Source organism: Micromonospora sp. BL4 (assembly GCF_003667505.1).
Lineage (GTDB): Bacteria > Actinomycetota > Actinomycetes > Mycobacteriales > Micromonosporaceae > Micromonospora.
In genome coordinates, this window is record NZ_RCVJ01000145.1 from 1 (window position 1) to 53,042 (window position 53,042).

At 70.3% G+C, this 53,042-nt stretch carries 49 protein-coding genes, 1 tRNA gene and 1 pseudogene; 33 read left to right on the forward strand and 18 right to left on the reverse strand.

Going from position 1 to position 53,042, the window contains the following annotated elements:
* Window positions 1–4: 4 nt before the first annotated feature.
* The 5 genes from EAD89_RS18360 (at window position 5) to EAD89_RS31070 (ending at window position 4,924) form a co-directional block, all read left to right on the forward strand.
* A complete protein-coding gene (locus EAD89_RS18360) occupies window positions 5–2,131 on the forward strand; it encodes an MMPL family transporter (RefSeq protein ID WP_121676595.1) in 2,127 nt (708 codons plus the stop codon).
* Complete coding sequence (locus tag EAD89_RS18365; RefSeq protein ID WP_121676596.1) at window positions 2,121–3,359, forward strand: FAD-dependent oxidoreductase; 1,239 nt, start codon at window positions 2,121–2,123, stop codon at window positions 3,357–3,359. The genes EAD89_RS18360 and EAD89_RS18365 overlap by 11 nt, the downstream gene beginning before the upstream one ends.
* 140 nt (window positions 3,360–3,499) lie before the next feature.
* Window positions 3,500–3,576 (forward strand) — tRNA-Ile (locus tag EAD89_RS18370).
* A 138-nt stretch (window positions 3,577–3,714) separates the two neighbouring features.
* Complete coding sequence (locus EAD89_RS31065; protein ID WP_233578793.1) at window positions 3,715–4,419, forward strand: N-terminal phage integrase SAM-like domain-containing protein; 705 nt, start codon at window positions 3,715–3,717, stop codon at window positions 4,417–4,419.
* Window positions 4,358–4,924, forward strand: a complete 567-nt coding sequence (locus EAD89_RS31070) for a tyrosine-type recombinase/integrase (RefSeq protein WP_233578799.1) — start codon at window positions 4,358–4,360, stop codon at window positions 4,922–4,924. The genes EAD89_RS31065 and EAD89_RS31070 overlap by 62 nt, the downstream gene beginning before the upstream one ends.
* A 61-nt stretch (window positions 4,925–4,985) precedes the next feature.
* Here the strand turns inward: EAD89_RS31070 and EAD89_RS30260 are convergent, their stop codons facing one another.
* Together EAD89_RS30260 and EAD89_RS18380 are read right to left on the reverse strand one after the other, a co-directional pair.
* Window positions 4,986–5,825, reverse strand: coding sequence for a hypothetical protein (locus EAD89_RS30260; protein ID WP_147458828.1), 840 nt, complete (start codon window positions 5,823–5,825; stop codon window positions 4,986–4,988).
* 1 nt (window position 5,826) lies between these two features.
* Entirely contained in the window at window positions 5,827–7,206 is a 1,380-nt protein-coding gene (locus EAD89_RS18380; protein WP_121676597.1) for an AAA family ATPase, read from the reverse strand.
* Window positions 7,207–7,434: 228 nt separating this feature from the next.
* Here EAD89_RS18380 and EAD89_RS31360 point away from each other — a divergent pair, with 228 nt between their 5' ends.
* Together EAD89_RS31360 and EAD89_RS30265 are read left to right on the forward strand one after the other, a co-directional pair.
* Window positions 7,435–7,653, forward strand: coding sequence for an HD domain-containing protein (locus EAD89_RS31360; protein WP_199733552.1), 219 nt, complete (start codon window positions 7,435–7,437; stop codon window positions 7,651–7,653).
* A 162-nt stretch (window positions 7,654–7,815) separates the two neighbouring features.
* Window positions 7,816–10,776: a hypothetical protein gene (locus EAD89_RS30265; protein ID WP_147458829.1), complete on the forward strand. Its 2,961-nt coding sequence runs from the start codon at window positions 7,816–7,818 to the stop codon at window positions 10,774–10,776.
* Window positions 10,777–11,006: 230 nt separating this feature from the next.
* On the opposite strand, the gene EAD89_RS31075 is transcribed toward EAD89_RS30265, so the two are convergent.
* The 3 genes from EAD89_RS31075 to EAD89_RS18405 form a co-directional block, all read right to left on the reverse strand.
* Window positions 11,007–11,333 (reverse strand): tyrosine-type recombinase/integrase, encoded by a 327-nt coding sequence (locus EAD89_RS31075; RefSeq protein WP_121676599.1) that lies wholly within the window; start codon window positions 11,331–11,333, stop codon window positions 11,007–11,009.
* A 30-nt stretch (window positions 11,334–11,363) separates the two neighbouring features.
* On the reverse strand, window positions 11,364–11,675 hold the full coding sequence (locus tag EAD89_RS18400; RefSeq protein WP_147458830.1) for a hypothetical protein: 312 nt from the start codon (window positions 11,673–11,675) through the stop codon (window positions 11,364–11,366).
* Window positions 11,676–11,805: 130 nt separating this feature from the next.
* Entirely contained in the window at window positions 11,806–12,477 is a 672-nt protein-coding gene (locus EAD89_RS18405) for a 2'-5' RNA ligase family protein (protein WP_121676601.1), read from the reverse strand.
* Window positions 12,478–12,653: 176 nt separating this feature from the next.
* Here EAD89_RS18405 and EAD89_RS18410 point away from each other — a divergent pair.
* The 4 genes and pseudogenes from EAD89_RS18410 to EAD89_RS18425 all read left to right on the forward strand — a co-directional run.
* Window positions 12,654–13,394 (forward strand): annotated as a pseudogene (locus EAD89_RS18410) (class I SAM-dependent methyltransferase); the annotation flags it as partial.
* A 72-nt stretch (window positions 13,395–13,466) separates the two neighbouring features.
* Window positions 13,467–13,937: a hypothetical protein gene (locus EAD89_RS18415; protein ID WP_121655503.1), complete on the forward strand. Its 471-nt coding sequence runs from the start codon at window positions 13,467–13,469 to the stop codon at window positions 13,935–13,937.
* 85 nt (window positions 13,938–14,022) lie between these two features.
* Window positions 14,023–14,679: a hypothetical protein gene (locus EAD89_RS18420; RefSeq protein WP_121655502.1), complete on the forward strand. Its 657-nt coding sequence runs from the start codon at window positions 14,023–14,025 to the stop codon at window positions 14,677–14,679.
* 109 nt (window positions 14,680–14,788) lie between these two features.
* The gene (locus EAD89_RS18425) at window positions 14,789–15,343 is read left to right on the forward strand and encodes a hypothetical protein (RefSeq protein ID WP_121676603.1); all 555 of its coding nucleotides are present in this window, start codon (window positions 14,789–14,791) and stop codon (window positions 15,341–15,343) included.
* 18 nt (window positions 15,344–15,361) lie between these two features.
* Here the strand turns inward: EAD89_RS18425 and EAD89_RS18430 are convergent, their stop codons facing one another.
* The 3 genes from EAD89_RS18430 to EAD89_RS18440 all read right to left on the reverse strand — a co-directional run bounded on the left by EAD89_RS18430 (window position 15,362) and on the right by EAD89_RS18440 (window position 17,139).
* Entirely contained in the window at window positions 15,362–16,357 is a 996-nt protein-coding gene (locus tag EAD89_RS18430) for a hypothetical protein (protein ID WP_121676604.1), read from the reverse strand.
* On the reverse strand, window positions 16,354–16,719 hold the full coding sequence (locus EAD89_RS18435; RefSeq protein WP_121655499.1) for a PadR family transcriptional regulator: 366 nt from the start codon (window positions 16,717–16,719) through the stop codon (window positions 16,354–16,356). Before EAD89_RS18435 ends, EAD89_RS18430 begins: the two co-directional genes overlap by 4 nt.
* Window positions 16,720–16,956: 237 nt before the next feature.
* Entirely contained in the window at window positions 16,957–17,139 is a 183-nt protein-coding gene (locus tag EAD89_RS18440) for a hypothetical protein (RefSeq protein ID WP_121655498.1), read from the reverse strand.
* Window positions 17,140–17,529: 390 nt separating this feature from the next.
* On the opposite strand from EAD89_RS18440, the gene EAD89_RS18445 reads away from it, so the two are divergent.
* From EAD89_RS18445 to EAD89_RS18505, 13 genes are all read left to right on the forward strand, one after another.
* A complete protein-coding gene (locus tag EAD89_RS18445; RefSeq protein WP_233578802.1) occupies window positions 17,530–18,099 on the forward strand; it encodes an RNA polymerase sigma factor in 570 nt (189 codons plus the stop codon).
* Window positions 18,096–18,980, forward strand: a complete 885-nt coding sequence (locus EAD89_RS18450) for a zf-HC2 domain-containing protein (protein WP_121676605.1) — start codon at window positions 18,096–18,098, stop codon at window positions 18,978–18,980. The genes EAD89_RS18445 and EAD89_RS18450 overlap by 4 nt, the downstream gene beginning before the upstream one ends.
* An 18-nt stretch (window positions 18,981–18,998) precedes the next feature.
* Window positions 18,999–19,886, forward strand: coding sequence for an ATP-binding cassette domain-containing protein (locus tag EAD89_RS18455; RefSeq protein WP_121655496.1), 888 nt, complete (start codon window positions 18,999–19,001; stop codon window positions 19,884–19,886).
* On the forward strand, window positions 19,883–21,469 hold the full coding sequence (locus tag EAD89_RS18460; protein ID WP_121676606.1) for a hypothetical protein: 1,587 nt from the start codon (window positions 19,883–19,885) through the stop codon (window positions 21,467–21,469). The genes EAD89_RS18455 and EAD89_RS18460 overlap by 4 nt, the downstream gene beginning before the upstream one ends.
* Window positions 21,463–22,194 (forward strand): hypothetical protein, encoded by a 732-nt coding sequence (locus tag EAD89_RS18465; RefSeq protein WP_233578803.1) that lies wholly within the window; start codon window positions 21,463–21,465, stop codon window positions 22,192–22,194. Before EAD89_RS18460 ends, EAD89_RS18465 begins: the two co-directional genes overlap by 7 nt.
* Before the next feature lie 335 nt (window positions 22,195–22,529).
* Window positions 22,530–23,534 (forward strand): multicopper oxidase domain-containing protein, encoded by a 1,005-nt coding sequence (locus EAD89_RS18470; protein ID WP_121676607.1) that lies wholly within the window; start codon window positions 22,530–22,532, stop codon window positions 23,532–23,534.
* Between the two features lie 23 nt (window positions 23,535–23,557).
* Window positions 23,558–27,493 (forward strand): ThuA domain-containing protein, encoded by a 3,936-nt coding sequence (locus tag EAD89_RS18475; RefSeq protein WP_121676608.1) that lies wholly within the window; start codon window positions 23,558–23,560, stop codon window positions 27,491–27,493.
* 8 nt (window positions 27,494–27,501) lie between these two features.
* Window positions 27,502–29,028 carry a plastocyanin/azurin family copper-binding protein gene (locus EAD89_RS18480; protein ID WP_121676609.1) on the forward strand — a complete coding sequence of 509 codons (1,527 nt, stop codon included), beginning with the start codon at window positions 27,502–27,504 and terminating at the stop codon, window positions 29,026–29,028.
* Between the two features lie 32 nt (window positions 29,029–29,060).
* Window positions 29,061–30,038 (forward strand): hypothetical protein, encoded by a 978-nt coding sequence (locus tag EAD89_RS18485; protein WP_121676610.1) that lies wholly within the window; start codon window positions 29,061–29,063, stop codon window positions 30,036–30,038.
* 133 nt (window positions 30,039–30,171) lie between these two features.
* Window positions 30,172–30,882, forward strand: coding sequence for a PH domain-containing protein (locus EAD89_RS18490; protein ID WP_121676625.1), 711 nt, complete (start codon window positions 30,172–30,174; stop codon window positions 30,880–30,882).
* Window positions 30,883–31,007: 125 nt separating this feature from the next.
* Window positions 31,008–31,562 (forward strand): Uma2 family endonuclease, encoded by a 555-nt coding sequence (locus tag EAD89_RS18495; protein ID WP_121676611.1) that lies wholly within the window; start codon window positions 31,008–31,010, stop codon window positions 31,560–31,562.
* A 71-nt stretch (window positions 31,563–31,633) separates the two neighbouring features.
* A complete protein-coding gene (locus EAD89_RS18500) occupies window positions 31,634–32,428 on the forward strand; it encodes a class I SAM-dependent methyltransferase (RefSeq protein ID WP_121676612.1) in 795 nt (264 codons plus the stop codon).
* Window positions 32,429–32,579: 151 nt separating this feature from the next.
* Entirely contained in the window at window positions 32,580–35,237 is a 2,658-nt protein-coding gene (locus tag EAD89_RS18505) for a LuxR C-terminal-related transcriptional regulator (protein WP_199733553.1), read from the forward strand.
* Here EAD89_RS18505 and EAD89_RS18510 read toward each other — a convergent pair.
* From EAD89_RS18510 to EAD89_RS18520, 3 genes are all read right to left on the reverse strand, one after another.
* Entirely contained in the window at window positions 35,232–36,173 is a 942-nt protein-coding gene (locus EAD89_RS18510; protein ID WP_121676614.1) for a GNAT family N-acetyltransferase, read from the reverse strand. The genes EAD89_RS18505 and EAD89_RS18510 overlap by 6 nt on opposite strands.
* Before the next feature lie 10 nt (window positions 36,174–36,183).
* Window positions 36,184–36,753, reverse strand: coding sequence for a dihydrofolate reductase family protein (locus tag EAD89_RS18515; RefSeq protein WP_121676615.1), 570 nt, complete (start codon window positions 36,751–36,753; stop codon window positions 36,184–36,186).
* 226 nt (window positions 36,754–36,979) lie between these two features.
* Window positions 36,980–38,098 (reverse strand): hypothetical protein, encoded by a 1,119-nt coding sequence (locus tag EAD89_RS18520; RefSeq protein WP_147458831.1) that lies wholly within the window; start codon window positions 38,096–38,098, stop codon window positions 36,980–36,982.
* A gap of 633 nt (window positions 38,099–38,731) precedes the next feature.
* On the opposite strand from EAD89_RS18520, the gene EAD89_RS18525 reads away from it, so the two are divergent.
* Both EAD89_RS18525 and EAD89_RS18530 read left to right on the forward strand, forming a co-directional pair.
* On the forward strand, window positions 38,732–39,001 hold the full coding sequence (locus tag EAD89_RS18525) for a hypothetical protein (protein ID WP_121653499.1): 270 nt from the start codon (window positions 38,732–38,734) through the stop codon (window positions 38,999–39,001).
* A complete protein-coding gene (locus EAD89_RS18530) occupies window positions 39,001–40,038 on the forward strand; it encodes a hypothetical protein (protein ID WP_121676617.1) in 1,038 nt (345 codons plus the stop codon). The genes EAD89_RS18525 and EAD89_RS18530 overlap by 1 nt, the downstream gene beginning before the upstream one ends.
* A 52-nt stretch (window positions 40,039–40,090) precedes the next feature.
* Here EAD89_RS18530 and EAD89_RS18535 read toward each other — a convergent pair whose 3' ends face one another.
* Complete coding sequence (locus EAD89_RS18535) at window positions 40,091–40,621, reverse strand: SRPBCC family protein (protein WP_121676618.1); 531 nt, start codon at window positions 40,619–40,621, stop codon at window positions 40,091–40,093.
* Entirely contained in the window at window positions 40,622–40,933 is a 312-nt protein-coding gene (locus EAD89_RS18540; RefSeq protein ID WP_121653496.1) for a helix-turn-helix transcriptional regulator, read from the reverse strand.
* Window positions 40,934–41,031: 98 nt separating this feature from the next.
* Here EAD89_RS18540 and EAD89_RS18545 point away from each other — a divergent pair, with 98 nt between their 5' ends.
* Complete coding sequence (locus EAD89_RS18545) at window positions 41,032–41,961, forward strand: LLM class F420-dependent oxidoreductase (protein ID WP_121676619.1); 930 nt, start codon at window positions 41,032–41,034, stop codon at window positions 41,959–41,961.
* Between the two features lie 6 nt (window positions 41,962–41,967).
* On the opposite strand, the gene EAD89_RS18550 is transcribed toward EAD89_RS18545, so the two are convergent.
* Window positions 41,968–42,405, reverse strand: coding sequence for a hypothetical protein (locus EAD89_RS18550; RefSeq protein WP_121653494.1), 438 nt, complete (start codon window positions 42,403–42,405; stop codon window positions 41,968–41,970).
* A 119-nt stretch (window positions 42,406–42,524) separates the two neighbouring features.
* Here EAD89_RS18550 and EAD89_RS30510 point away from each other — a divergent pair, with 119 nt between their 5' ends.
* The gene (locus EAD89_RS30510) at window positions 42,525–43,280 is read left to right on the forward strand and encodes a hypothetical protein (RefSeq protein WP_158610755.1); all 756 of its coding nucleotides are present in this window, start codon (window positions 42,525–42,527) and stop codon (window positions 43,278–43,280) included.
* A complete protein-coding gene (locus EAD89_RS18560) occupies window positions 43,277–44,560 on the forward strand; it encodes an FAD-binding protein (RefSeq protein WP_233578805.1) in 1,284 nt (427 codons plus the stop codon). Before EAD89_RS30510 ends, EAD89_RS18560 begins: the two co-directional genes overlap by 4 nt.
* A 24-nt stretch (window positions 44,561–44,584) precedes the next feature.
* On the opposite strand, the gene EAD89_RS18565 is transcribed toward EAD89_RS18560, so the two are convergent.
* Both EAD89_RS18565 and EAD89_RS18570 read right to left on the reverse strand, forming a co-directional pair.
* Window positions 44,585–45,733 (reverse strand): site-2 protease family protein, encoded by a 1,149-nt coding sequence (locus tag EAD89_RS18565; RefSeq protein ID WP_121676620.1) that lies wholly within the window; start codon window positions 45,731–45,733, stop codon window positions 44,585–44,587.
* A 63-nt stretch (window positions 45,734–45,796) separates the two neighbouring features.
* Window positions 45,797–46,651, reverse strand: a complete 855-nt coding sequence (locus EAD89_RS18570) for an alpha/beta hydrolase (protein WP_121653491.1) — start codon at window positions 46,649–46,651, stop codon at window positions 45,797–45,799.
* Window positions 46,652–47,070: 419 nt separating this feature from the next.
* Between EAD89_RS18570 and EAD89_RS18575 the strand changes: the two genes are divergently transcribed.
* The 4 genes from EAD89_RS18575 to EAD89_RS18590 are packed head-to-tail and all read left to right on the forward strand — an operon-like array spanning window position 47,071 to window position 50,585.
* Window positions 47,071–47,970: an ABC transporter ATP-binding protein gene (locus tag EAD89_RS18575; protein WP_121653506.1), complete on the forward strand. Its 900-nt coding sequence runs from the start codon at window positions 47,071–47,073 to the stop codon at window positions 47,968–47,970.
* 1 nt (window position 47,971) lies between these two features.
* The gene (locus tag EAD89_RS18580) at window positions 47,972–48,787 is read left to right on the forward strand and encodes an ABC transporter permease (RefSeq protein ID WP_121676621.1); all 816 of its coding nucleotides are present in this window, start codon (window positions 47,972–47,974) and stop codon (window positions 48,785–48,787) included.
* A gap of 26 nt (window positions 48,788–48,813) precedes the next feature.
* Complete coding sequence (locus tag EAD89_RS18585; protein ID WP_121676622.1) at window positions 48,814–49,944, forward strand: sensor histidine kinase; 1,131 nt, start codon at window positions 48,814–48,816, stop codon at window positions 49,942–49,944.
* Entirely contained in the window at window positions 49,941–50,585 is a 645-nt protein-coding gene (locus EAD89_RS18590; protein WP_233578807.1) for a response regulator transcription factor, read from the forward strand. The genes EAD89_RS18585 and EAD89_RS18590 overlap by 4 nt, the downstream gene beginning before the upstream one ends.
* A gap of 10 nt (window positions 50,586–50,595) precedes the next feature.
* Here the strand turns inward: EAD89_RS18590 and EAD89_RS18595 are convergent, their stop codons facing one another.
* Both EAD89_RS18595 and EAD89_RS18600 read right to left on the reverse strand, forming a co-directional pair.
* Window positions 50,596–51,507 (reverse strand): L,D-transpeptidase, encoded by a 912-nt coding sequence (locus tag EAD89_RS18595; protein WP_121653488.1) that lies wholly within the window; start codon window positions 51,505–51,507, stop codon window positions 50,596–50,598.
* A 71-nt stretch (window positions 51,508–51,578) separates the two neighbouring features.
* A partial coding sequence (locus EAD89_RS18600) for an alpha-amylase family protein (RefSeq protein WP_233578809.1) occupies window positions 51,579–53,042 on the reverse strand: 1,464 nt, incomplete at its 5' end.

Consider the following 53,042-nt stretch of genomic DNA (forward strand, 5'->3'; position numbering starts at 1 on the left):
GGGGATGGTCGGGCGAGGAGGGGGCGGGAGGCGAGCCACCCTGATCGCGGTGGCGGTCGTGCTGGCCTGGCTGGTGATCGGGGGCGTCGCCGGGCCGTACGCCGGGCGCCTCGGCGAGGTCGCCACCAACGACAACGCCGCCTTCCTGCCCACCGACGCCGAGGCGACCCGAGCGCAGGACCTCGCCGGCGAGTTCGTCGACCGGCAGACCATCCCGGCGCTGGTCGTCTACGAACGGACCTCGGGTATCACCGACGCGGACCGGCAGCGTGTGAGCGCCGACGTCGCCCGTTTCGCCCAGGTGCCCGGCGTGGTCAACCCGCTTCCCCCGCCGATCCCCAGCCAGGACGGCCAGGCACTCCAGGTCGTCGTACCGGTGGACGACGCCGAGGGGGAGGAGATCGGCTCGGTCGTCGAGAACGTGCGCGACATCGTCGGCGGTGACCGGGACGGGCTCACCGTGGACGTCGCCGGACCAGCCGGTCTGCTCGCCGACCTGATCGAGGTCTTCTCCGCCATCGACGGGCCACTGCTGCTGGTCACCCTGGTCGTGGTCCTGGTGATCCTGCTGATCGTCTACCGCAGCCCGGTGCTCTGGGTCTTCCCGCTGCTCGCCGCCGGGATGTCGTACGCGCTGGCCTCGGTCTTCGTCTACCTGCTCGCCGACGCCGACGTGCTCAAACTCAACGGGCAGGCCCAGGGCATCCTCACCGTGCTGGTCTTCGGCGCCGGCACCGACTACGCGCTGCTGCTCATCGCCCGGTACCGGGAGGAGCTGCACCGGCACGACCGCCCCTGGGACGCCATGCGGACCGCGTGGAAGGGCGCCGCCCCGGCCATCATCGCCTCCGGTGGGACGGTCATCGTCAGCCTGCTCTGCCTGCTGCTGTCCAGCCTCAACTCCAACCGGGCGCTCGGCCCGGTCGCCGCCATCGGCATCGCCGCCACCCTGCTGGTGATGCTCACCTTCCTACCGGCGTTGCTGCTGCTCGGCGGCCGGTGGGCGTTCTGGCCGCGGCGGCCCCGCGCGGACCAGGCCGACCCGCAGACCGAGCACGGCATCTGGAGCCGGATCGCCGGCTTCGTGGCCCGCAACGCCCGGCCGGTCTGGCTGAGCACCGCGGTCGTGCTGGCCGTCCTCACGCTCGGCCTCACCCAGCTCGGCGCCACCACCCTCGGCCAGTCCGACCTGTTCACCCAGCGCACCGACTCGGTCGAGGGCCAGGAGGTCATCGCCCGCCACTATCCGGCCGGCACCGGCAGCCCGGCCACCATCTTCGCCACCGAGCAGACCGCCCGACAGGTCGCCCAGGTCGCGCAGGACGTGCCCGGCGTCGCCGCGGTCCGGCCGGTCAGCGCCGGCCGGCAGGGTGGCCCACCGGAGGAGAACGCCGCGCCGAAGGTGGTCGACGGGCGGGTTCAGCTGGACGCGACCCTCGCCGACCCACCGGACAGCGACGGCGCCGAGCGGACCATCCGGGACCTGCGGGTCGCCGTACACCAGGTGCCCGGCGCGGACGCGGTGGTCGGCGGCTTCACCGCGATCAACGTGGACACCTCCGACGCCGCCCGGCGCGACCAGAACGTCATCATCCCGGTGGTGCTCGTGGTCATCGCGGTCATCCTGGTCCTGCTGCTGCGCGCGCTCCTCGCACCGGTGCTGCTGATCGCCACCGTGCTGCTCAGCTTCGCGGCCACCCTCGGCCTGTGCGCGCTGCTGTTCCGCCACGCCTTCGGCTTTCCCGGGGTGGACGCATCGTTCCCGCTGTTCGCGTTCGTCTTCCTGGTCGCGCTCGGCATCGACTACAACATCTTCCTGATGAGCCGGGTCCGGGAGGAGTCCGTCAAACGCGGCACCCGGGCCGGCGTGCTGGGCGGCCTCGCCGTCACCGGTGGGGTGATCACCTCCGCCGGCATCGTGCTCGCCGCGACCTTCTCCGCGCTGGCCGTCCTGCCGCTGGTGGTGCTGGTCGAGCTGGGCACCGCCGTCGCCGTGGGGGTGCTCATCGACACCATCATCGTCCGGTCGTTGCTGGTGCCCGCGCTCGCGTACGACATCGGGCCGAAGGTCTGGTGGCCGGGCCGGTTGTCCCGGGCGAACGGTGAGCGGGAGGCCCGCCATGCTCGCTGAGACCGACGTCGTCATCGTCGGCGGCGGCCTGGCCGGCCTCGCCGCCGCCCGCCGGCTGCATCGGGCCGGCGTGCCCTGGCGGCTCCTGGAGGCCGGCGGCCGGCTCGGCGGCCGGATCGCCACCGACGTCGTCGACGGCCACCTGATCGACCGTGGTTTCCAGGTGCTCAACACCGCCTATCCCCGCCTCGGCACGCTGTTGGACATCGACCGGCTCGACCTCGGGTACTTCACGTCCGGCGTGCTGGTGCGCAAGGGCGACGACCTGCTGCGGCTGGTCAACCCGTTGCGCGAGCCGACCGGCGGGCCCGGCACCGCGCTGGCCAACGTCGGCTCCCTGCGCGACCGGCTGCGCTTCGCCGCGCTCGCCGCCGGCTGCGCCACGCTGCCCGCATCCCGGCTCCTCGCCGCGCCGGAGACCAGCGCGGAGGTGGCGCTGCGCCGAGCCGGCCTGTCCGACGCGATCATCGAGGAGCTGCTGCGGCCGTTCCTGTCCGGCGTGTTCATCGACCGGGAGCTGTCCACCTCCAGCCATGTGCTGGCGATGGTGCTGCGTTCCTTCGCCCGCGGCCGGATCGGGCTTCCCGCCGAGGGAATGGCCGCGCTGCCCCGGGCCATCGCCGACCCGCTGCCCGCCGACCTGATCACGCTGGACACCCCGGTCGCCGAGGTCGCCCCCCGCCGGGTCCGCACCCAGGCCGGCGACATCCGCTGCCGGGCCGTCGTGGTCGCCGTCGACCCGCCCGCCGCGGCCGCGCTGCTGCCGGCCCTGGCGACGGTACGCATGCACAGCTACACCACCTACTACCACAGCGCCCCAGAGCCGCCGCTGACCGAGCCGATCCTGCTCGTCGACGGCGACCGGCGGGAGACGATCGCGAACACCGTGGTGCTCAGCAACGCCGTCCCGACGTACGCGCCGGCCGGACGACACCTGGTGGCCACCTCGGTGGTCGGCCCGACCGCCCCACCCGAGCCGACCGTACGGACCGAGTTGACCCGGCTGTACGGCCGGTCCACCGCCGACTGGACCCACCTCACCACCGTGTTCGTCCCCGACGCGCTGCCCGCCGCGCCGCCACCGCAGGGTCGGCTGCGCAAGCCGGTGGCGCTGGGGGAGGGCCTGTTCGTGGCCGGTGACCACCGCGACAGCCCATCGATCCAGGGTGCGCTGACCAGCGGTTGGCGCGCCGCCGGGGCGGTCCTGGCGGAGCTGCGCGCCTCGTGACCGGGTGCAGCCCGGCGCCCCGGGCGGGCGGCAGCGCGCTGTTATATTCCTGTTGCCCATCGTGCTGCTGCGGGCGTGGGCGCCGGCCGGCTCGATGCTGGCCGCCGGCCGCCGGGCGGGATAAGATCCGGCGCGGTGTCGGGGCGGTAGCTCAGCCGGTTAGAGCAGGGGACTCATAATCCCTCGGTCGCGGGTTCGAGTCCCGCCCGCCCCACCAGTAGTAACACCGCATCGCCGAACTTCGCATGGTGCTACTTGTGGTGCGAATGCGCTACGGTCGACCCATGGCGACCCTACTGGGCGCACAAAGCGCGAGCGAGGCGAGATCGAGGAGCTGCCCAGCGGCTCCCTGCGGGTGAAGGTCTACGCGGGCATCGACCCGATCAGTAGGAAGCGGCACTACCTGAGCGAAGTCATCCCGGCGGGCCCGACCGCAGGGAAGGAAGCCGAAAAGGCACGCACTCGGTTCCTGGCCCAAGTTGACGAGCGCCGCAACCCGCGGACCCGAGCGACCGTCGACCAGCTGCTCGACCGCTGGCTGGAGGTGCTCGACGTCGAGGCGTCGACCCGGCAGGGGTACGTCAAGAATCTGAACAAGCACGTTCGGCCATTGCTCGGCAAACTGCCAGTCGGCCGTTTGGACGCGGAGACGCTGGAGTCGTTCTACGCCGTGCTCCGCAAGTGCCGCGACCACTGTGGAGGCGGCCGCAAGGTAATCGAGCATCGGAAGGCCGGGGAGCACGAGTGCACTGACAAGTGCCGGCCGCACGAGTGCAAGGCGCTCGCGCCAGCGTCGATCCGACAGATCCATTGGATCCTGTCCGGCGTGTTGAACCGGGCCGTCCGGTGGCGCTGGATTGCGGTTAACCCGGCTGACCAGGCAGAGAAGCCGGGAGGGCCGCAGCCGGCTCCGCACCCGCCCTCCGCCGCGAAGGCGGCTCGGCTCGTAGAGGAGGCTTGGGGAGGACCCCGACTGGGGCGCGTTCGTCTGGGTGGCCATGACAACCGGCGCCAGGCGCAGCGAGCTGTGCGCACTGCGGTGGTCCGCGCTCGACCTTGACGCCGCCGTCCTGACACTGCGGAGTGCGCTGTACGTCGACGACGCCGGCATGGTGCGAGAGCAGGATACGAAGACGCACCAGCAGCGCCGTGTTGCCTTAGACGCCGAGACGGTTGAGGTGCTGCGAGATCATCTGGAGCGCTGCCAGGCTCGTGCGCCAGCGCTGGGCTTGTTCATGCTCGCCCAGGGTTATGTGTTTTCACCGAACGCGGATGGCAGTATGCCGCTCGTGCCTGACACCGCCACGCAACGGTTCGGCCGAATGGCCGCGCGGCTCAATGTCGAAACGAAACTGCGCGCCCTACGGCACTACTCAGCAACGGAATTGATCGCCGCAGGTGTCGACGTTCATACCGTTGCTGGCCGGCTCGGCCAAGGCGGTGGAGGCGCTACGACCCTTCGCGTCTATGCTGCCTCGTTGTCGGAATCCGATCAACGAGCCGCGTCGACACTTGCAGCACGCATGCCGCCTCACCCCGCCCCGAGAAGTCCTTTAAGGAGTTAGGGAGCGGATTGTTGAGCCTCCTGCGTGAAGGTGCCAGCGGCGACGTTAATCAATCAGCAAGTCATCGCAGAACAACCCTTTCCGTCCGCACCTCCCACGTTCGAATGCGCTGCACCACAGGCCACCTTGAAAAGGCGTCTTCGGTCATGGCGATTCGTATCATTCGCGTAAGGATCGTTTCAGTTACCTCACGATCCAACCCATAGTAGTAGTTGAGGATCAAGCGCGTTGCTCTAATTAGGTCTTTTCCATTACAGATGTCTGGGTCCTCGGGTGTATCGGCTAGACGTGACTCCCAGTCCAGCCGGGACACTCCATTCGCATTCAGTTTGTCGCTGATCACTCTCTTCAATTTGGCGACGTCGGCCGTCCGTTCCTTCCGAAACCAATACTTACTCAAGTCTATGGAGTCGAATCCAAGGTCGACCCCCAAAGGCTCTGCCGCCATTCTGATTCTTCCGAGTGGCACCGCGAGTGATCGCGCCATGTCAAGGACAGCTTCGGAAACTCGTGCAGGATTCTGTCTTCCAACCACGCTGGGAACGATTTCTTGAACTACGCTCTCCAGGAGCCCGAGGGCCAGTAGGTCTGCCTCGACGTTGGTGTGAGCAGTTATGGCAAGACCATGGCCCCCTGAGAGGTCCCCTCGTCGGACTGCATAGTCGCAGTCCGTTATAAACAGGATCGAGTCGCGGTCGTACGGCTGGGTGATTTCGAAGGCCGCAAGTAGCAGCCGACGTCCACCGGCGACGATGATCTGAGCGGGGTGATGGACACGTCTCTGGAAAAGCCGATTATCGTCCGGCCCCTCCACAACGATCACGCCTAGGGGGTCGGGCCAGAGCTCCATCCGAAGGTGGGCGTCTGCAATCAATGCCTTCGCTGAGGGGTATTCGGGCATCTCAGTGTCGGGTATCTAGGCTACGCCGCAGATCGTTTCGCCCTGCGATGAGCGTCGGGGAGTGAGTAGCGAGAACGAACGTCAAGTCTCGCTCCCGGCCCATTTCGGTGAGATCATCCACTAAAGTGGCCTGCCATACCACGTGAAGTGATAGTTCGGGTTCGTCGATTAGGACAAGCGTCCCTGGGGCCGCGCGGAACAGGACGTGGTGTGCGAGAACTAGGAGCTGCTGCTCACCGCTGGAGAGCCGCTTTGGGGGCAGCGACTCGTTCCCTTCGCCCGCGGCGATGGTAAAGCCCTTCTCAATATCAAACCAGATCGACTTTGGTTCGAAATGGCGGTTGACGAATTGGGAGAAGAGGGCCAAACGGCGCCGCAGTGGCTCCAATACGGCTAGCTTCTTCTTGGTGTCTTGAATATAGGTAGCAATGACTGCGCGCGTGTGAGGAGCGGTAAAATCTAGCTCGTCGAACTCATCCTCAGCCTCTTGGGGTAGAAGGGCAACCTCTCGAAGAAGTCGACGTTGTTTGGTAAGAGTATCGAGCTGTCGCCGAAGCTCGTTCTCGCTTGCCTTCCTCGTGGTCGCGATTGCTCTTATCACGCGTTGCGGAAAGTTGCGGTCGAGCGACTGGCTTCGGCTAGCGTAAGCGGCCTGCGCCGCTGCGATCTCCTCTGCAATGTTTTGAGCTGCCTCCTCTGCGGCGAACCTAGTTGTCACGGCTTCCGTGGAAGAGGACCCTTGCTGGGACTTACGCTTTGCCGGTTCAATTACTAGTCTCTGATCCGTAATGAATAGTACTGGAAAGCGGGTGGAGAAGTCTTTGATCCACTCGGGCGCCCGCGAACTAGTAGTTAGTAGCAGGGCCAGTCTCTCGGCTGCCGGTAAGTGACCTAGCCTTTCTGCTATCGCAGACTGGAATAATTCATCGGTCAGGCTTGACCCGTGGGCGATCGAGTTTCTGACGTTGACCAGTGCGCTGTTGGCGGACAGGTTCCACCAAGATTTGTGTTGCCAGAGCTCATCTTGATTGATGACCCAAGGCTCTTCGCCAGTGAGGTATATCTCGGCGGAGTCCTCGCTTCTGTGGGCGGCGAACTGCATCCCTGAGTCGAAGTCGAGGGTAATCGAATGAAAGGGGATGGCGAAGAGATCTTGCCATCGGCCGGTGCTGATGAAATCAATTGTTCGGAGAATGGTCGACTTTCCGGAGCCGTTGGCACCAGTAAGCAAGGTTGGTTCGTCTTGGTCCAAGGTGAACTCGCGGTTGCGGCTCCCAAATAGTCCGACGACCTCGTACCTAATTAGCTTTCCAAGCGGAGCCACCTTGCCCAGCCTGGCCCTGCCAGAGGGGGTTTTAGTTGGCCTTGAGGTATATGGCATGGTACTTCCTTCTGTTTGCTGTAGCTGGATCGTACCCTTCTCGATCCCTATCGGAACTCAGCGTGGGTGGGGCGCCGTCTGCTCGTACGTATGCTGTAAAGGTGAACCTCCCAGCCATGGAACGCGATGCTGCCGAGTGCGTGCTCGCAGGCTCGTTGCCACGAAGGTGGAAGCACACGCAGGCTGTAGAGGCAAAGGCGGCCGCCGTGTCTAGCGCGGCAGTGGGTGGTGACAAAAGACGTCCTCGTCGCGGCAGCCTGGTTGCACGATGTCGGCTACGCGCCGGGCATCACTGCCTCCGGGTTGCACGCCCTCGACGGTGCGAGTTGCCTTCGTAGGCAGGGATTCGAAGAGCGGGTGACGAACCTCGTCGCGTATCACTCGTATGCGGTTCGAGGCGGAGGAGCGCGGCATGGCCGAAGAGTTGCTGGCGGAGTTTGCCGATGAGGAGTCGCCGGCCCGCGATGCTTCGTGGCGGGCCGACATGACTACGGGGCAGGGCAGAGAGAAACTTTGATCGCTCGCTGTCGGACGCCGGCATAACGGCTCTAGTGTGCCTCATCCCTGTGACCTATGGTGCCTATAGTCGGACGCAGTAGGGGAGGGCCAATGGCTGGGGTCGACGGCGGGCGGGTTGCTGCTAGGGGTTTTCAGTATCAGTATCTGCGGACGCTCGAGTACATGTTCAAGGGCATTAGTAACCCCGCAATCGTTGCTTGTCGCGTAGAAGGCGATCCAAATCCCGCAAACCCCGCTGAAGTTGACGCGGTTGATTTTGACATGGTAGATGAAACTGGCGCTGTTCTTATCGCGGCTCAGGTTAAGAGTCGGTCCGCCGGTGCGAAGATGGGGCTAGGCGAAGCTTGCACGATTCTTGCAAAGCTTGTTGCGCGGTGTGACGCACAGAATTACCTACTTCTGACGGACGCGATTCTCCCGCCAAGTCTTGAACGGTTGTTCGGGGACAGCATCCAAAATTCTGCATCTGTACCCGAGCTGCGAACAACGCTGGCTGATGCTCTAGGCGGCGCACCTCGAGCTCTTGCTGAGTTGAACGCTCTAACTGATGCGCAGTTCGAGCGGCTGAAACGCTGTCGGACTATTGCTGACAGCCGGGACCGTGGCGAACTCCGCGAAACGATTCGGGAGTCGATACGTATGTGGCGACGCGGCCGGCGGCGCGGCGTCGGGCACCAATCGAGTGGCTTGCTTGTGTCGTTCTTGTTGTCCGAAACTCTGCGGCGGGCCGCGGCAGTAGAAGATGCAGTTTGGAGGTTGGACGATTTTCGAAATGCACTCGATTTGGATGACGCGATTTTGAGCGAAGCGCTCGGGGAGCGGGATTGGGGGCGCATTGTGGGAGTTATGGCGCCGGTCCCCGACGTTGCGAGGCCGGACCTAATGAAGCAGCTATTCGAGGGCCTGCGCCAGCGGAAAGCAGGGTCGCGTTCAGTGAAGCGAGCCGCGCTGATTGGCCCGTCCGGGATTGGGAAGTCTAGCTTGGCCGCGGCGTACGTAGCGGAGTATGCGGACCTCTACGACCTGGTCCTTTGGGCCGACGCCTCAAGTGAAGCCGCTCTGTTAGAGTCCTTCCGAAACATAGCATTGTGGTTCGGACTTGACTCGGCTCTCGACACCAATTCACTGAGAACCCTGACCCACGAACGAATCGCTTCCTTTCCCGGTCGATGGCTCCTCGTCATGGATGACGCAGATGTCGCTTCAGTGGAGCAGTGGCTTCCACGCATCGGCAACGGTGACATAATAATCACGTCCCTGGACAGCGTTCATGGCTTCGGCGGCAGCGCTCGTATACGCGTCACCTCGATGCTTCCGTCCGAAGCCGAGGCGCTCCTTTCGGCCCGGATGCAGCTTGAAAGCGATGCATCGACCGACCAAGCTGCGCTGCGCCGGCTCGCCGCCGCACTGGAGTATTGGCCCCTCGCGCTGGAGCTCGCGGCGGCCTACCTGCTCAGCTGCGGATTTGGCGCCAATGATATTGAGCACTACCTAGAGCGCCTCAAGATTCGATCGCTGGACGATAAGACTTCTGTGCCAGCCGGCTATCCTAGAACACTCGTTTCCGCTATCGAGTTAGGCATGACGCGGATGATTTCTGCGGCAGACGACATCAGGGTCGCAAAGTTGCTCAATGATTCACTGATTGTCGCTTGCTATCTTGCGCAACGCCGAATTCCGATCCACCTGATTGTTGCAGCAGCAAGGCTTCCCCCGGAAGAGGCGCCGCCCCAGCGTGGGACAATCTACAGTGACGAGCCCGAAATTCCCGAAGCTTTTCGTTTGTTGAAGCTGGTTTCTTTCTCCCGGGACGATTCTCCGTTGCCGCCGTCATTCAACGATGATCCGCAGTCCCGGATTACTATCACAATAAATAGCATCCTACAGGAAGTAGTTCGCGAGCGGGTGGAAGAAATACATTCCGAAGAAGTGGCTTCATCGAACCTGGATAAGGTGGCATTTTATGTTGACCTTTGGCTTGAAGCGGCCATGCACAATGGGGAAGCTGGTCGCGTCCACGTAATTGCCCCTCATGCAGAGGCACTTGCTAAGCACCTGCGCAGGCTGGGGGTTGCGACGAACAGTGCAGCCATCATGCTGGGCAATCTTGCAAGCTTTCATCATGCACAGGGCAATTTGGCGGAAGCCCAAGGCCTACTTGAAGCCGAACTGTCTCTTTTCGATTTAATCGAAGAACCAAACCAGCTACTTCTTCAGCAGGCCAGAATTTACCTTGCGACAATGCTGATGTTGCGAGGCGGTGGCGATAGGGACGTCACGCAGCAGGCTGTGAGGCTTCTAGAGCCAGTTGTCCCTTACTTGTACTCAATGTCTTTCGACCCGGACGCTCAGCACGCCGCTTCCTTCCTCTGTGGTCAAGCCATCGAGGCTGTTGTGGGGGGAAATGGCTGGGACCGACAGGTGGCGGCACCATTGCTGAACGTGCTGGAGGACTTGGCAAGCAGGTTGCCAAGGCATGACTTTGTCAGCGCGCGTGACGCCGCTCGACGCGCGAATGAACTGATTCAGTCAGGCGATGTGAAGGATGCCGAAATAATATGTCGGAAGTATCTTGATCTGGAGGCTCCCGGCGCCGGGAATCTGTACATGGAGCTTCGGCGTCTCCTGGTTGAGGCGGTCCTTCGACAGGAAAGATGGCGGGATGCACGAGCGGAGCTCGATGCATTAATCGCTCGCATGGGAGATGTTCCACTATATAGGGAAGCTGTGGGGATGACGCTTCACAATCTGGGGCTTTATGCGGCGCTCCAGATGTTCATCTCCTCCGCTAAGGAAGCCCGCGAGTTCTTCCTCTACACCATGAGCCTGCCTCAGCTCAACGTGGCTCGCACCGCTGCTCCGGACCACGCGTCTTGGAGGTTTGTCGTACTCGACCTAGCACTCGCGGTTGCTAAGGGGGACGGGAACGAGGTGCTCGAGTTGTCTGCCTCCGTAAAGAGCGTCTTGCCGACCGAGCCCCGTGATGCTCGGGACGAGGCTTGGATGTTTTTCGCCCGTTTCCTCTGCAACCTCGTCGAAAGTAGCCCCTAGCGGAATCGGTGAGTGAGCTCGAGGGCGGATCGGACTAGGGCACCTGGTCGCACGGATGGCGTGGTGCCGGCCGTGGTGCGAAACGGGGTCGGACGAGGAGGACAGCGGCGCTCGAGTGGCCTCCGTTGCAAACGGGTAGTAGGTAGAGGGCGAGGTCAGGCCGGACGCAGCCACTCATAATCCTCGGTCGCGGGTTCGAGTCCCGCCCGCCCCACCACGCAAACTCCCGGTCAGCCATGGTGCCGGCGACCCGGGCGAAACCCACCGAGTTCCGGACCGACGCCCTCAGCCCGCACTGAGTCTGCGTCCGCACGACCCACCGCGCGGTCCAGGCGGTCCGCCATCTGGTCCAGGTCCTCCTCGAACAGGTCCGCGTACACGTCCAGCGTCATCACCGCCGAGGCGTGCCCGAGCATCCGCTGCACCGCCTTCACGTCGGCGCCCTCGGCCACCGCCAGACTGGCCGCCGTGTGCCGCCTGGTCGGCCAAGGGAGGCAACCCGAGGACGAACACCGGCGAAGCTGGCATGCGCGAGCGGCCTTCGAGCGGCACGAGATGTACCAGCAGTTCCTGCGGACGCGCGATTGTCAGGTGTACGAGAAGGACCAGTTGAACATCCGCACTGGCAGGAGTACGAGAACGACGGTCGCGGCGACGGCGAGCAGAACGCGCACCGTGCGAAGACCTCGCCACCACGGGATAACCCAGAGCAGCAACCACATAGCGCTTGAGATCACCACATGCCCGCCGATCACCCCGAGGCTGGCCTCCTCGCACATGTTTTCAGCCATGGCCTCCTCGCACAGTGCCGGCGGGCCGTTCTTGTCCCCGAGGCTTCCCAACACCCCGGCGAAGCAGGCCAACACTGGAGCCGCTACCAGGGTGAACAGCGGCGTCACCAACCACCCGGCGAGATCACGGCGCCGGTCCACTAGCCGTCTCACTGGCAGAACGTAACAGCCGGACATCGACAGTTCCCAAGCTGACGCTGCTCGAGTCCCGCCCGCCCCACCACGCAAAACCCCCGGGTCAGCCGTGCTGCCGGCGACCCGGGCGAACCCCATCGAGATCCGGACCGACGCCCTCAGTCCGCACCGAGTCCACAACAGCAGGACCCGCCGCCCGGTCCGGGCGATCCGCAACCTGGTCCAGGTCGTCCTCGAACAGGTCCGCGTGACCCGCCCCCAGTGGGAACTCGCAGACGGTGCGCCACGGGCTCAGGCCGGGCGTTCCGGCGATGAGGCGAACCATGTCGACGGTCGCGTTGATCGGCAGTTGCGCGGAGACGGTTTCCGCGGCGTGGCTCAGTGTGGGCTTGGGGGCGTCGTGGCCGATGGTCAGGTGTGGCACCACCTCCGTGTGCGCCCCGCCATACGGGGTGGTCTCGGGAAACCGCTGCCACACCGCCGCGGTGAGGTTCCGGAACGGGCGGTCGGGCTGCGGTGCAAGCCATACGACCGTGTCACCGAACCAGTCGATGTGAGTCAGCGCGACATCGAACCGGGGTATGCCGGCAATGGTCTTGCGCAGCACGGTCAGGGCCTGGTCGTTGATCTGCTGCGGAGGCAGAAACGGGTAGAGGACGGTCACGTGTGCCGGTACGCCCCAGGAGGCAGCCGGGTCGAGAGACTCCCGGAACCGGCCCACCGCTTCCTCGGCCTCGGGTATCGCCACGATGAGCGCTGTCTGTGTCGGTTCCATCCCGGCATTTTTCCGATCATGGCCGGTGCTGGTCCACGGAGTTTCCCCACCGCTGCCCTTCGTACGCGAGCAGGGTGGGGGCAGCGCGGTGCACGTACAGCATCGTAGAGTCCGATGTATCGATCCGATATATCAGAGCGACAGGTCACTACATGATTCGCCGCCGAGATGGAGGCCGGATGTCAAGGGCGCAGTTGTACGACACCATCGGCACGACCTACACCGAGACGCGGCGCACCGAGCCGCGGATCGCCGAACAGGTCTGGGCGGCGCTCGGTGATGCCCGGACCGTGCTGAATGTGGGGGCGGGCACCGGGTCCTACGAGCCCTGGGACCGTGACGTCACCGCCGTGGAACCATCGGCGGCCATGCGGGCGCAGCGCCCCGCGGGAGCAGCGCCCTGCGTGGCTGCCACTGCGGAGCGCCTTCCGTTCGAGGACCAGTCCTTCGACGCCGCGATGGCTCTTGCCACGGTCGACCACTGGCAGGACCCGATCGCAGGCCTGCGTGAGATGCGGCGCGTCGCGCGCCGCGTGGTGGTGTTCACGCACGACGCCGGCGGCCCTGATCGGTTCTGGCTGACTCGCGACTACCTGCCGGAGCACGCCGGCCTCTGGGCCGGCCGGCCTTCCCTGGCCGAACTGGCCGGCGCAATCGCCGCCCGGACCGAACCGGTGCTCATCCCGTGGAACTGCGCCGACGGTTTCTACGAGGCCTACTGGCGCCGGCCCGAGGCATACCTCGACGACCATGTCCGTCGCGGAATGTCGGTCTGGGCCAGAGTCGGGCCCGAGGCCGAGCAGCGGGCGATCCGCAGCCTGCGCCTTGATCTCGCCTCCGGCCGGTGGGCCGAACGCAACCGCGACATTCTCGATCTCGACGCAGCAGAGCTCGACAGCCGCCTGCTCATCGCCTGATCTATGTAGAGACGCTCGCCTCCGCTCATCGGTAGGACAGCTCGTGCATCTCGAAGGGTGTAGACAGTGCGGATGGGCGAGGAAGAGGTCACCGTGTGGGCGCGTGTTCGTCACGAGCCGGACCGGTCATACGCGGTACTGGTCGACGGGCCGGACGGCGAGGTGGAGGTCGGCCGTACCTCCAGGACCAGCGACGTGCTGGCGTTGGCCCGCGCCGGTGCGGCCCGCCTGTTCGGTGTGCCGGTCGACCGCATCCGGATGGGCGATGGCCTCGACTTCCCGCGACCGCCCTATGGGCGGGACGGACAGTGGGTGCGCATCGCCGCAGTGCAGGACCGGGGCGAGCCGTCGGAGGCTGAGGATATTGGTCGCCTGGGGCAGGCGTACTGGTTCGGCGCTGAGGGGGCCTGGTTCGTGACGGTGGCCAGCTCCGGCACCGGCGTACATCCCAGCGAGAACCTCGATTTCGCACCGACCGTGACAGACGACGAAGTTGCAGCGTTCCATGCCTACATCTCCTCGTCCGCGCGGCAAGAGCGCTAGACGGTCCAGGTCACCGCCCTGAGCCGTGATCCTTTGGTTCGCCTGCGGTACCTCGGCTCCGCGAGGCGGCCCGTAAGCTCCCGGCGTGACCGTCTATGACGTCGCGGCGCGGCTGCCCTCGATCGCCGTGTTGCGGGAGCGCTGCAAGGCCCTGGCGATGCTCGACGCGATCGTCGGCGGCGACTACTACGCCTACGACCGCGAGTGGGGCGAGGACGAAGCAGCGTCGATGCGCAACGGCAGCGGCGAGGAGTACGACGTCGTCTTCACCGCCGACGGCGTCTTCATCCGCGGTGTCGACCACGAGTCGTCGATGTCCACGTACACGGACGGGCGGCTCTGGCCGGGTCTCCTCGATGGACTGCCGGAGCAGTTCCAGGCGCAGGCTCACGAGCCTGCGTTCTGCCGCCAGGACGGCACTCTGGATGCCACCTTCGTGCTGTGGCGGCGCACCGCCGACGAGCGGTGGCACGCCGGCGACGACATCGACTTCTCACCCGCCGACGACGACGAGGCCGACCCGGACGGCTCCTGGCTGCTCGACATCGTCTGCGACGACATCGTCGCGGAGTACGTCGAACACGCCACGGATGTCTACGAGGTCGACCTGGATCGAGCGGCGGTCGAACACTTCGTCGCGTTCCGTCCTCTGACCGACGCAGCCGTCCACGCGCTCAACCTTGAAGCTGAGTTGGCCGACCTGCGCGCAAAGGCAGCGGAGTACGGCTACCCAACGGCGTAGGGGCCTGCTCCTCCGGCCGGTCACACCCGCAGTCGTCAACCCGACAACTCGTAGCCGCAGGACGGCGGCCCGTCCAGCATCAACTGCCGACACCAACGGGGAGCACACCTTGACCGACCCGAACCAGCAGCCGCCGCAGACGCCTTACCAGCCGAGCGCGCCCGTCCACCCGCCGCAGCAGTACCTGCCCGCCCAGCAGGACCCGGCCCTCGGCTACCCGGGTCAGCAGCCGCCCGCCCCGCCACCTGCCGCGTCGAGCAAGCCGCTCCTTTTCGCCGTCGGCGGGTTCCTCGCCGTGCTCGCTCTGCTCGCGGGCGGGTACGCCGTCTACGACGGGTTCATCAAGGAGGACTCCGGCGTGGCCGCGTGTAAGGCGATGCGCGACGGCAAGGAGATCGACGGCACCGCGAGGGGCAGCGGCGACGACAAGCCGACCGAGGCCGAATACCGAAAGGTGCGGGAACAGTTCGAGGACTCCCGCCACGAGAAGATCCGGGAGCACGGCACCGCGCTCATCGACATCGCGTGGCAGGTGTCGAACCTGCCGGAGGAGCAGGAGATGGGTGCGCTCGCGTTCATGGGGCCGTTGACCACCCACATGTCGGGGTTGCAGACAGCCTGCGCGGATCAGGGTGTGATTGTCGATCTCAACCGCGGCAGGTAGCCCGAGGCTGGGACTGCGCTATCTGCCGCACGTCGGGCAACGCTGGTGAACGGGTGACGCCGGAGTGTCGGCCGCTGCGCTGGAGCGTGCCCGGATTGCGAGCGCCGCGGCCAGGGTGACTCCACCCAGGACGAAGGTGGCGGCGGTCGTACCGGTGATGACGCGGAAGTCGGCGTAACCAGCCCCGACGACGGGGGCGATGTTCTCCGTCAGCGGGTACAGCGCGAGTAGTCCGATCGGGGTGAGGAGGACGAGCAAGGCCCACAGCCCGCGGGCGTCGCCGCGCAGGGACAGGACGGTCGCGGCCAGCACGGCGGTCAACAGGAGGGCCGCGCCGGCCTCCGGGAGGAACGCGCCCCCGTAGCTGAAGCGGTAGAACCACGCGCTCTCCCCGGACAGGACCCCGACGGCGATGAGGGCCGCGGCCAGCGCGATCGCCAGGGGTACGAGGCGTTGCCGTCGCGCCGTGCGCGAGGGACCTGCCAGCGCCAGGACGCCCAGCGTCGCCTGGGGAAGCAGGACGAACAGGTACGGACGGGGCAGCTCGAACAGGGCGGCGACGGGCACCACGGCGGCGGTGAGCAGCAGCGCCAGCCCGATGGCGGCGCGGACCCACCGGGCCGGCCCGACGGCGTACGCGACGGCGGCCAGCAGCCAACCGGCCCAGATGACGATGCCGGTGGTGGCGAACGGACCGAATGCCGGCGAGCCCCACACACCCGAAGTGGTGACCACCTCGGCGGTGGCCCAGAAGCCGGCGAGCGCGGTCGCGGTGAGGTAGCTGAGGAGACCGGCGAGGCGTACGCCGGGTATGAGATCGGCAGCGCCGGCGGCGCGTAGGCGCTCTCGACCACCACCGGCCACCACGTCCGCCACTTCGAGGATCGACGGCCAGCGGCGATCGGGCCCGGCCAGGTCGAGATACGTGCCGACGATCTCGGCGCCGCGTGCCTGGCGGTAGCCGGCAGGGTAGGCCCGGAGCAGGTGCCGGTACCGGCGTTCCAGGTCTCTCATGCCAGTCCTCCCGCGGGGCGCGGAGCGACGGGCCGGGCGGCGGGCGTCAGGTTGCCCAGGCGGGCGGTCGCGGCCTCCACGTTGCGCCGCAGACGCTCGGTCTCAGCGGCCAGGGTGGCGTTGCCCGTGGCGGAGAGGTGGTAGTAGCGCCGCAGGCGACCGTCGACGACCTCCTCGCGGTCGGCCTCGATGAGGCCCGCGTCCACCAACCGGTCGAGCGCGCCGTACAGGGTGCCGGGCCGCATGGCGAGCCGGCCGCCGGACAGGGCAGCGACCGCACGGATGATCCCGTAGCCGTGCAGTGGCGGCCCGGCGAGAGCGGTGAGGATCCAGAAGGTCGGTTCCCGCAGTGGTGTGTCCACCCCGGGAACATATCGGCTGCGAAGGTATGGGAAGGGCAGATCGCCGATGACGCCCCAAATCCTTTGTCCTTCGGCCGCTCAGGCTGCCAGCGCCGATTCCGCGAACGCGACTGGTCGTTACTCCGGCTGGAATGGGAAAACGGTGTGCGGAAGCGATCCCCGGCCGGTGCGGGCACAACGGGTGGAGCCTTCGGTCGGCGGCTCGACCGCCGACCGAAGGCTCCTGGAAGTGCCGGATCAGCAGTTGTCCGCGCCGTTGAAGACCCGGGGAACCCGGGCCACCTTCGACGAGATCTGGTAGCCCGGTTCGACGGTCCAGCAGGCTCCGTCGGCCCCGAAGTTCCAGGAGATCTTGATGCGGACGTTGGAGCCGCAGTCGTTGCGCGCGTAGCCGGTCTGCGTGACCGTTCCCTGCGACACCCAGACCGCGACACAGCTTGGAGCATTGCCGGCGTAGGCCGGCGCCGCTCCGACGGTCGCGATCAGGCCTGCCGCGACAGCGCCGACGGCCGCCGCTTTTCTGCCTCTGGCTCGGACTCTCACGAGCACTCCTCCCGTTCGCCTGCCACCCCGTGTGACAGACCCTCGGAAAGTACGTGTTTAATCGATGCACAGCAATGAAGCTTTCAGCGTGGACAATAATCTGATTCACTTCGCATGATCCTCTGATCGGCGGACCGCGTCGCTGACTGAAAGCTGACCGAGAACTGACCAGGGAAAGGCGGGCAAGGTGAACGAAACGAAAGCCGGGGAGATCGTCGACGAATTTGTGTGATCGGTGTCACACTGACGGACCGAACCATGTCGGCCATGGCGAACGACGAGGGGTATGTGATGGCAGACCGGCGGGAGCCGCCCAGCGATGCGCACCTCGTGCGTGGCATCGCCGAGCGCGACCGGCACGCCTGCGCCGAGCTGTACCGCAGGTACGCCCCGTGGCTCGCCGCCCGCCTCGGTCACCGCTGCCCGGACGGCACGGTCATCGACGACGTGATCCAGGACGTCTTCGTCTCGATCTGGAGCCGACCGCCCCGCGACGACGTCGATGACGTCGCCGGGTGGCTCTGGCGGATCGGGTACCGGCGTCTGGTCGACCTTCAGCGAGGCGCCGGGCTGCGCGCCCGGCTGCAACGCCGGCTCTTCGGCCAGCGCCTCCCGCACGAGCCGTCGGCGGAGGACTCCATCCTCGACGCACTCGGCTGCGGAGAGCCGGCGCAGGCGTTGTCCCGGCTCCCGGTCGACCAGCAGACCGCCCTGCGGGTCACCGCGGTGGACGGCCTGACCATGGAGGAGGCCGCGCGGCTTCTCGGGGTGCCGGTCGGAACGGTCAAGACCCGCGTGCAGCGGGCCCGTCGACGGCTACGTGCGGAGCTGGCATGACCAGGCCGAGCGACCGAGGGCGTGACCTGCGGGACGCGGCGACCCCGCCGGGCGGGCACGTCGCCGCCGAGGTGCTGCGGGAGTACGTCGACGGCCACCTGCCCGCCGCCGCCCTGGCCGGCGTCGAGGGGCACGTCGACGGATGCCCCGAATGCCGGCAGGAGCTGACCCGGCTGTCGCCGCCGACCCGCTACGAGCGGCTGTGGTCGGCCATCGACGAAACCCTCGACGAGCCGCGCCGCGGCCCCGCGGAGCGGGCCCTGATCTGGTGCGGGGTGTCCCCGGAGACCGCCCGGCTGGTCGCCGCCACCCCCGCGCTGCGCCGATCCTGGACCATCGCGGCGGGGCTCGTGCTCTTCACCGCCGCCCTCGTGGCCCGGTTGTCGCCGCTGGACTCGCCGTCGCTGCTCCTGCTCGCGATCTCGCCCATGCTTCCGGTGCTCGGTGTCGCCGTCTCCTTCGGACGCCGGTTCGACCCGACGTACGAGATCACCCTGGTGGCGCCCGTGCACGGGCTGCGGCTCGCGCTTCTGCGTACCGCCGCGGTCCTGGGGGTGGCGGCCGGCCTGGCCGCGGCCGCCAGCCTGGTGCTGCCCCGCAGCGGTCCCGCGACCCTGGCCTGGCTGCTTCCGATGCTCGCGCTGACGCTGGTCACCCTGGCGATGACCGCGCGGGTCGACCCGGTCGTGGCCGCCGCGGTGACCGGCGCCGGCTGGCTGGCCCTGCTCTTCGCCACGACCCACTTCGCCGACGGCCGGTCGCTCCTGCTCACCGCCACCGGTCAGGCGGCGGTGAGCGTGGTGGCCGTGGCCGCGGCCGTCGGTCTGGCGCTGGCCCGCCGCCGATTCGACCAACAGCCCACCGTCGTCCTGACCCCCTGACCAGCTCGGAGGACCCGAATGTCGCATCCCGCGGAAACGACGCCGGGGCAGCTCGTCGCCGTTGACGGGTTGACCCTGCGGTACCGGCGGCACACGGCTCTCGCCGGGGTCTCGTTCACCGCCGGCGAGGGGGTGACCGGGCTGCTCGGGCCGAACGGCGCGGGCAAGACGTCGCTGTTGCGGATTCTCGCCACCGCGATGCCGCCGGATGCGGGCACCGTGCGGATCCTCGACACCGATCCGCTCACGACCGCCGGCCGGCTGGCGACCCGCCGGCGGATGGGTTACCTGCCGCAGCAGCCGGGCTTCTTCCCGAACTTCACCGCGTACGAGTTCATCGACTACGTCGCGATCCTCAAGGAGATCACCGATCGCCGGCAGCGCCGGGACGAGACCCTCCGGGTGCTGGCGGCGGTCGGCCTCAGCGACGACCGGGGCAAGCGGATCAAGGCGCTGTCCGGCGGGATGCGGCAGCGGGTGGCCCTCGCCGCCGCCATCGTGGGCGATCCGCGCGTGCTCATCCTCGACGAGCCGACCGTCGGGCTCGACCCCGAACAGCGCCTCCGGTTCCGCGAGCTGATCGCGGATCTCGGCGAGGGGCGGGTCGTCCTGCTCTCCACCCACCAGACCGAGGACGTCTCGGCCCTGTGCCACCGGGTGATCGTGCTGGACCGGGGCGTCGTCCGCTTCGACGGCCCACCCCCACAGTTGACGGCGCTGGCCGAGAACCGGGTCTGGCACAGCGCCGAACGCAGTCCGCAGGCGGTGGCGGCCTGGCGCACCGGGGTGGGCACGGTCCGCAACATCGGCGTCCCTCCCGCGGCTGCCGACCTCGTCCCCGCCACCCTCGAAGACGGTTACCTGCTGCTGCTCGACCCGTCCGCAGCCACGGAGGTCGCGGCGTGACCGGGACCAGCCTGGCGCCGGCGCCCACCTCCCGGCCGCCGGTGACGCCCCGCCCCCGTGGCGCGGTCAGCGCTCTCTTCCGGATCGAGGCCGTCCGGCTGCTGCGTCATCCGGCGGTGCTGACCGGCCTCCTCCTCTACCTCGCCCTGTGGGCCTACGAGTGGGGCACCGGCGGCCTCGCGCACCGCTACCCCGTCCTTCAGGACGAGGACCGGTACTCCCAGGTGCCGCTGCTGCTGGTCGCCGCCGGGGCGTTCATCGCGAGCAACCTGGCCCTCACCCGGGCGCAGCGGTCCGGCGTCGCCGCGGTCACCGACCTGCTCGCGCTGGCGCCGTGGCGGCGTACCCTCGCGCAGCTTCTCGCGCCGCTGCCGTTGGCGATGCTCAGCGGGCTCCTCGTCGGCGCACGTGTCGCCCACCTCGCCGCCGCGCCCGGAGCGGTCGGGCGACCGTCCCTGCTGGAGCTGGCCACCGGGCCACTGATCGTCCTGCTCGCCGGGGTCGCCGGCGTCGCCGTGGGAAGGCTGACCTCGATGGTCGCCGTCGGCCCCCTGGTGATCCTCGGCATGGCGATCTTCACGCTCGTGGGCGCGGTCACGCTGGGCCGGCCGATGCTCAAGTGGTGGGGTCTCGTCGCGATCGAGGACGAGTTCGAACCGCCCCTGCCGGCGGACCTCATGCACCGGCCCGTGACGGCCCACCTGGTCTACCTGGCCGCCTGCGCCGCGGTGTGCTGCGCGGTGGCCCTGGCCCGCAGCGGCGTCGACCGGCGGATCGGGGTGACGGCGGTGGGAGTCACCACGGTGCTGGCCGTGGTCGCCGGGGCGGGGCAGTCGGTCACGGTGCCCGGGGACGTGGCCGCCCGGCGGTCGGTCGCCGAACGGGAGCCTTCGGCGCAGCAGACGTGTCGGACGGTGGACACGGTCACCTACTGCGCCTTCCGCGACTTCGAGGGCCGTATCGACCAGTGGTCGACGCTGGTCGGCGGAATGCTCCGGCACACTCCTCCCGACAGGGCCGCCGACCGGTACGTCGTCCGGCAGCGCCTCCTGTTCGGCGCCACCACCAGTTCGGTCAGCATCTCGCCGCCGCTCGCCGTCTGGGCGGCGGACGACGCGCGGGCCGGTACGCCGGGCGCGGTGCCGGTCGGCACGAAGTGGGGCACGGACCAGATCGGCGGGGACGCGATGCTCAGCTTCGCCGGGCACTTCGCCGCGCGGGTCGTCACCGGCGAGCCGCCGACCGAGGCCTCGGCCCTGTCCGTCTGCCGATCCCGTGCGGTGCTGGTGCTGTGGCTCGCCGCCACGGCGACCGAGGAGACGACCGCGGCGCTGCGCAGCCTGTTGCCGCGGACCGGCGGCAGCGTGGTCCTTCCGCTGCTGGACTCGTCGCTCGGGCTGTCGATCGGTCGGCAGGAGGTCTCGGTGGTCAGGTCGCTGCTGGACAGGCCGGCAGACCAGGTGGCTCAGCAGGTGATCGCCAACTGGGCCGAATTGACCCGGCCGGAGACCGGCACCGAGCGGGCGGCGAGCCTGCTGGGCACGCGGGTGCTGGGCCCGGCGGCCGAGGGCGCCCGATGCTGACGACGGTGCGGGCGTTGCTGCCCCACGTGTTCCGGTCGAGCCGGAAGGCTCCGCCGGTGCTCTGCGGCGTCTTGGCCCTCGTGCTCGCCGCGCTGCCGCTGGCGGTCTCCTACCGGATGGAGATCCCGTACGCGGTCACCCTGATCAGGGTGGTGTCGGTGACCGTGGCGCTCGGCGTGGCCTTCGCGCTGGACGACCCGGCCAGCCCGACGACGCAGGTGACCCCCACGTCCAACCTCCTGGTCCGCCTGACGCGGATCGCGCTGTCCGCCCTTCCCCTGGTGGTGGTGTGGCTCGGTGCGCTGCTGCTCTGCCGGGCGGCGGTGCCGGCGGAGGCCCGGCCGTACCTGCCGGTCGGGGGTCTCGCTCTGGAGGCGACGGCCCTTCTGGTGACGACTCTGGCCTTCGCGGCGGTCGCGGTCCGGGTCTCGGCCCCCACCCACGGCGGGCTGGCGGCCATGCCCGGCCTGCTGCTCGCGACGACGGCCGTGACCCTGCTGCCGGACGACGTGCAGCCGTTCGCCGGGCCGGGGTCGACGCGGTGGGACGCCTCGCGGTGGTTCTGGCTGGTCCTCCTTGTCGGGGCGGTGGTCGTCCTGGCCAGCCTCCTGGGCGAGGCGGGGCACCGCCGGCGGCGCCGGTCGCCGGCGGTGGCCGCACCGGCGGCCGAGCAGGTGCCGGCGACCGCCGAGCACGAGGCGCGGTCGCGACGATCCGTGGCCTGATCCGGTCATCCCCGAACGTCCCCACGGGCCCGCGCCGCGCGTCCTGACGATGCCCCCGTCCGGCCGGACGGGGGCATCGTCGTCATCCGCCGCCGCCGCGGGGCGGGCGGCAGAAGTGCTGGTCAGCGGGCGGCAACCGTCGCCGGCAGCAGCATTTCCATCGAAGGATCTTTACTTTCGTCGAATCGATACATAGATTGATGTCATCAGTCGAAAGTTCTGAGTCTTCCGAGCAAAGTCGCGGCGACTCATGAGCTCGCGGGCCGTCCCTCCGTTGCTCGACGGTCGTCGCACTCTGCCTTGTCGCGGCTTGACCCGGTCGAGAACGGAGTCTCATGGACAACAATCCCGTCGGCTCCCAACGCCCCCTGTCCCGCAGAGCCCTGATGGCCACCGGAGTGCTGGCCGCCGGCGCTGTCGGCGTGACCGCCTCCACGGTCGGCGTCCCCTTCAGCGGCAGTCCGGCCCAGGCCGTGGCCGGCATCACCAAGAAGGTCACCATCTACGCCGAACAGCTGCCCGGCGGGCTGTTCGGGTACGGCCTGGCGCCCGGCCAGGCCACCGTGCCCGGGCCGGTGCTGGAGATCTACGAGGGCGACACCCTGGAGATCACCCTGGTCAACACCACCAGCCAGCGGCTGTCCATCCATCCACACGGGGTGGACTACAGCACCGACTCGGACGGCAGCCCCCTCAACGCCTCGTTCAACAACCCGGGCGAGACCCGGACGTACGTGTGGCGCTCGCGGGAGATGTTCCTCGCGTCCGGTCGGCGCTTCATGCCGGGCAGCGCCGGCTACTGGCACTACCACGACCACGCGATGGGCACCGACCACGGCACCGCCGGGGTGGCCAAGGGGCTGTACGGCGCGCTGATCGTGCGGCGTCGCGGCGACATCCTGCCGGAGAAGCAGTACACGGTCGTGTTCAACGACATGATGATCAACAACCGGATGGCGCCGGACACGCCGATGTTCGAGGCGAACCTGGGCCAGCGGGTGGAGTGGCTCGCCATCGGGCACGGCGGCACCTTCCACACCTTCCACCTGCACGCGCACCGCTGGGCGGACAACCGCACCGGGATGCTCGAGGGCCCGGCCGACCCCAGCCTCGTGATCGACAACAAGGACCTCAACCCGGGCAGCTCGTTCGGGTTCCAGGTGCTCGCCGGGGAGGGCGTCGGGCCCGGCGCGTGGATGTACCACTGCCACGTGCAGTCCCACTCCGACGGCGGCATGGCCGGGATCTTCCTGGTGCGCAACGCCGACGGCAGCATGCCGCCGGGTGCGGAAGAGGCCATCCACAGATTCCAGGGCCACACCCACACGCACAGCAGCTGAGCGAATCGAAAGTGGGGACGGGGATGACAAGACAACTACGACGAACCCTCGCCGCGGCAGCGGTCATCGCGATGATGCTGCCGGGCACACCGGCAGCGGCCGCACCGCAGGCGGCACCCGCACCGAAGGCGGCGCAGGAGGACAGGACGGCGGTCCTTGTCTTCCACGGGCCGGTGGCGGAGCAGCAGGACCCGGTCGCCCGCGCCGCGGAAGCGATCAAGGATCTTGGCGCAGACAATGACATCGTTGTCACCGCTACCACGGACCCGGCCGTCTTCACCACGGCCGGGCTGTCCGCGTACCGCAGCGTGGTTTTCCTCTCCGCGACGGGCGCCGCGCTCAACCGTGACCAGGAAGCCGCGCTGCAGAGCTACATGAAGTCCGGCGGCGGTTTCGTCGGCATCGCCGACGCGGCCCGCGCGCAGGTCGACTCCGCCTGGTTCACCGGTCTGATCGGCACCCGCCCGGCGGGCGCCATCCCGGTGGCCGAGCCGGTGGCCCGGGTGACCGCCAGCGGCGAGAACCCGCCGAACGAGACCAAGGAGAAGCTGACCGACGGCGACTCCGGCACCAAGTGGCTCGTCCGTACCCCGGCGGCCTGGGTGGCGTACGAGCTGAGCGCCGCCAAGCGGATCACCGGGTACGCGCTGACCTCGGCCAACGACTCCTCCGGCCGGGACCCGAAGGACTGGACCCTGCAGGGCTCCACGGACGGCCAGAACTGGTCCGACCTGGACCGGCGCACCGGCCAGACCTTCGCGGAGCGGTTCCAGACCCGCCGGTTCGACATCGCCACGCCACAGGAGTTCAAGCACTTCCGGCTGAACATCACGGCGAACAGCGGCGAACCGCTGACCCAGTTGGCCGACCTGCGCCTGTTCACCGGCAGCACCGCGCCACCGGAGCCGCCCGCGGTGAACCGGGCGGTCGTCAACATCCTGGACCGGAACCACCCGGCCACGGCGTCGCTGCCGATGACGCTCACCCGCTCGGACCGCTGGGAGAACTGGGACCCGAACCCGATCGGCACGGTGCACACCGTCGCGCAGGTCGAGGAGCGGCACTACAACCCGGGACCGGGCGCCAACGGGCCGTTCCACCCGGTGTCCTGGTGCCGGGACTACGACGGCGGCCGGTCGTTCTACACCGGCATGGGCCACACCGAGGGCAGCTACGGCGAGGCCGCGTTCCGTACGCACCTGACCGGCGCGCTCAAGTGGACCACCGGCCTGGAGCGCGGTGACTGCCAGGCGACGATCGCCGCGAACTACAAGGTGGAGCGGCTGACCGCGGCCAACCAGACCGGGCAGCTGGACCAGATGGGCGAGCCGCACGGCCTGACGATCGCGCCGGACGGCACGGTCTTCTACGTCGGCAAGGCGGCCTGCCCGAGCGGCCCCGTCGCGGACTGGAACAACCCGAACGTCGGCCTGGGCTGCGGCACCATCCACTCGTGGGACCCGCGCACCAAGCAGGCCAAGCTGCTCACCACCCTGGAGGTGATGGGCAACCGGGGCAGCGGCTCGGAACTGGTGAAGAACGAGGAGGGTCTGCTCGGCATCGTGCCGGACCCGAAGTTCGCCGAGAACGGCTGGCTCTACGTCTACTGGATGCCGCACGAGTCGATCGACCGGGTGCAGCGGGTCGGGCAGCGGACCGTCTCCCGGTTCACCTACGACCGCGAAACCCAGACCATCGACCAGGCCACCCGCAAGGACCTGCTGAAGTTCCCGGTGCAGATCCACAGCTGCTGCCACGCCGGCGGCGGCATGGCGTTCGACGCCAAGGGCAACCTGTACGTCGGGTCGGGTGACAACAACTCCTCCGAGGGATCGCAGGGCTACTCCGGCAACAACTGGACCCAGGAGTACCAGGGGATCTCGTTCCAGGACGCCCGCCGCACGTCGGGCAACACCAACGACCTCGCCGGCAAGATCATCCGAATTCACCCGGAGCCCGACGGCACGTACACCATTCCGGAGGGCAACCTGTTCCCGCCGGGCACCGAGAAGACCCGACCGGAGATCTACGTGATGGGCGTGCGGAACATCGCCCGCCTCCAGATCGACCCGAAGCACCAGTGGCTGACGGCCGGCTGGGTGGGGCCCGACGCCTCGTCGCCCAGCCCGACGCTGGGCCCGGCCAAGTACGAGACGGCCACCATCATCACCTCGGCCGGCAACCATGGTTGGCCGTACTGCATGGGCAACCGGCAGCCGTACCGAGACCGCAGCAGCACCGACGCGACCGTGCTGACCGGCTGGTACGACTGCGACAACCTGAAGAACGAGTCGCCGCGCAACACCGGCCTGGTGGACATCCCGCCGGCCCGGGACAACATGATCTGGTACTCGCCGGACGGCGGCGGCCCGGTGTTCCCGGAGCGGACGGACGGCAGCGGCCTCCCGACCTACGTCGCCGCCGACGCCACCTACACCCAGCCGTACCTGCGCGGCGGCGGCCAGGCCATCATGTCCGGGCCGACCTACCACCGCGATCTGGTCGACACGAACAGCGGCGTGGCGTGGCCGGCGCACTGGGACGGCAAGTGGCTCATCGGTGACCAGTCGAACCCGAACAACCGCATCGCGGTCACCGTCGACCCGGCGGGCGTGCCCACCGCGGCCCCGCCGGTGTTCGCCGAGTCGCTGCGAGCCATCATCCCCGGCGGCAACGGCGACGCCCGGCTGCAGAGCTGGATGGACGCCAAGTTCGGGCCGGACGGCGCGCTCTACCTGCTGGACTACGGAGGCGGGTTCTTCAGCCTGCACCCCAACCAGAAGCTGATCCGGATCACCTACACCGGTGGCGCACCGACCCCGGCGCCGGCAGCCAGCTCGGTCGCCGTGCAGAACAAGCCGCTGACCATGGCCTTCAACGGGTCCCGATCCGGTGGCGTCAGCTACCGGTGGGAGTTCGGCGACGGCGCCACGTCGACCGAGGCGAACCCTCGGCACACGTACGCCCGGGTCGGCACCTACACCGCGAAGCTCACCGTCACGTACGCCGACGGGGAGACGGCGACGGTGCAGACCACGGTCACGGTGGGCTGCGCGGTGCCGGACAACCGGGCCACCGTGTGGCTCGGGGACACGGACACCAAGGTGCCCAGCCGGACGGTCGGGCAGGGCTGCACCAGCAACGACCTGATCGACGACGAGAGCACCTGGGCCGACCACAACAGCTTCGTCCGGCACGTGACCGCGGTGACCGACACGCTCCAGGACGACGGCCTGCTCTCCGCCCGCGAAGCCGGCACGCTGACCCGCCTGGCCGCCGCGTCCGACATCGGCCGGGATGGTCGCACCGGGTACGAGCCGCTCTTCGACGGCACCGCCGAGTCGCTGCTCGGCTGGCAGCAGGCGCCGTCCGGATCGTTCGGCATCCAGCCGGACGGCTCGCTGCGCTCCAGCGGCGGCCTGGGCATGCTCTGGCACACGAAGGAACTCGCCGACTTCTCGCTGAAGGTGCAGTTCCGCGACATCGCGCCGGGCACCGGCCGGGCCAACAGCGGCGTCTTCACCCGGTTCCCGGACCCGCGGATCCCCCTGGAGCAGCGCCCGCCGGGCAGCTGCGGCACGGTCGGGTCCGCCCGGACCTCACCGGCCTGGGTGGCGATCTACTGCGGCCACGAGATCCAGATCTACGACGGTGAGACCGGCGAACCGCAGAAGACCGGCTCGGTCTACAACTTCGACCCGGTGCCGCTCGCCCAGGCCGGCGTCACCCCGAAGGACCAGTGGAACGACTACGAGATCCGCGTGGTCGGGCAGCACTACACGATGATCCGCAACGGCGTGGTGATCAACGAGTTCGACAACACGCCGGGCAAGCAGTCCTCGCGCGCCGGTGACCCGCCGACCGATCTGCGGCAGTTCCTCAGCGGCTTCATCGGACTTCAGAACCACGGCGACAACGATCTGATCGAGTTCCGCAACATCCGCGTGCGCGAGCTCTAGGAGAATCCATGATCCGACGACTGACGGCTGCGCTGGCGGCGCTCCTGCTCACGGTGAGCCCGTTTGCCGGCGCGCCCGCCTCCGCCGCCCCGAGCGTCGCGGACCAGGTGCTGACCTGGACCGCCGACGACGACATCACCCGCTACAAGTCCGCGCCCACCACGGCGGTCGCCGGTGCGACCACGATCATCTGGGAGAACAGCGCGGCCACCGGCAACACCACCGGGATGCCGCACACGCTGACCTTCGACACCACCACCGACGGCTACAACCACGACGTCACGCTGAACATCCTGGCCAACCCGTTCGACGTGAACAACGGACGTCACCAGGCGACGGTGACCCTGACGCCGGGCAGGTACCGCTACTTCTGCTCCATCCCCGGCCACAGCCAGATGGTCGGCGAGCTGGTGGTCACCGACGGCGGTGGAGGCGACGACACCACACCGCCGGCAGTCTCCGCCACCGTGGCCGGCGACCGCGACCAGGACGGCAACTACGTCGGTACGGCCACGGTGACCGTCACGGCCACCGACGCCGGATCGGGCGTGGAAACCGTCGAGTACCAGATCGACGACACCAGCTTCCTGCCGTACACACAGCCCGTGCCGGTCACCGCGATCGGCGACCACTCGGTGCAGTTCCGTGCCACCGACCAGGCCGGCAACACCAGCGAGGTCGGCTCGGTGTCGTTCCGGATCGTCGAGCCGAGCCAGGAGGACACCACCCCACCGGTGGTGACGGCCGACCTTGCCGGCGATCAGGACGGCGACGGCAACTACATCGGTACGGCCACCGCCACGTTGGCCGCCACCGACGCGCAGTCCGGCGTCGCCACGATCGAGTACTCGTTGGACGGGGCCGCCTTCACCGCGTACTCCGAACCGATCGTGGTCGACGACGTCGGCATGCACATGCTGCACTACCGGGCGACCGACGTCGCCGGGAACACGTCGGCCGAGCAGATGGCCCACTTCACCGTGGTCGAGCCGCAGGCCGAGGACACCACCCCGCCCACGGTGTCCGCCACGGTCACCGGCGAGCAGAACGACGACGGCGCGTACGTGGGCGGTGCGACCGTGACCATCACGGCGACCGACGACGACTCAGGTGTCGCCTCCGTCGAGTACGCGCTCGACACGGGCGCCTGGACCGCGTACGCCAATCCCGTCTCCGTTCGTGCCACCGGGGCGCACACCCTGCGCTACCGGGCGACGGACGTCGCCGGGAACGCCGCCGCGGAGCAGTCGACCACGTTCACGGTGGTGGCGGACGGCACCGACGCCTGCCCCGACTCGGACACCCGGGCCAGGGTGGTCATCGACGGTGACGACACCGGCGTCGCCAACGTCGACACCGGCAACGGCTGCACCATCAACGACCTGATCGACGAAGACGCCGCCTACCCCGGGCACGCCGACTTCGTCCGGCACGTCGAAGCGGTCACCGCGACCCTGGTGGCCGGCGGCACCCTCACCCTGCGGCAGCAGGGTGCCATCGTCCGGGCCGCAGCCCGATCGGACGTCGGCGCATGAGTCACCGAACCTCATCGACAGGGAGTACAGCGATGCCCAGACGTACCGTCGCCAAGCTGGCCACCGTGAGCGCCGTCATCACCGCCTCGGTGCTGGCGGTGGCGCCCAGCGCGCACGCCGACCTGGTCACCCACTGCATCGGCACCGGCGGTGCGGTGACGGTGCCCAACGACCTGTACGTGCCGGCCGGTGAGTCCTGCGCCCTGACCGGCACCACGATCACCGGCAACGTCACCGTCGCCGCCGGCGGCAACCTGGTGGTCACCGGTGGCACCGTCAGCGGCGAGGTACGCGTCGCCGCGGACGGCTACCTGGACGCCACCGACACGACGATCGCCGGTCAGGTGGTGCTGGCCGCCGGCGGCTACGGCGCCTTCCTGCGAGACGCCCAGACCGGCAACGTGACCGTGCGGCCGAAGGGCGCCGCGACCATCGACAGTTTCCTGTTCGTCGAGCAGTCCACGATCGTCGGGACCGTCAACGCCGGCGCCGGTGAGGTCCGGCTCGACCGCGGCACCCAGGTGGAGCGCAACCTCAGCACCACCGGCACGTACTACACCGACGTGCACGACTCGTTCGTCGACGGCACGCTGTCCGTGCTGAACAGCGCCACCGGCAGCGTCGTGTGCGGCAGCGCGGTCCGCGGCCTGGCGACCTTCGCGGGCAACCTGGGCGCTGTCCAGCTCGGCCCGAACGGCACCCTCGACAGTTGCGCCTCCGGGGGCTACTGGGGCCGGGACGTCAGCGTCACGAACACCACCGGCGGCGTCACCGTCGACGACAACATCATCGACGGCAGGTTGACCCTGACCTCCAACAACCCGGTCGCCCAGGTGGCCGACAACAACCGGATCCGCGGCGGCGTGACCGGTGACCAGGCGGCTGCGGGCACGTCCCGGATGGCCCGGGCGGCCGTCGCCGACCGGGAGGACGCCGGAGAGCAGCGGGCCGAGGCTCGCCGGGCGTCGGCCACGCAGGAGGCCGTCGCGGCTGGCGCGGCGCGTCTCTAGGTAGTTCCCCGCGCGGGGTCACGGGCGTTTCGGCCTGTGGCCCCGCGTGGCGTGTTCGGCGTGGTGCTGCCCCGCGTCCACCTCGTCGATCTTCCCGGGTGTCGCGGTGGACGCCGCCGGTCACCATGGCGGCATGCGCAGATGGCAACGGCCGTACGCACTCGACGCGGCGACCGGCTTCGCGGTACTGGGGCTGCTCGGGGTGGTTGGCTTCGCCACGCTCTTCGTGATCACGCCCATGCACGAGCAGATGCCGACGCCGTTGGCGATCCTCTTCGGGATGTGGCTCGCCGTTGTCACCGCCGTCACGGCACGGCAGGCCATGCTCGGGGTCTACGTCAGCGATGCCGGCGTCCGGTCCCGATCCCTGCTGCGGACGACCACGGTGCCCTGGGCGTCGGTCGCGGACATCCACAGTGGCGTCGCCACCTTCGCGGGTCTCGACATGGGCCGGTCGGCGATCGTCATCGAACGGACCGACGGCGTCTCGATACAGACACCGCTGCAGCGCGGCGACCTCTTCCGGCCGTTCACGTTCCGGCCCGAGCTGGGCCGGCTGGCCACCTGGCCGGAACACTACGACGAGATCCTAACGACGCTGCGGACACACCTTCGCGAGGCGCAGCGCCAGGGGCAGGCGCCGGTCACCGAACGACCAGTCCAGCCCCCCGGTGCCCGGTCGACGATCCCCACCGCCGGCGTCCCCCGGACCCGTACGGCCCCCGGCGGGGCGAGCGCCGACAAGCGGCGCGACATCCACGCGCTGACCCGGCAACACCAACGCGGCGCGCTCACCGACGCCGAGTTCGCCGCGGAGCTGGCCAGGATCCAGGAGAGGGACTAGGTCGACGCCGGGCTGGCGTACGGCCGTCCGGAGCGCGACCGTGATCGCGCGTCCCCAGGTGGACATCACACCGGGCCGCGTCGCACCACCGAGGTCGAGGCTCCTGGTCGATTAGGATGAGGGGCATGAGCGCTGAGGCCGTCGGCATGCACATGCCCGCCGTCGTGACGCTCGACGACGTGGCGGCGATGAACGCCGCCGACCCGAACGGCCACCGTTATGAGACGAGCTCCGAGGCGGTCCTGTCGGTCATGCCGCCGCCCGACTCGGAACACGCCATGATCGCCAGTCGGCTCTCCGCTTGGTTGGTCATGGCGGGCTGGCCCGCCGACCAGGTGCTCCAGGCGGCCGCTGTACGGATCTCCGGCCCGGACGGCGACGGTGGCCGGATCCCCGATCTCACTGTCTGGCGCAAGCCGCCCACCCGCAGCGTCTGGGCTGCGGTGGCAGACGTCGTACTCGTGGTGGAGATCGTGTCACCGGGCTCCGACGCGATGGATTCGGTGACCAAGGTCCGCGAGTACGCCTCGGCCGGAATCCCGCAGTACTGGGTGGTGGACCGGGACACCGCGCACACGGTCACCCTGCACCGGCTGAGCGCGGGTGGCGGCTACGAGGAACGGGCGCGGATGCCGCTGGCCTGGCTGCTTCAGACGGCCCCCGGCGAGCATCTCGACTGAGCGCCTGGCCACCTGATCCACCGACGCGTCGGCGGGTCACCGAGCGACGGAAACCGTCGTATCGTTCCGGCATGGCGCACCCGGTGTGGGCGGACGGCGACGCGTACGAGGCGTACGTGGGTCGGTGGAGCCGCCTGGTCGCGGCCGACTTCCTGCGCGCGTTGGACGTGCCACCCGGCCGGCACTGGCTGGACGTGGGCTGCGGCACGGGTGCGCTGACCTCGACGATTCTCGCGGACGGGGCTCCTGGCCGGGTGACCGCAGTGGACCGGTCGGAGGGGTTCCTCGCTGGTGCGCGTACCCGTGTCGTTGATGCCCGGGCGACCTTCCACGCCGGGGACGCCCGCGCGCTGCCGTTGCCGGACCGGGCCGTGGACGTGGTGGTCAGCGGATTGGCGCTCAACTTCGTCCCCGAGCCGGCGCGGGCGGTGGCCGAGTTCGCCCGGGTGGTCCGGCCGGCGGGTGTGGTGGCCGCGTACGTGTGGGACTACGCCGACGGCATGGCGATGATGCGTCACTTCTGGGCGGCCGCCGCGGAGCTCGACCCGGTCGCGGCGGAGCTGGACGAGGGGCGCCGCTTCACGGTGTGTCAGCCCGATGCCCTCCGGGTGCTGTGGGTGGACGCCGGGCTGGGGGAGGTGTCGGTCCGGCCGGTCGAGGTGCCCACGGTCTTCGCCGACCTGGCCGACTACTGGACGCCGTTCCTCGGCGGGCAGGGCGCCGCTCCGACGTACGTGACGACGCTGGCCGAACCGGGCCGGGCCGCGCTGCGGGAGCTGTTGGCCGCCCGGTTGCCGGTAAAACCGGACGGCTCGATCCGGCTCACCGCGCGGGCCTGGGCCGTCCGGGGCGTCGCGTCCGAGTAGCACCGCCGTACCGGCCAAGCCGGGGTCCGTTCAGTGTCGGCCGATTGCTGAGCTAGATTCAGGTGCCTCTTCGAGGTGCCTGACCTGCGGCTTCATCGCTTGCCGACGATGGAACGGCGGCCGGCGGGGGCGGTGACGACGGGGGTACGTGGTGCGGGGCCGGGCGACGGAGCGCGACCGGATCGACCGGATGCTGGCGGACGCCCGGGACGGCGCGAGCAGCGTTCTGCTGATCCACGGTGACGCCGGCATCGGCAAGACGGCACTGCTGGACTACGCCGCCGCTCAGGCGTCCGCCATGCGGGTGCTGCGAATCGACGGCCTGGAATCGGAGACCGAGCTGGCCTTCGCCGGCCTGCACCAGTTGCTCCTGCCGGTCCTGGACCTCGTCGACCAGCTACCCGGCCCGCAGGCGCGGGCCCTGCGCGCGGTCTTCGGGCTCACCGACGACACCGTGCGCGACCGGTTCGTCATCGGTCTGGCGGTGCTCAGCATGCTGTCCGAGGCCGCCGGCGAGGGAACGCTGCTCTGCCTGGTGGACGACGTGCAGTGGCTCGACCGCGCATCGGTGGACGCCCTGGCGTTCGCCGCCCGCCGCTTGCAGGTCGAGGGGGTCGTGCTCATCTTCGCGGCCCGGGACGCCGCGGGCGTGGCCGGGATCGGCGGGCTGCCCGCGCTGCACCTCGCGGGACTCGACCCGGAGGCCGCCGCGGCGCTGGTCGCGGACCTGTCGCCGTACGTGCGCCAGCGGATCATGGACGAGGCGCAGGGCAACCCGCTCGCGCTGCGCGAACTCTCCGCCGCGTTGACCCCGACGCAGCGTGCCGGTCAGCTCAGCCCGTTGACGCTGTCCGCACCGTCGAACCGGGTGCAGGACGCCTTCCTGGAACAGATCCGTCGGCTCCCCGAGGCCACCCGGACGCTGCTGCTGACGGCCGCCGCGGACGACACCGGAACACTCGACCTGATCCTGCGGGCCGCGGGGGCGACGGTCGGTGACCTGGCGCCGGCCGAGCGCGCCGACCTCATCGTGCTGACCGGCGACGCGCTGCGCTTCCGGCATCCGCTGATCCGGTACGCGGCGTACCAGGGCAGCCCGTACGCCGATCGCGTCGCCGCCCACCGCGCGCTGGCGGCGATGCTCGTCGCACCCGAGCACGCGCATCGGCGCGCCTGGCAGTTGGCCGCCGCGGCGACCGGGCCGGACGAGCGTATCGCCGACGAGTTGGAGCGGGTCGCGATCTGGGCGGGCGGACGGCAGGCGCTCGCGTCGGCGTCCGCGGCGTACGAGCGGGCGGCCCAGCTCACGGCCGAACCGGAAGGCCGGGCCCGCCGGTTCGTCGCCGCCGCACAGGCCGCGGCCGACGCGGGCCAGGACGAGCGGGGCGGCCGGCTCGCGGCGATGGTCGAGGTGGCGCCGCAGGACCCGGGCCTGGCCGCGGACCTCGCGCGGGTCCGGGCGGTGGTGGAGCTGGGGTACGGCAGCCCCGACGTCGCCGGCCGGATGCTGCTCGACTGCGCCGACCAGATCGGTGCCCGGCGGCCGGACAAACTGCCCGCGCTGCTGGTGGACGCCCTGCACGCCGCCTTCTCCTCCGGAAACGCGGAGCTGATCGAGGCGGTCGCGGACCGGGCACCGACGGAGCCGGTGCTGGCCGTGCCGGCCCGCCTGCTCACCGACGACGTGCCCGGCGCCCTGCGCGCGCTCCGACCGCTCGTGGCGGCGCGCGGTCGAACCGACGCGGGGTTCATGGACCGGCTGATGACCGGAATCTACTGCCACCTCAGCGCCGATGACGATGCCGCGTACGAGATCGCCGCCGAGGCGGTCGAGCACTGCCGGGACAACGGCATGGGTGGGTGGCTGCCCACCGCACTGCACCTGCTCGCCCGGGTGGAGCTGACCCTCGGGCGGCTCGACGACGCGTCCGCACACGCCGCGGAGGGGCTCCGGCTGGCAGAGGGGTACGACCTGAGCCACCGGGCCGCGCACCTACGCGCCGTCCTGGCCGTCCTGGCCGCCGTGCGGGGCGAGGAGGAGCAGACCGAGCGGCTGGCGCGGGACGCGATGGCGTACACGCAGCCGCGTGGCGTCGGCCGGGCAACGGCGGACGCGCTGTGGGCGCTGGGCCTGCTCGACCTCGGCCTCGGCCGCGCCGACGTGGCGCTGCGACGGTTCGAGGCGGCCCGGGTGGCCTCGGGTCACCGCTTGTTCGGCGCGTTCCTGCTGCCCGATCTCGTCGAAGCGGCCGTACGCGCCGGCCGACCCGAGCGGGCCGCCGAACCGGCGCGCCTGCTCCACGAGTGGGCGGGAGCGACCGGCCGTCCGGCGCTCGCCGCGCTGGCCCGCCGCTGTCGTGCCCTGACCACGCCGGACGCCGAGGCGGAGCAGCACTTCGCCTCGGCCGTGCGGCTGCACCGCGACGGCAGCGCCATCGACCGGGCCCGCACCGGGCTGCTCTACGGAGAGTGGCTGCGCCGCGCGCGCCGGAAACTCGAAGCGCGCGGCCACCTGCGGGACGCCCTCGACACCTTCGCGACTCTCGGCGCCGAGCCCTGGGCCCGGCGGGCCGGTGCGGAGCTGCGGGCCAGCGGTGAGGTGGCGGAGCCGTCCCTGGGTGGTCCGCTCAGCCGGCTGAGCCCCCAGGAACGCGAGGTGGTCCGGTTGGCTGCGGCGGGCGCGACCAACCGGGAGATCGCCACACAACTGTTCCTGAGCCCCCGCACGGTGGGGCACCACCTCTACCGGGCGTTCCCCAAGCTCGGTGTCACCTCCCGCACCGACCTCGCCTCGGTGCTCTCGTCATGACTCCGGCGCGGAGTAGAGCAGCCGGATCTGCGCGGTCCGGTAACCGGCGCGCGCGAACGCCGCGGCCATCGGCACGTTCGTCGTGTCGGTGGTGGCCGTGATCAGCTCGGCGCCCTGCTCGGCGTGGAACCGGGTGATCTCGGCGAGCACGTCGTCGATGTACCGACGCCCGCGCAGCTCGGGCACGACGCCCAGGTAGCCGACGTTGCGGTTGTACGGCGTCGCGGACGGAATCGCCAGCCCGACGAGCGTCCCATCGGCCGTGCGGGCCAGCCGCCACCACGCCCGCTCGCCGGGGCAGTCCAGGTAGAAGTCCATCTCCTCCCGGGCGGTGGCCTCCGGGCTCTTGATCGCCAGGTTCCGGCGGGTCTCCCTGTCCAGGCTGCCCACCGCGATCCGGCGGAACACGTCGAGGAACTCCTCGTCGGAGCCCTCGGAGAAGACGAGCCGGCCGCTGGTGGCCGGCACCCCAACCTCGGGCGTCCACTCCAGCCGTAGCCGCTCCACCTCGTCGGTCAGCCCGACCGCGAGCGCCGCGTCCCGCCGCCAGGCCACCGCCGCCGCAACGGACTCGTCGTCCCGCCAGCCGTTGGGCAGGGTCAGGTTGTACAGCGGCGGCTTCGGCGCGCCGTCCCGCGCGAACGCCGCGAGGCCCGCGGCGAGCAGGCCGGCCGCGACTCCCGTACGGTCGGCGACCGACGCCTCGACGTGCAGGCAGTCCAGGGCGATCGGGTGCGCGCTGGAGGCCTGCCCCCACCACAGCGCGCGGCCGACCACCCGCTGCTCGTCCTCGGCGATCCAGGTCCACTCCGGCCGGTACATGCCCTGGCCCAGCTCGTCGAGGTAGCGGTCGGCGTCGATCGCGCTGACCGGATCGTCGACGGGAAAGCCGGTGACGCGGTCGAGGTCGGCCTCGGTGGTGGCGCGGAACAGCATCGGTCCTCTTTCAGTGCTTGGCATAGGTGGAGATGGTGGTGCCGGTGTTGAAGACCCTCGTGTCGCGCAGTGCGAAGCTCGCCACGGCGAAGGGCGCCCGGAACAGGGGAATGCCGGAGCCGAGGACGACGGGGTACCGCTTGATGACCAGTTCGTCGATCTCGCCGATGAGTTGGCCGGCGAGCGTCGCCCCACCACAGAGCCAGATGCCCATCCCGTCCTGGCGCTTGAGCGCGCGGACGAACTCCGCCGGCTCGTCGGCGACGATCTCCACCGACGGGTCGCGCTGGTCGAGCGTCCGGGAGAACACGTACTGCCGCAGGTGGGCGTACGGGCTCGTGACGCCGACGGCCAGGGCCGGTTCGTAGGTCGCGCGGCCCATGAGGACCGTGTCGAACGTGGTGTTCGCCGCCGTGGCGATCCCGAGCGGCTCCCGCGCGTGGGTGGGCAGCGTCTCGGGGTAGTCGGCCAGGATGGCGGCGGCCAGGTCCCCCTCGAACGCGAAGGAGTCGGACTCGCCGTCCGGGCCGGCGATGAACCCGTCCAGGCTGGTGGCGATGTAGTACGTCAGTTTGCGCACGTCACATGCTTTCCAAAGGTGATGTTGACCGCCGAAACGCTAGTCGGCCCGCCCGGCGGTCGGCATCGGTAGCAGCGACGTAACGTGACCCAGCGGCCTGGTCATCCCGTACAGCGGCACGGCCCTCGGCTCTTGCTCGGCGAGGATGACCTGGAACACCTGCTCGGTGTCGACGAGCCAGCGGGGGAGTTGGTGACCGTGGCGTGGAGCGCGGTCGGGTGGATCGTCACTGGTCGACGATCGCCGCGATGGCGGCGCGCTGTGGCCACGTCTCGTCGGTCATGCAGTCGGTGAGGCAGGAGAGGCTGAAGGCCAGCGGCCAGGAGGCGCTGTGCCGGTTCTCGGCCGGCAACAGGGTCAGTGGTGCGTCCGGGTCCCACTCGGAGCTGGGTGGCACGTGGACCGCCAGCACCTCACCGACGTACGGCCGTTCGGCCCACCGGACGGTCCGGCGCAGCACCTGCTCGGCGGTGACCTTGAGCAGTGTCACCGTGCAGAATTCGGGAATGCCACCGCGGCTCATCCATCGGCCGAAACCGAGGACGGTGCTCTCGGCGATCTCGTTCGGTTCGAGGTGACACTCCTCGCGCAACTCCCGGAGCGCCCCGCCGATGACGACTTCCTGCAGGCTCGGCGCGTTTGGCGTCGCCGACGCGTCCTGCGGTTCCAGAGAGCCGGAGCCGGATGGGGCGATGAGGCCTGGGCTGCCCACGTTGTCCCGAGTCTGCGCGACGAGCAGCAGTCGCCCGTCGATGGTGAACGCCAGGGTGGAGACTCCCACGACGTTGGCGAGCCGGCTGTCGGCGAACCCCCGCAACCGGCGGCGATGGTCGAGGAGAAGGTCTCGTCCGCGCATCGCCAGGGTGTTTCTGCCGGCCTCATAGACGTCGTACGCGGCAAGCAGGTTGCTGCAGAAGAAGTCGAAGTACTGCGCGGGCCGGAGCGTGACCACCCGGTCGTCGGTGCCGGTTGGCAGATCGGCGGCGAGGCCCAGCACTAAGGCGTTGTGCATGGCCGCAGTGCGGGCGTGCCGGGCCAGGAAGTCGAACGACCAGCGTCGGAGGTCGCGACCGAGCAGGTAGCTCGTCGGCGTCACTTCGCAGCGGATCCGCAGATGGCGCAGCCGGGCGCTCTCGGCGATGCCGACGATGCCGGTGCTGTGGGCGTTCTCCAGCACTCGCTGAGGGCCGGCGGCAAGCTCGGTGATGTCCCGGTAGTCGTCGCCGTCGCGCGGGTGGAAACGGAACTGCCGGGCCCGTCGGCGGTTGCTGCGGATCTCCAACGCCGAGACGAGCGCGCCGGCGGTGGCCGCCGCGACGCTGAGTGCCAGCGGTGGGTTGCGCACGGCTGTTGCCACACTCAGAGCCGCCAAGCCGACGCCAGCGGTGGTCAGGCGGTACCGCCAGAGGCCCTGACGCCAGATGGTCATCGTCGTGGTGACTCTTCTCGCCGTCCTGAGCACTCGGCACCTTTTCCGGTCGCGCCTGACGGAGACGACCGCATGGTATCCGCAGCAAAAACCCGCACAATCCAGCCGAGTTGGCATCCAAGCATATGGAAGTGTCGCGTGAACCACGAGCACGTCGCGCCGACGCGGCGGACAACCGCCTGGTCACGGCCGGTCCGTCGGAAGGGAACGTCCGGAGGGCTGTCGCAAACCGGACAAGACGGTAAAGCCCCTGGTAGAGCACTGTTGGGGCAGGTGGCGAGGCGGACGGATGGCGGGCCACATCCCATTCCTCCGGCCCGGTCGGGACAGCATCGTCCACACCGCGCCGCCCGCACCGCTCCGGGCGCCCGCAGCGGTGCCATCGCCCATCGGGACAAGGTCGTCTACCTCCGGCAGCCTGGCGACGCCGTCCACCGGCCGCGCCGCCCTATCCGTGCCCGCCGGCCTTTCGCACCGTGGACCACGCCCGGTCCGGCATCGCTCATCCGCGTGCCGGTCCGGCAGCCGAAGCAGAGAGAGGGCCCCGACATGGCCGCTCCCACCGCGATCGCAGCCCTGAGCGCATCCGTCTACTCACCGGGCGACCAGATGCTGCTGACCGTCACCTACTCCGACACCGACACCAAGCCGCTGACCGTCACCATCGTGGTGACCGACGCGCAGGGGAACAGCAGCGCTCCCGTCAAGGTCACCGCGGTCATCGACCCGCTCACCCTGACCGTCACCGACGACTCGGGACGTACCTGGACCCGGGTCTCCGACAACGGTTCGGTCGCCGTGTACCGGGCGGTGGCGTGATGCCCCGGGTCACCGTCCAGGTCCGTGACGCCGCCGGACACACCGCGACCGCCACCGCCAACTACGCGCTGAGCCAGCCGGTGCTCGGTGGCTACTACCTGTCCGGCGGGGCCGACCCGACCGCCGACATGGCCGGCGGCAACTTCCGCTCGCTCACCCAGTACCGCAGCTTCGCCGACGGCTACACCTTTCCCGGTTACAACCGGCCCTGGCTGGTCAACCTGGGCAAGGCCGGGGTGCAGATGAACATGGTCCTGGAACTGAAGCACTACGGCGCCCCGAACGCCGGGCCGCAGAGTTTCACCGTGGACGGCACCAGCTACACCGTGCCGGGGCCGTCGATGACCATCCAGCAGCGCCCCGGCACCACCTGGCCGAAGGCGTACGGGTACGGCCAGGTGCTCCGGGGCCAGTGCGACGGGTTGTTCCACCGCGCCCTGGCGCAGTACCGGACGCTAGGTTTCGGGGTGAACATCCAGCTCGCCTCGGAGTTGGACACGGACCACGAGTTCGGCACGACGGAGGACAGCAAGGCGTACACCTGGGCCGAGTCGGACGCGCGGGCGGTGCAGGCGATGAACTACATCCTCACCTGGTTCAAGGCGCGGACGCTGCCCGCCGGCACCACCTTCTCGATCGGGCTCGGTGGCTTCGACCGCGCCTGCTTCCAGCGCACCCATCCGGAGGCGCTGATGTCCCGGCTGGACTTCCTCCAGTGGAACGCCTACGCCACCAACGCCAACGACACCGCGCTGTCCCGGTTCCGCCGCACGAAGGACTGGGCGGTGGCGGACCTCGGCCCGGTCGCGTTGTCCCGGCCCGTGATCATCGCGGAGTGGGGAGTGCGGTCGGCTGAGATCCCGAACCAACCGGCCTGGATCGCCACCGTTCCGGCGGCCGTGGCCAAGCTCAACGCCGAGCGTGGGCCCCGGATCGTCCGGACCAACTACTTCAACTCCGGGTGGGGCACCCTGTCGCCGAAGGCGGCCGGGTTGGCCGCGCTGCGGACCGCGTACGCCACCCGGCCGTACGTCTGACCGCGCCGGGGTTCGGTGCCGGCTCGGTGTGGGGCTTCACCGCCGCGGCGGGTCAGCCCTCGCCGAGCCGGTCGGCGTACGTGTCGCGCAGCTCGGACCAGCCGAAGTCGAGGGCCTCGGCCCCCCGGATCGGGCCGACCGGGTCGCCGTCGAGCAGCCGGTCGGCCACGTCGAGGCAGAGGTGCCAGCCGGCCGCGACCATCGGCAGCACGCCCGGGTCGGCGACGGTGTGCCGCAGGGTGAGTCGGGTGCCGCTGTCCAGCGGGCTCAGCTCCCAGCGCAGCAGGTCGTCGCCCCAGATGTACTCGAGCAGGTGCGGCGGCTCGGCCAGACGGACCGTCGCCGAGGCCGGGATGGCGGTTTCGCCGTCGACCATGGTGAGCACGGCGGCGCCGGGAGAGCCGAGGTCCCGGTCGGCGAGGAAGGGCGCCCACTCGGCGAGCCGTGCCGGGTCGGTCAGCGCCGCCCAGACGGCGGCCGGCGGGTGCCGCAGATCGCGGACGAAGACCAGCGTGGCGACGCCGTCTGCGGGCTCGGCGCGCACCTCGCCGGGTGGGCTCGGGCGGAAGGCGTTGCGGTCCATTCACTGCTCCTGACTGTCGAGGTGTCGTTCCAGGGCGTCCAGGTGCCGGTTCCACAGCCGGCGGTACGGGTCCAGCCAACCGTCGACCGCCCGCAGCGGGCCCGGGTCGAGGCGGTAGATGCGTCGTCGAGCGGCGATCCGGCAGGAGACGAAGCCGGCCTCGCGGAGCACCCGCAGGTGCTTCGAGACGGCCGGCTGGCTGACCCCGAGGCTGTCCACCAGCTCGCCGACGCTGCGCTCCGCGTCGCGGAGCTGGTCGAGGATCCGGCGCCGGGTGGGCTCGGCGAGGACGGTGAAGGCGTCGACGGACACAGCTCCAATATGCCGCAGGGTTCATATGACTGTCAAAGCATATGACCAGGCCCCGCGGTATCAAAGCGGCAGCGGGTCCGGCTTCCTATGCTCGGAGCATGGAATTGCGGATCTTCACCGAACCCCAGCAGGGCGCCAGCTACGACCAGTTGCTCGCCGTGGCCCGCTGCGCCGAGGACGCCGGCTACGGTGCCTTCTTCCGGTCCGACCACTACCTGATGATGGGCGCGGTGAGCGGTGAGCCGGGCCCCACCGACGCCTGGACCACCCTTGCCGGCCTGGCCCGGGACACCAGCCGGATCCGGCTCGGCACCCTGATGACGGCCGCCACCTTCCGGCTGCCCGGTCCTTTGGCGATCACCGTGGCGCAGGTCGACCAGATGAGCGGCGGCCGGGTGGAGCTGGGCATCGGCACCGGCTGGTACGCCGACGAGCACACCGCGTACGGCATCCCGTTCCCCGCGCTGGGCGAGCGGTTCGACCGGCTGGAGGAGCAGCTCGAGATCATCACCGGGCTCTGGGCCACGCCGACGGGGCAGCGGTTCGACCACGCCGGCCGCTACTACCCGGTCAGTGACTCGCCCGCCATGCCGAAGCCGGTGCAGCAACCCCGCCCACCGATCCTGCTCGGCGGAATGGGCCCGAAGCGCACCCCCCGGTTGGCCGCCCGTTACGCCGACGAGTTCAACCTGCCGTTCGCCTCGACGGCCGACACGGCGGCGCAGTTCGACCGGGTCCGCGCGGCGTGCGCCGAGATCGGGCGGGACCCGGCCGAGCTGGTCTGGTCCAACGCCCTGGTGCTCTGCTGTGGCCGGGACGACGCCGAGGTGGCCCGCCGGGCCGCCGCTATCGGGCGCGACCCGGACGAGCTGCGGGCCAACGGCGTGGCCGGCACGCCCGCCGAGGTCCTCGACACCATCGGCCGGTACGCGGAGATCGGCAGTCAGCGGATCTACCTTCAGGTGCTGGACCTCAGCGACCTGGAGCACCTGGAACTGGTCGCCAGCGAGGTGATGGCGAAGCTCTGAGCCCGCTCAGGCCCCTCGGCGGGCCCCGCCGCCGGTCCCGACCATGCCCGGATCGCTCAGCACGGTGTCCAGCCGGCCGTCCCGATCGCTGTCCACATAGGTGACGTCCGCGACCCCGTCGCCGTTCAGGTCGACCTGGACGATGTCCGCGACGCCGTCGCCGTCGAGGTCGGTGGCGACCTCCACCGAACCGTCCAGATGGCGGGTCACGATCGACTGCGGCGCGACGCCGGGGACGCGCGGCGGCGGCCCGGGGGTCGGCACCGGCGTCGGTGCGGGCGCGGGTGCGGGTGTCGGGCGGGGCCCGGGCGTGGGCGCCGGATGGCTCGCCGACGAGGCGTCCGGCGGGGCGCTGGCCGGCTCGAACCCGCTGCCGGTCGGGTCCAGCTCCTCCTCGGAGGGGAACACGTCGCCCCGCAGGGCCGGATCACGGTAGCTGCTCATGGGCGTAGGGTTCCCCGACGATGGCGAGAACAACCGTGCCCGATCGTCCGGTGTCCGTGGCCCCCCGACTGTCGGACGATGCTGGGACCGACGCCACGGTCATGAACGGGGGTCCGAGCGTGGAACTGCGCCGGAGTCGGGGGGCACTGGTGCTCGCCCTGGTCTGCGTACTCGGTGGGGTGGTGTTGCTGGCCCTGCCCCGCGACGACGCCCTGCTACGGACGATCATCGCGGCGGGAGCCGTCGCGCTCGGCGTCGTGGCGCTGTTCAGCGCGTTGCGACCGTTCCGGTTCGGGATCGGCGCGGACGGGCTGACCATCCGGCGACCGGGCCTGCGCCGGTCGATCCCGTGGGCCGAGGTCGACACGCTGGTCCTGGACGAGCCACCCCGGCGCGACGGCCGCCCGGTGCCGCCGCGGCTGCTGCTGGTGCCCGTGCCGGGTGTGACGGTCGGGCCACGGGTGACCGCCCGCCATCCCGTCGACGGCCGGCCCGCCATCGAGTTGCTCGTCCTCGACCAGGTCCGGGAGCAACCGGAGCAGGTGTCCGCCGCGCTCACCACGTACGCCGGCGGCCGGTTCGTGGACCTGCCCGCGCTGCGCCGCGCCGCCTTCGCGGACCCCGACCTCCCCACCGGCCTGCGCGGCTACCGGATGGACCAGGTCGACCAGTTGATCCGCCGGGGCCAGGACGCCCTGGTGTCCGGCGACGCGCCGACCCGGCAGGCGGCCCGGGCGGAGATCGAACGATCCCGCGCCGCCGGCCTGCTGATCGCCCAGCGCGGCTACAGCCGGCTCCAGGCCGACACGGTGCTGGACGCTCTCGTCGCCGCGTTGGCCGACCACTCATCCACCGATCGGGAGACCGCACCGTGATCGCACCGGAACACGGCGGGGCGCCGGCCGCTCCGGCCGACGTACCGCGACGTAACTGGGCCGGCAACGTGCGCTACGCCGCGCGGGCGTTCCACCGGCCCACCGGCATGGACGAGCTGCGCCGGCTGGTCGCGGGCAGCTCCCGGATCCGGGCGGTGGGCACCGGGCACTCCTTCAACCGGTTCGGCGACACGGACGGCGACCTGGTCAGCCTGGCCGGGTTGCCCGCGGCGATCGACGTGGACGCCGAGCGCGCACGGGTCACCGTCACCGGCGCGCTGCGCTACGGCGACGTCACCCAGCGGCTGCACGCCCAGGGGTACGCGCTGCCCAACCTCGCCTCGCTGCCGCACATCTCGGTGGCCGGGGCGGTGGCCACCGCCACCCACGGCTCCGGTCAGACCCACGGCAACCTGGCCACCTCGGTCGCCGCCCTGGAGCTGGTCACCGCCGACGGCGACCTGCTGCGCGTCGACCGGGACACCGACGGGGACACGTTGGCCGGGATGGTGGTGGGCCTCGGCGCGCTCGGCCTGGTCACCCGGGTCACCCTGGACGTGGCGCCGACCTTCGAGCTGCGCCAGTACGTACGGCTCGACCTGCCCCGGGAGGCGCTGGACGAGGCGCTCGGCTCGGCGTACAGCGTCAGCGTGTTCACCGACTGGCGCGCGCCGCGACTGCGTGAGGTGTGGCGCAAGCAGCGAACGGACCAGCCGCCGCCCCCGGCGGACTGGCTCGGCACCACCGAGGCCGACGAGCCGCGCCATCCGGTGCTCGGGATGCCGGCGGAGAACTGCACCGAGCAGCTCGGTGTGGCGGGCCCGTGGCACGAGCGGCTGCCGCACTTCAAGCTCGGCTTCACCCCGAGCAGCGGCGACGAGCTCCAGTCCGAGTACCACCTGCCGCGCGCGGCGGCGGCCGAGGCTCTCGCCGCCCTGGACGACGTGGCGCACCTGATCGCCCCGGTGCTCCAGGTGTGCGAGCTGCGGACGGTGGCGGCCGACGAGCTGTGGCTCAGCCCGAACTACCACCGGGACAGCCTCGCCGTGCACTTCACCTGGATCGGCGATCCGGTGGCGGTGGCCCCCGTGCTGGCGGCGGTGGAGGAACGGCTGGCGCCCTTCGCGCCGCGTCCGCACTGGGGCAAGGTCTTCACGACCGATCCGGCCGCGCTCGCCGCCAGCTATCCCCGGTACGCGGACTTCGCCGCCCTGCTGGCCCGCTTGGACCCGACCGGCAAGTTCCGCACCGACGAACTGGACACCTACTTCCCCCGCTGACGCCCCGGCGCCTGCCCGGCGTGCTCAGCGGGGTGCGGCGGGGGTGGGTTGGTTGGTGCGCAGGGTGCCGCGTTGGACGGCGCGGCTGATGTCGCTGGGTGAGACGATGCCGACCAGCCGGCCGTCGGTGACCACGAGGGCCCGTCCGTCGGCGCACTCACTGAGGCGGGGGAGCAGGTCGTTGAGCTCCTCCCCAGGCTGTGCGAGGACCAGTTGGTCGGCCCGGCAGGCAACCTCGGCCAGCGTGGTCGACGCCCGCCGGTCGGCCGGTACGCCCCGCACCCGGTCCAGGGTGACCAGGCCGGTCGGCCGGCCGTCCTCGGTGAGCGGCAGCGCCGAATGCCGGTACGCGAACAGGTAGTGGTCGACGAAGTCGGCGACGGTCATCTCCGCCGAGGCGGTCTGCGGCTGCGGGGTCATGACCTCGCCGACCCGGATTCCGCGCAGCGCGCTGCCGGTGCGGGCCTGCCGTTCCTCCATGCCGGCGGCCCCGATCAGGAACCAGCCGATCAGCGCCAGCCAGAGCCCGCCGAAGCCCACCCCGGACAGGAACTGCCACAGCCCGAGACCGATGAGCAGCGCGCCGAGCACCCAGCCCGCACGCGCGGCGACCACCGACGCCCGGGTGCGGTCCCCGGTGGCCTTCCAGACGGCCGCGCGCAGCAGCCGCCCGCCGTCCAGCGGTGCGGCCGGCAGCACGTTGAAGACCGCCAGCAGCACGTTGATGCCGGCCAGCCAGGCCATCACCCCGAGCAGCAGGCCACCCTGCCCGGCCAGCGCGAGCAGCGCGGCGATGACGCCGAAGAAGGCCCCGAGCAGCAGGCTGACCAGCGGGCCGACGCCGGAGATCCGCAGCTCCGCACCCGGGTCGCGGGGCTCGCCCTTCAGCTCGGCCACCCCGCCGAACAGCCAGAGCGTGATGCCCCCGACCTCCAGCCCGTTGCGTTTGGCGACGATCGCGTGGGACACCTCGTGGGCCAGCAGACCGACGAAGAAGACCACCGCCGCGGCCAGACCGGCGAGGGTGTACGCCACCGGGGACCGGTCGGGGTAGGACCGGGGGAACTGGTTGGCGGCCAGCCCCCAGGCGATCAGCGCGAAGATGACCAGAACACTCCAGTTGACGCCGACCGGCACACCCGCGATCCGGCCAAGCCGGAAGCTCGCCCTCATCCCTGCCCGTTACCCCCGCTCGGCCCGCCCATGCGCCCGACAGGGCACCGACAGCGCGGAAGCTCAGCGGCGCGGAGTCTCGCTGGCGATGGTCGCCTCGCGGGGCAGCGCCGCCGCGCGCAGCGCCCAGTCCAGCGCGTAGTCGGCGATCGGCTCCCAGCCGTCCTGTCCGACCGTGAAGTGTGACCGGCCGGGGAACTCCTGGTACGCCGTGAGCGCCCGGGACTTCTGGTAGAGCGTGGCGTTGGAGCGGACCACCGACGGCGGCACCACGTGGTCGACCTCGCCGGCCATCAGCAGCAGCGGGGCGCGGTCGTCGCGTCCGGTGTCGACGCGGGCGGGTGAGCGCGGGTCGACGTTGGCGAACGCGCCTTCGAAGTACACCCGCCCCGCGCCGGGGACGGCGTAGCGCTGCCAGGCCCGGTCGGAGTCTTCACGGCTCATCGCGTTGCCGAACGTGTAGGCGAAGTCGTCCGGGGTGAACGGGACGGCCTTGTGCCGGTTCGCGGGGCTGCGCAGGATCGGGAAGCCGGAGCGCAGCTGACTCAGGGGCACCTTGAGCACACCCTTCACCTGCGCGGAGTGCACTCCCACCGCCGCCGCGCCGAGGCCCCGGTCGACCAGGATCTGGGTGATCAGGCCGCCGAACGAGTGCCCCATGATGATCGGCGGTCGGGGCAGCGTCCGGATGAGTCCGTCGTAGTGCTTGACGATCCCGGCGAGGCTCTGCTCGGCGATCGGGGCGGGGTCGTCGCGCAACCGCTCGACCTCCCGGTCCATCCCGGGCCAGGCGGGCGTGAGCACCCGCAGGCCCCGGGCGGCGTACCGCTGCGCCCACCCCTCCCAGCTGCGCGGGGTCATCCAGAGGCCGTGGATCAGCACGACCGTGTCGACCTGGCCCTGCGGCGTGGCACCCATCGCGTTCCCCCTGTCGCGGCGTCCGGCCCGGCGGTTACCCACTGCCGTGCGCGGAAATCCTCCGCCGTCCGGACCGGCGATAACGGCCGCCGCTGCCCGGGCTCGCCGTTCTGAGCCTGGTAGCGGCCTTCTGGGCGGTGCCGTCTTTCGGGACCGGCTGGGAGCCGGCGGGTCGGCGTGCGGTGGCGGACGTCCTGGTGACCGTGATGACTCAGAGGCATAGTTATGCCTCTGAGTCATCACGCTCGTCGCGGTGCCCGCTCGCGCGGGCGTCACGCCCCGTATCGGCCAGGCCCGCCGTGCTCACCGCGGCCGGGGGCGGCGTCAACAGCCGCCGGGACGGCCCCTGACAAATGTCACGGCCGGAACGTGACGACCGCTCCGGGTACCGGCCCCCGCGCCGCCGGAGCATGAGTGACATGACCAGTACGCACCCGGCCGTCGAACTCGACGGCCTCACCAAGACCTTCGGCGCCGTCACCGCGGTCGACGGGCTGAGCCTGCGGGTGCAGCCCGGCGAGGTGGTGGCGTTCCTCGGCCCCAACGGCGCGGGCAAGACCACCACCATCGACATGCTGCTCGGGCTGGCCCGCCCGGACGCGGGCACGGTCCGCCTCCTCGGCGGCACCCCGGACGACGCGGTGGCCCGGGGCCGGGTCGCCGCCGTGCTCCAGACCGGCGGGCTGCTCAAGGACCTCACCGTCGGTGAGACCGTCCAGATGACCGGACACTTCTACCGGCACACCCGCCCGACGGCCGAGGTGCTGGAGCGGGCCGGGATCGCCGACATCGCCGACCGGGTGGTCGGGCGCTGCTCCGGTGGCCAGCAGCAGCGGCTGCGCTTCGCGCTGGCCCTGCTGCCCGACCCGGACCTGATGGTGCTCGACGAGCCGACCACCGGCATGGACGTCGAGGGTCGACGGGACTTCTGGCAGGCGCTGCGCCGGGACGCCCGCGCCGGCCGGACCGTCATCTTCGCCACCCACTACCTGGACGAGGCGGACGCGTACGCCGACCGGATCGTGCTGGTCCGGCAGGGGCGGGTCGTCGCCGACGGCACCACCGCGGAGATCAAGAACCTGGCCGCCGGCCGCACCGTCCGGGCCACCCTGCCCGGCGCCGACCAGGCCGCGCTCGCCGCGCTGCCCGGCGTGGACGCCGTCGAGGTACGCGGCGACAGCGTGCTCGTGCGCACCGGCGACTCGGACGCGATCGCCCGACACCTGCTCACGCGGACCACGGCCCGGGACGTGGAGATCACCTCCCGCAACCTCGAGGACGCCTTCCTCGCCCTGACCACCGAGCACACCGGAGCCTGAGATGACCACCCTGCCGGCCACCCCCGCCGCCACCCGTACCGACCGGCCCGACGAACCGGACCGCCGGCTGCCCGCCCTCGGCGGGTTCGCCCCGGCCGTGCTGCGCATCGAGCTGCGCAGGGTGCTGCGCAACCGCCGTACGCTCGCGTTCACGCTGATCATGCCGGGTTTCTTCTTCCTCATCTTCGGCCTGCCGCAGGGCGGGCAGACGCTGGACAACGGCCGTCCGGTGACGGCGTACGTCATGATCAGCCTGGCCGTCTACGCGGCCATGGTGGCGACCACCAGCGCCGGCGGCGCGGTGGCCACCGAGCGGGCGCTGGGTTGGAGCCGGCAGCTGCGGCTCACCCCGCTGCGTCCGACCGCGTACGTGGCCACCAAGCTGATCACCGCGATGGCCCTCGGCCTGCTCGCGGTCGTCGTCGAGTTCCTCGTGGGCGCGGCCGCCGGCGTCCGCGTCCCGGCGTACGTCTGGCTGCTGGCCGGGCTCGCGGCCTGGCTCGGCTCGCTGGTCTTCGCCGCGTTCGGCCTCTTCGTCGGCTATCTGGTGCCGGCCGAGAACGTCATGCAGTTCATCGGCCCGATCCTGGCCGTGCTGGCCATGTTCGGCGGGCTCTTCGTCCCGCTCGAGGTGCTGCCGGACGTGCTCCAGCAGGTCGCGAAGTTCACCCCGGTGTACGGCGTGGGCGAACTGTCCCGCGCCCCGCTGACCGGTGCGGGCGTGAGCATGGCCGCGGTGGCCAACGTCGCCTTCTGGGCCCTGGTCTTCGGTGTCGGCGCGGCCCGGCTGTTCCGCCGGGACACCGCTCGGGTCTGACCGCCCCGACCGTTAGCGTGGACCCGATGGATCTTTCGACGGGGCAGGCCCGGCCGGTGAACCGCCACTGGCGGTTCACCGGCTGGCTGCTGGCCGCGGTATGGCTCTTCTTCCTCAACGTGCCGCTCGCCACGGCGCTGCACCAGCCACAGCCGTGGCGGCGGGTCGTCGGCGTGGCCGCGCTGATCGTCTTCGGCCTCGGGTACGTGCTGCTGTTCCAGTGGGCCCGCCGACTGCGCCAGTCGCTGCTGCCGATCCCGGTGCCCCGGGCGTGGACGGGGTTGCTGCTGCTGCTCGCGGTGGGTGTGGCCAGCATCCCGGGCACCGGCGGGGACTGGCTGGCCACCCTGGTCTACGTGGCCGCCGCGGCGGTGTTCCTGCTGCCGTTCCGGGAGGCGTTGGCCACCGTGGTGCTCTGCGCCGTGACCCCGGTCCTGGCGTCCCGGCTGGTGCCGGGTTGGGAGGCGGAGAGCACCATCGTCTTCGCGGTGCTGCTCGCCTCGTTCGCCATGTTCGGGGTGTCTCGGCTGGCTCAACGCAACAGTGAGCTCCAGGCCGCCCAGCAGGAGATCCACCGGCTCGCGGTCGCCGAGGAGCGGGCCCGAGCCGCCCGCGACCTGCACGACATCCTCGGGCACTCGCTGACCGTGGTGGCGATCAAGGCCGAGTTGGCGGGCCGGCTGATCGAGGTGGACCGGGACCGGGCCGCCGCCGAGATCGCCGACGTGGAGGGATTGGCCCGGGCGGCGCTGGCGGACGTGCGGCAGACGGTCGGGGCGTACCGCGAGGTGACCCTCGCCGGGGAACTGGCCGGCGCCCGCTCCGCGCTGGCCGCGGCGGGAATCGCGGCGGACCTGCCGGCCGACGTGCCGGCGCTGCCGGCCGAGCGGGACCGGTTGTTCGGGTGGGCGGTGCGGGAAGGGGTGACCAACGTGGTCCGACACAGCGGGGCACGGTGCTGCGCGATCCGGGTGCACCCGGACCGGGTCGAGGTGAGCGACGACGGCCGGGGTCCGTCCACCCCCGACGGCAGTGGGCACGGGCTCGTCGGCCTGCGGGAACGGGCGCGGCGGCTGGACGCCGCGGTCTCCGTGGGTCGTCGGGCGGACGGAAGCGGCTTCCTGCTGCGGGTGCACGCGCCTGTGGACGCCCGGTGAGCGGCTCCGCCGCCGGTCCGTCCGGGCCGATCCGGCTGCTGCTCGCCGATGACCAGGCGCTGGTCCGTGGCGCGCTGGCGGCGCTGCTGTCGCTGGAGCCGGATCTCACCGTGGTGGCCGAGGTCGGCCGGGGCGACGAGGTGGTGCCCGAGGCCCGCCGGACCGCTCCCGACGTGGCCCTGCTGGACGTGGAGATGCCCGGCCTGGACGGGATCGCCGCCGCCGCCGCGCTGCGGACCGCGCTGCCGACCTGCCGGGTGCTGGTGGTGACCACCTTCGGTCGACCCGGTTACCTGCGCCGGGCGATGGAGGCCGGTGCGAACGGCTTCGTGGTCAAGGACACGCCGGCACGGCAGCTCGCCGAGGCGGTCCGCCGGGTGCACGCCGGCCTGCGGGTGGTGGATCCGACACTGGCCGCGGAGACCCTGGCCACCGGGGCCAGCCCGTTGACCGAGCGGGAGACCGAGGTGCTCCGGGCGGCCCGGGGCGGTGGCGCGGTCGCCGACCTGGCGGGGGTGTTGCACCTGTCCGAGGGGACTGTGCGTAACCACCTCTCGGCGGCGATCGGCAAGACCGGCGCCCGCAACCGGGCCGAGGCGGTCCGCATCGCCGAGCAGAACGGCTGGCTGCTCGGCGGGTGACGGACGCCGCTCAGGCCGTCGGCGGCGGGGTGGGCAGTTGGTCGACCACCACCAGGCTGCTGCCGGGGCGGACCTCGGCGAGCAGTTCGCGCTGGCCGCTGCGGGTGATCCGGATGCAGCCGTTCGTGGTGTTCTCGCCCAGCTCGTCGTCGTTGTACCAGGTGTGCACGCCGATGTGCGCGCCGCGCAGACTGGCCGGCACCGCTGAGGGGTCGTCGGGCACCGAGCCGAGGGCGTAGATGTCCACCCCGCCGTAGACGTCCTGCGGCGGCGGGGTGCGACCCAGGATGAAGGTCCGCCCGAGTGGGGTCTCCTGCCCCGACTGGCCCAGGCTGGTCTGCCAGGAGCGCACCGCCTTGCCGGCCCGGTACCAGGTGAGCCGGTGCACCTTGCGCTCCACCACGATCTGGTCGCGCAGCGCCACGGTGTCGAACCCGCCGGACGGCAGCCAGGCGAGCCGCCGGTTGGCCGACGGGAGCAGGACGGCCGTCCAGCCGGCCCGCCGCTCGGCGATCGGCACGGTCAGCTCGACACCGGCGAGCGTCGGTTCGAGGAAGGCCAGAGGACGCCCGCCGGGTGCGTCGTACGCGGCGATCCGCCGGGTCGGGTGCACGCCCTCGGTCAGGGGTGTGGTGTCCATGGTGGCCGGGTCGGCGGGGAACCCCTTGGGAGCGGGGTCGTAGTCGACGACCGGTAGCCCGTCCGGGGCGGGAGCGGCCGGTGGCACCGACTCCTCGGGGCTCTGCTCGATGCTGCTCGGCGTCGGATCGGCCGCCGCCGCAACAGGTCGGTCGGTGGTCGCCGAGCGCGGGGTGAGGGCCTGGCCGACCAGCAGCGCGGCGATCAGCAGCGCGGCGACGGCGACGGCGGCGGCCACCCAGCCGCCCCGGCGACGGGACGGGGTCATTCGGTCAAACGGCACCAAAGCACTCTACGACGGGATGCGGTTCGGGGCCCCCGGTTCGGCGATTCCGGCCCGGGGGCCCCGGCGGCTCAGACGCGAGCGCCGATGTGGATGGCCACGGCGTCGTGCGCGGGCACGTTGGCGGCGAACCATCCGTTACCGTCCACCGTGATCACCGGGCCGCTGCACGTGCCGCCCGCGTACGTGCCGTGGATGACGTCGCAGTACCGGCCGGCGGGCAGCCCCGTGTAGTACGAGCGCCCGTTCACCGCGGAGTCCTCGTCGTTGACCGTGATGAAGCCCTTGCCGCTGCGGCTGAACGCGATGTGGTTGTTGCCGTTGTCGTACCAGTTGGCCACGCCGGCGCCCTCGGTGGCGTTGCGGAAGCCGACCATGTTGGCGATCACCGGCCAGCGGTGCTCGCACTCCCAGCCCGAGTAGCAGGTGGTGTTCAACGTCCTGTTCGCGCCGTCCGAGGGCGGGCCGGCGTCCCGGTTGCTGAAGGTGTAGCTGGACATGACGGTCGGCGAGCCGTACGGCCAGGCCAGCATGAAGGCGTTCGCAAGGGCGTAGATCCCGCGGTCCCGGTACGTGAGCACCCCGCCGGCGTCGCGCTGGGTGTCGTGGTTGTCCACGAACACCGAGGACGGCCCGCTGGGCAGGTGCCCCCAGCCCTCGCCGAAGTTGCGCAGGTACGCCAGCCGCTCCGAGCGGAACACCCGGGCGAGGTCCTTGCCGTAGCGGAACTCGTGCACGTCACCGTTGCCGGTGTACTCGGTCGGCTGGATCGGCTCACCGGCGCCGTGGATGACCTCCTGCACGATGTACGCGGAGCGGGAGAGCTTGCCCCTGATCGCGGCGATGTCGGCCGCCGGCATGTGCTTGCTGGCGTCCAGCCGGAACCCGTCCACGCCGAGGGAGAGCAGGTCGTTGAGGTACGCGGCGATCTTCGTACGGACGTAGTCCGATTCGGTCTTCAGGTCCGAGAGGTTGACCAGCTCGCAGTTCTGCACCTCGTACCGGTCGTTGTAGTTGGCGATGTCGTCGCCGCCGTTGCGGCCGCAGTGGTGGAAGTCCTGCGTCTGGTAGATGCCCGGGTAGTCGTAGTGCGAGTACGACGAGCCGGCCCACCCGGTGCCGCCGGCGTCCTGGCCGGACATGTGGTTGATGACCGCGTCGACGAGCACCTTGACCCCGGCCGCGTGGCAGGTGTTCACCATCGACTGGAACTGGGCCCGGGTGCCCTTGCGGGACTCGATCCGGTAGCTGACCGGCTGGTACGCCAGCCACCACTGGTTGCCCCGCACATGTTCCTGCGGGGGCGAGACCTGGACGTAGCCGTAGCCCTTCGGCCCGAGGGTGCTCTGGCACTCGCTGGCCACCGACGGCCAGTTCCACTCGAAGAGCTGGACGATGACCTTCTTGCCGCCGGACGGGGCGGCGACGGCCGGGGGAGCCGTCACGGTGCTGGGGACGAGCAGGCTGGCAATCAGGCCGAGGGCGAGGATCGCTGAGCCGCGTCGACGTCGGTGCATCGGGACTCCTGACGGGGG

Coding starts and splice junctions, on each gene's coding strand:
- EAD89_RS18360 (WP_121676595.1), top strand. CDS start 5: ATGGTCGGGCGAGGAGGGGGCGGGAGGCGAGCCACCCTGATCGCGGTG.
- EAD89_RS18430 (WP_121676604.1), bottom strand. CDS start 16,357: ATGAGAGACCTGGAACGCCGGTACCGGCACCTGCTCCGGGCCTACCCT.
- EAD89_RS30265 (WP_147458829.1), top strand. CDS start 7,816: ATGGCTGGGGTCGACGGCGGGCGGGTTGCTGCTAGGGGTTTTCAGTAT.
- EAD89_RS18530 (WP_121676617.1), top strand. CDS start 39,001: ATGCCCCGGGTCACCGTCCAGGTCCGTGACGCCGCCGGACACACCGCG.
- EAD89_RS18565 (WP_121676620.1), bottom strand. CDS start 45,733: ATGAGGGCGAGCTTCCGGCTTGGCCGGATCGCGGGTGTGCCGGTCGGC.
- EAD89_RS18495 (WP_121676611.1), top strand. CDS start 31,008: ATGAGCGCTGAGGCCGTCGGCATGCACATGCCCGCCGTCGTGACGCTC.
- EAD89_RS18470 (WP_121676607.1), top strand. CDS start 22,530: ATGGACAACAATCCCGTCGGCTCCCAACGCCCCCTGTCCCGCAGAGCC.
- EAD89_RS18485 (WP_121676610.1), top strand. CDS start 29,061: ATGCCCAGACGTACCGTCGCCAAGCTGGCCACCGTGAGCGCCGTCATC.
- EAD89_RS18415 (WP_121655503.1), top strand. CDS start 13,467: ATGGGCGAGGAAGAGGTCACCGTGTGGGCGCGTGTTCGTCACGAGCCG.
- EAD89_RS18500 (WP_121676612.1), top strand. CDS start 31,634: ATGGCGCACCCGGTGTGGGCGGACGGCGACGCGTACGAGGCGTACGTG.
- EAD89_RS18570 (WP_121653491.1), bottom strand. CDS start 46,651: ATGGGTGCCACGCCGCAGGGCCAGGTCGACACGGTCGTGCTGATCCAC.
- EAD89_RS18545 (WP_121676619.1), top strand. CDS start 41,032: ATGGAATTGCGGATCTTCACCGAACCCCAGCAGGGCGCCAGCTACGAC.
- EAD89_RS18475 (WP_121676608.1), top strand. CDS start 23,558: ATGACAAGACAACTACGACGAACCCTCGCCGCGGCAGCGGTCATCGCG.
- EAD89_RS18575 (WP_121653506.1), top strand. CDS start 47,071: ATGACCAGTACGCACCCGGCCGTCGAACTCGACGGCCTCACCAAGACC.
- EAD89_RS18445 (WP_233578802.1), top strand. CDS start 17,530: ATGGCGAACGACGAGGGGTATGTGATGGCAGACCGGCGGGAGCCGCCC.
- EAD89_RS31070 (WP_233578799.1), top strand. CDS start 4,358: ATGACAACCGGCGCCAGGCGCAGCGAGCTGTGCGCACTGCGGTGGTCC.
- EAD89_RS30260 (WP_147458828.1), bottom strand. CDS start 5,825: ATGCCCGAATACCCCTCAGCGAAGGCATTGATTGCAGACGCCCACCTT.
- EAD89_RS18580 (WP_121676621.1), top strand. CDS start 47,972: ATGACCACCCTGCCGGCCACCCCCGCCGCCACCCGTACCGACCGGCCC.
- EAD89_RS18365 (WP_121676596.1), top strand. CDS start 2,121: ATGCTCGCTGAGACCGACGTCGTCATCGTCGGCGGCGGCCTGGCCGGC.
- EAD89_RS18405 (WP_121676601.1), bottom strand. CDS start 12,477: ATGGAACCGACACAGACAGCGCTCATCGTGGCGATACCCGAGGCCGAG.
- EAD89_RS18490 (WP_121676625.1), top strand. CDS start 30,172: ATGCGCAGATGGCAACGGCCGTACGCACTCGACGCGGCGACCGGCTTC.
- EAD89_RS18465 (WP_233578803.1), top strand. CDS start 21,463: ATGCTGACGACGGTGCGGGCGTTGCTGCCCCACGTGTTCCGGTCGAGC.
- EAD89_RS18455 (WP_121655496.1), top strand. CDS start 18,999: ATGTCGCATCCCGCGGAAACGACGCCGGGGCAGCTCGTCGCCGTTGAC.
- EAD89_RS18525 (WP_121653499.1), top strand. CDS start 38,732: ATGGCCGCTCCCACCGCGATCGCAGCCCTGAGCGCATCCGTCTACTCA.
- EAD89_RS18510 (WP_121676614.1), bottom strand. CDS start 36,173: ATGCTGTTCCGCGCCACCACCGAGGCCGACCTCGACCGCGTCACCGGC.
- EAD89_RS18585 (WP_121676622.1), top strand. CDS start 48,814: ATGGATCTTTCGACGGGGCAGGCCCGGCCGGTGAACCGCCACTGGCGG.
- EAD89_RS18535 (WP_121676618.1), bottom strand. CDS start 40,621: ATGGACCGCAACGCCTTCCGCCCGAGCCCACCCGGCGAGGTGCGCGCC.
- EAD89_RS18380 (WP_121676597.1), bottom strand. CDS start 7,206: ATGCCATATACCTCAAGGCCAACTAAAACCCCCTCTGGCAGGGCCAGG.
- EAD89_RS18480 (WP_121676609.1), top strand. CDS start 27,502: ATGATCCGACGACTGACGGCTGCGCTGGCGGCGCTCCTGCTCACGGTG.
- EAD89_RS18450 (WP_121676605.1), top strand. CDS start 18,096: ATGACCAGGCCGAGCGACCGAGGGCGTGACCTGCGGGACGCGGCGACC.
- EAD89_RS18550 (WP_121653494.1), bottom strand. CDS start 42,405: ATGAGCAGCTACCGTGATCCGGCCCTGCGGGGCGACGTGTTCCCCTCC.